This is a genomic window from Dehalococcoidia bacterium (assembly GCA_030648205.1).
Classification (GTDB): Bacteria; Chloroflexota; Dehalococcoidia; order JAUSIH01; family JAUSIH01; genus JAUSIH01.
The window spans coordinates 1-50,063 of record JAUSIH010000003.1 but is presented as its reverse complement, the minus strand read 5'-3'; the positions used below and the strand labels follow the sequence as shown (position 1 = coordinate 50,063).

Here is a 50,063-nt window from a genome sequence, read left to right as displayed (position 1 = left end):
GTGTATCAGTTTGCCGTGGTAGGGAATGGGACTCTACCCGTCACACCGGCGAAGGCCGGTGTCCAGAGACGTGCGTGGGGGAGACGCTCTGATGGATTCCGGCTTTCGCCGGAATGACGACGACCTAACTGATACACTACCTGTTGCTGGCGAGGTCTTTCACTAGTGTTCCGTCCCTGAAATGCGTGGCATAAGTCCACTGGGGTGTCCCCAGATTCTCCTTTCATTCCCCTTCCTCCTTGCGCCTCGTTGTACAATAAGGCACCCGTATTCCCCTGAAGGAGGTCTCTTATGCAGCCCGCCAGCGCCGTCCTCGTGGAGAAGTCCAACGGCCTCGCCGTCGTCACCTTCAATCGGCCTGAGAAGCGCAATTCCATGAGCATCGAGTTGCTCACCGACTTCTTGAGCGCCTTGGCGGAGCTTAAGGAGGACGACTCCACGCACGTCATCATTCTCACGGGCAAGGGGCCTGCCTTTTGCGCCGGCGCCGACCTGTCGGCTTTGAAGGGCGTGCAGGACGAAGCCGAGCGGCAGCGCGTCTTCGCCCGAAGCCACAAGCTGCGCGGACGCCTGAGCCACCGCACGTATCGGGCCGTGGAGGGGATGCAGCAGATCACCATCGCCGCCGTCAGCGGGCCCTGCGTGGGTGGCGGGTGGGCCATTGCCAACTCGTGCGACTTCCGCATCGTGGCGGAGGATGCGCGGTTCTGGTTCCCGGAGGTGGACCTGGGTTCGCCCGTGGGGGCCTCGCCCGCGGCGCGGCTCGTGCGCATGATCGGTCTGGAAAAGGCCAAGGAGATGGTGCTGACCTGCCGCCGCTACACCGCGCGCGAGATCTTTGACATGGGCATGGTCTTCAAGGTGACGCCGAAGGACAAGCTCATGGAGGAGGCGCACGCGCTGGCCCGGACCCTGCTGTCCAAGAGGCCCGCCGCTCTCTCCCTGGCCAAGGTCATCCTCAACAACGCAGCCGGGTACCGGAACCTGGAAGCGATTGTCATGGACGCTGACCACTTCCTGGGCGAATAGCTCTGCCCGCGCGTCACCCCGCCACCCCCGAAGCGGGTGCTCTTTACGGGGTTCAGGCGCTGCTCGTTATCCTACGCATTGCGAGACCCTTGTATGGACGGCATCCTCAATATCCTCAAGCCCGCCGGTATGACCTCCTTCGACGTGGTGCATCGCGTCCGCCGCCTCTCAGGTGAGCGCCGCGTGGGCCACGGCGGAACTCTGGACCCGATGGCCACGGGGGTGTTGCCTCTTGGTCTCGGCCAGGGTGTGCGCGTCCTGGAGTTCCTGGAGAGCGTCACCAAGGTGTACCGCGCCGTTGTGCGCCTGGGCGCCGCCACGGACACGGACGACGCCGAAGGTCGGGTGCTGGCGGAGCGCCCCGTTCCCGACGTCTCCCGCGAGGCCCTGGAGGCCGCTCTCGACCGTTTCCGTGGCCGCATCCAGCAGGTGCCGCCGCGTTACAGCGCCCTGAAGCGGGGCGGCACGCCTCTGTACAAGATGGCCCGCGCGGGCATAGAGGTGACCGTGGACGCCCGGACGGTGACTGTTCTGCGCCTGGACCTCCTGGCTGTGGACCTGCCTCTGCTCACCTTGGAAGTGGAATGCGGCAAGGGCACGTATATCCGCGCCATTGCCCGCGACCTGGGCGATGACCTGGGCTGCGGCGCGCACCTCCAGGCGCTTGAACGCAAGCGCGTCGGCCCATTTGCTCTGGAACAAGGGTTTGGCCTCGTCTATGCCGAGGACGCCCTGCGCGAGGGTCGCGGGGAGGAGATGCTTGAGCCTATTGATGTCGTCCTGACGCACCTGGCCGCGGCGATTCTCGGGGAGGAGAAGGCGCGGGCGGTGCGTAATGGTCAATCGGTAGCCTTCCCCGCCGACGGGACCGAGCAGTGCAGGGCCTATTCCTGGGACGGCGAGCTTGTGGCAATATTGCGCCCCATTGGGCAGCTTTGGCAGCCTTACAAGGTGTTCACTAGCTAGGGACGCTTCGCAAGCAGCCATGTGTATGAATCGCATGCAAAGGGCTTCGTTTCGCGCCGGATTGCGTCCGAATCGTGTTATATCACATTTGACAGAGCTATCTGGCAGCTATAACGTTAGGGTATAGCTACAGCTTGGCAGCGAAAGGGGGTGAAAATACAACATGCAGGCTTATTGTTTCAAGTGCCGCGCGAAGGTAGACATTAAGAACGCCAAGACCGTCACCCTGAAGAACGGTCGGCCGGCCACGCAGGGCGCGTGTCCGAAGTGCGGGACCAAGGTTTTCCGCATCGGCAAGGGTTAGGCTCCGGGTGCAAGGCGGGCGTGTAGAAAGCGGCTTCCCGGACTGCAGGGTTCACTGGCGTGACGGCGGCCCGCCGCGTATGGCCCACGCGGTGTGTTCTGGTGTCGTTTCGCCAGCGTAACGGGGCTTTTCATCTTGTCGCGGGTCAGAGACCTGCCGTACGTTCGGGGACAGCTTCTCCGCTCGCTTTGCTATTTCTTCCGCCCCTCTTTTGCCACTTGTGGCGCATACACGGCCCGTGATGCCTTAAGAGAACGCCACCCCGAGTTGACCCCGTCCCTCTCTCGCATGCAGTGAACGCGTATACCGACTTGACGTATCTCGTACGTTCGTGTAGAATGGCGCCTGTGCTTTTGGAGGATGAGGAGCTATGGTGAACCTGCGTGATTTAATACCGGCCAGGAAGAGCGTCCAGTTGCCCAGCTTCCGGTCCGGTGACACTATCAAAGTCAACGTCCTTGTCAAGGAAGGCGACCGCGAGCGCACCCAGGCGTTTCAGGGCGTCGTCATCAAGGTCGTCGGCGGGACGACGCCGGGGGCCATGTTCACGGTCCGGCGCATCAGCCACGGCGTCGGGGTCGAGCGGACATTTTTTGTGCGCTCTCCCCTGATCGAGAGCGTAGAGCTGGTGCGCAACGGCAACGTGCGGCGCGCCCGGCTGTTCTACCTGCGCAGCCTGTCGGGGAAGGCGGCCCGCATCAAGGAAAAGGCGCGGAAGATGGGGGCCCTGGCCGAGGCTATCGTCGTAGAGCCAGAGCCGCCTATCGAGCCGGCGCCAGCCCCCGCAGCGGAGGCGCCCGCCACGCCTGCTCCCGCTCCAACGGACGCTGGCGAAAAGAAGTAACCCGGCAGCAAGGCTCTTTGCGGATGCCGCCCCACACGGGGCGGCATTGTTTTTGCTCCGATAGATCGGAGCGGGCGAGGCGAGATGAGCGCCCGGTATGCGGATGTTGCGGTCAATGCGCCCGTGGGGCCTCGTCGCCTTTTCAGCTATGCTGTCCCCGATGGCATGGCCGTCCAGCCCGGACAGGCCGTCCGCGTCCCGTTCGGCCCCCGGACCGTCCAGGGCATCGTCTTCGACCTGCCGGACGTGCCCGAGGTGTCCAAGGTGCGGCCCATCGAGGCCGTCATCGACCCCGGCCCTCTGCTGACTCCCGCGCAGCTCCAACTGGCCCGATGGGTGGCGGAGTACTACCGTGCCTCCTACTTCGACGCCGCCGCGCTGTGGGCGCATCTCGGCTTCCGGCAGCGGGCGCGGCCCGTCCTCACACCCTCGCCGACGGCTTCCCCGGACATGCCCGCAGACCTGACGGAGAGAGGGGCCGCCGTCCTGAGGCTTGTGCGACAGCGGGGACGCGCGGGCATGAGCGATGTGGAGGAGAGCGTCGGCAAACGGGCGGCGGCAGCGGTTGTCCGCGTCCTGTTGGACAGGGAGCTTGTCGAGAGGCGCTGGGAGTGGGAACGCCCGTCCGCGGGCCCGCGGGTTGCACGCCTCGTACGGCTGGTGGTGACACCTCAACAGGCGTTAGAAGCTGCCGCTAATCTGCGCGCCTTGCCAGTAGCGCGTCTGAAAAAAATGAAGCAGCTAGGCTTCTTCAGTGAGCGTCAGTTGAATGTGGAAAGCGCGCGTGATCTGCGAGTCAATCCCGGCGTGCGTCAAGCTGTCATATTGGAGACGCTGGCTCTGGGTGAAGACAGGCAATTTCTTGAGGACGTGTGCCAAAGTTTAGGTGTGGGATCGGATGACGTTGTTGCCCTTGCTCAACAGGGTCTCATCGCGCTGGAGACGCGGCGCGTCGTCCGCGACCCGCTGGCTGGCCAGAGCTTTGTTCCACGGCCCGCGCCGCCGTTGACTCCGGCGCAGGCCCATGCCTTTGGCGAGGTGGAGCAGGCGCTGGAGGCAGCCGCCTCGACTTCACCGCGGGGCGACCGCATGCCCGCCGCCTTTCTGCTGCACGGCGTCACGGGCAGCGGCAAAACGGAGGTGTACCTCCGCGCGCTGGAGAAGGCGGTTGCCCTCGGCAAGAAGGGTATCGTCCTTGTGCCGGAGATCGCGCTCACGCCCCAGACTGTCCAGCGCTTCGCGGAGCGCTTTCCCAACCGTGTCGCCGTGCTGCACAGCGCCCTGTCCCCCGGCGAGCAGTACGACGAGTGGTGGCGCATCCACGACGGCGCCTTCGACGTGGTCATCGGCTCCCGCGGCGCCATCTTCGCGCCGCAGCCGGACCTGGGGCTGATTGTGGTGGACGAAGAGCACGAGTGGACGTACAAGCAGCACGACGCCACGCCCCACTACCACGCCCGCGACGTGGCGCTGGAGCTGGCCCGGCGCACCGGCGCTGTGCTGGTCATGGGCTCGGCCACGCCCGACGTGGCTTCCTATTACAGGGCGCGGCGGGGCGAGTACCGGCTGCTGGAACTGCCGGAGCGCGTCATTGTGGAAGAGGAAGCGGACCGGCCCGTGGTGCGGCTGGAACCTCGCCTGCCGCAGGCGGAAGTGGTGGACCTCCGCGATGAGCTTCGGGCGGGCAACCGGAGCATGTTCAGCCGCACGCTGGCGGAGGGCGTCCGCGCGGCCCTAGCGGCGAAGGAGCAGGTCATCCTGTTCCTGAATCGGCGTGGGGCCTCCACCTTTGTCCAGTGTCGGGACTGCGGGTTCGTACTCCGCTGCCGCCGGTGCGACATAGCGCTGACGTACCACACCCAGGGGGAGCGGATGGTCTGCCATCAGTGCAACGACCGCCGGCCTGTCCCTCAGCTCTGCCCACAGTGCGGGGGCAGGCGCATCAGATACCTGGGTGCGGGCACGCAGAAGGTTGCGGAGGAGGCCGCGTCCGCTTTCCCCGGCGCGCGTTTGCTGCGCTGGGACAGGGACGTCACGGCGGGCCGCCGCACCCATGAGGTCATCCTGCGTAGCTTCCTTGCCCACGAGGCGGACATCCTGGTGGGCACCCAGATGATCGCCAAGGGGCTGCATATACCACTGGTTACCCTCGTGGGCGTCGTCTGCGCGGACATCGGCCTGTACACGCCGGACTATCGGGCGGGGGAGCGCACCTTTCAGGTGCTGTCCCAGGTGGCGGGCCGGGCGGGCCGCGGGCCGCGCGGCGGGAAGGTCGTGTTCCAGACGTACAGCCCTCAGAATTACGCCATCCAGGCGGCGGCGCGACAGGACTACGTCAAGTTCTACGAGCAGGAGATAGCGAGCAGGCGCGCTCTGGGCTATCCACCGTACAGTCGCCTGGCGCTGCTCCGGTATGCGCACACCAATAACGACGTGGCGCGGGAAGAAGCCGCGCGCCTCGCGCAGAACATCCGGAGGGAGCGCGACGCACGGGGCATGGTGCTGGACGCGCTGGGGCCGGCGCCGGGCTTTCCGCAGCGCCTGCGGGGCCGCTACAGGTGGCAAATCGTGCTGCGGGGCGCGGACCCCGCCGCGCTGCTGGACGCCGTGCCATTGCCGCCTGGCTGGGACGTGGACGTGGACCCCGCGGTGCTGCTCTAATGGCCTATCCGAGAGCTGCTCCTGATTCAGTTTCACCTTCACCCTTCGACAAGTTCAGGGTGAGCGGTCTTCAGTTCCCGTTCATGATGAGCCAGTCGAACCATGAACGGGGTTATCGGACAGATTCCGGAACGGACGCCGCGCGGGGGTCGCCGCCTGACTTCTCTGAAACCGGTTGCTGAAGTCTTTTTGAGCGGAGTCCAGAGGGGTGAGGGTGGTGCGACAGCTTCTAGTAGGCGTTATCGTCAATGAGCGCGTGCGCCACGGCGTTCTGGTCAAGCACCCAGACGCTGATGGTGGCGGCGACGCCGCCCGTTGCCGTGGCGCCGCCGGCGAAGACCACTCTGCCGTTGCTGAACTTCGCCGGGTCAAACCGGTCGGACGCATGCTTGGGGGCGTTCTTGAGGTACCCGGTCAAGAACCGCACCGTCTGGTTCGTGTCTGCTACAACGTAGCCGGCGAAGAAGTCCAACGGTTTGACGTAAAGAGTGGTCGTCCTGCCGTTAGGCAGCTTGAAGTTATAGACCACCGCCTGGAACGACGACGGTGTTGGCGGACTATCTCCCCACGCGGGGTAGCGCAGGCCGTTCTCTCTGTTGAGGGGCGCCTCGCCCGTAAAGCTGCTCACCGCCCGCGTGATGAGCGCCTCGTCATTGGTGCGACCGGTGTCGCGAGCTGCCAAGATGCGCCCTGATATGGCGGGGAGCATGATGGCGTTGAGGACGACCAGGATGGAGAAGACGATCATCGCCTCCAGGAGGGTGATGCCTCTCTGGTCCCTATGTAGCACCATACGCGCGCCCCTCTGCTCTCCCTCCCTTTCAGCGTAGCGCTCAAGGGTCGGGGCGTCAATGGAGCGGCCTCCACCGCCGTAGCCGCGGCCACTTCCGGTGGCGACAAGAGAGGGCAGCCTATCTGGTGGGCTGCCCTCTCTCAATGACCAGGCTCCATTCGCCTACTTCTTCTTCGGGTTGTGCTTGGCGCATGTGGCGCACATGACCTTCACCTCCTTAGTCAGCTACTTGTAGCCAGAGACTGTCTGAGGGTGAACGCCTCGCGAATGTTCAGGGCTTCCTAGGCCGCCTGCTTCTGGGCCGACCCGCCGCGCAGACGCCGGAAGAAGGCGGGAATCTCGCCCTTCTCCCAGATGACCATGATCTGGCTGGCGATGAAGATCGAGCTGTACGTGCCCACCGTCACGCCTACCAGCAGGATGAGCATGAAGTCGCGCAGGGTTGACCCGCCGAAGAGCAGCAGCGCGGACACGGTGAACAGCAGCGTCATGCTGGTGCTGATGGAGCGCGCCATCGTCTCCAGCACGCTGTAGTTGACCACCTGCTCGAAGTCCTTACTGATGCCTTTGGTCAGGTTCTCGCGTATCCGGTCGAAGACCACGATGGTGTCATGGATGCTGAAGCCCACCACTGTGAGCAGCGCGACGATGAAGATGCTGTTCACCTCGGAGCCGATGGTCTTGCCGAAGATGGAGTACACCCCCAGCGACACCAGTACGTCGTGGAGAAGAGCGACCAGCGCGCACACCCCGTAGCGGAACCCGCGACCCGCCTTGCGGAAGGCGTACCAGATGTAAATCATGATGCCCACGCAAGCGGCCAGCACGGCCAGTATGGCGTTCCGTACCGACTCCGCCGACACCACGGGCGAGACGGACGAGAACTCGGGTGTGCCTTCAATGGCGCCGAGCTTCTTCAGACCTGCTACGAGGTTGTCCTTTTCGCCCGGATCCACGACATTGCCCTGCGCGTCCCGCGTGGCGTCCTTGAGATGTCGCGTCTGGATGAAGTACGCCTTGCCGCCCAGCCTCGATATGATAGCGTCGGTCTGGCCCAGGCTGGTCAGGGTGTCGCGGACTCGCGCCTGGTCCACCTGCTCCTGGAAGCGCACGGTCAGCGTTGACCCGCCCGTGAAATCAATGCCCACCCGGAAGGACGGAGGGATGGCGATGGAGACGAGGCCTACGAGGATGATGATGGCCGAGACGGTCAGGTATATATACCGCTTTCCGACGATGTCCAGCAAGGTGTCTGTTCTCCTTCCTTCTTTAGGCGCGGCTGAAGAGGGCGGCGGCCCGCATCAGAGCCGTCCGGGCAATGGCCCGCATGAAGACACGGGTGATGAAGACCGCGCTGAACATGCTCACGGAGACGCCGATGAACAGGGTCAGGGCGAAGCCCTTGACCACGGGCGCCCCCAGCTTGTCGCCGAACCAGTAGAGGATGCCGCAGGTGATCATGGTGGACAGGTTGCTGTCCCGTATGGAGGGCCACGCCCGGGAGAACCCTGCCTCAATGGCCGCGGCCAGCGTCCGGCCCGCGCGCAGTTCCTCCTTCATCCTCTCGAAGATGAGGATGTTGGCGTCCACCGCCATGCCTATGGACAGAATGAACGCCGCGATGCCCGTGAGGGTCAGCGTCACGGGGAACAGCTTGAACAGAGCCATGTTCAGTAACGTGTAGATGACCAGGGCCATGCCGGCCAAGAACCCCGGCACGCGATAGTAAATAAGCATGAACAGCAGCACCAGCCCCAGGCCAATGTATCCCGCCACCAGGCTGCGCTGCAGAGAGTCGGCGCCCAGGGTGGCGTCCATGTCCTGCTCCTGGATAACCTTGACGGGGACGGGCAGCGCGCCCGCGTTGAGCTGAATAGAGAGGAGACGCGCTTCATCCAGGGCCATGCCCTCAATGACGCCCTTGTCGCGGATGACCGCCCGCACCGTGGGCGACGAGATGCGCTGGTTGTCCAGGAAGATGCCCAGGGGCTTGCCCACCAGCCGGGCGGTGATCTGCTCAAACAGCTTCGCCCCGTCGTCGTTCCACTCAAAGTGAACCAGCGGCAGGCCCGTCTGAGGGTCCAGGGAAATCTGTGAGTTTGGCTTCAGGAACCGGCCCGTGAGGGCGACCTGCTCGCCTTTGATCTCGGCCTTGGCGGGCGCCCAGTCCGTCTTGCCGTCCGCAGTCACCTGCTCTTTGAACTCCAGTTGGGCCGTCTTGCCGATGAGGTTCTTGGCCTCGTCAATGTTCTTGATGCCGGGAAGCTCGACCAGCACCCGGTCGTCGCCCATCTGTTGCACGATGGGTTCGGTGACCCCGTACGCGTTCACGCGCTGCTCAATGATGTTCACTACGCCGTGCATCTGCTCGGGGGTGATAGGTGGCGCTCCGGGCTGGCGCACGGCCTCATAGACGAGGTGTGTCCCGCCCCGCAGGTCCAGGCCCAGCACCATGCCCAGGGGGCTTCCGGTGCCGCCGCGGCGCAGCCCCAGCACGTCAATGCGCAAGGGGTCGGTGAAGACCACCGCGAGGGCCAGGATGGTCAGGATGATGATTCCAAAGAGGACTTGGCTATTCCGGCGTAACAGCACGGTCTGCTCCTTCAGGCAACCTGGAGGCTCATGGCCTCCGATAGTGCCCTCCTATTATGGCATGCGGCGCGACTTTTGCAACTGCGGCAGGAGCCGCCGCGCCAGGTCCAGGGCGGCATACCTGTCCGCTATCTCTCCGACAGCCTCCGCCTCCCGAAGCGCGTCCAATAGCTGGCCCACCACGGGCCCGGGCGGCAGGCCCAGCGCCTCCATGAGCGCCTTGCCGTCCACCAGCCGTGGCGCCGCCGGTGGCGTTCGTGCCTTCTGCTGCTCCCGCCACTCCAGCGCGTACGCGATGCGCTGGCAGTAGCTTTCCCAGCTTTGCGTATCAAGGGTGGGCCCGCGGGCCGCCAGGAAGTCGGCGGCGTTCAGGTAGAGCGTGTCCATGGCGGCGTCGGCGGCGTCGCGGAAGTAGCGATAGAGGGCGCGGCGGGTGGGCATGTCATCCGTGTCCCCGCTCATGGCGGCGGGACGCAGGTGGTGCTCCACCATGAGCGTCAGCAGCCTGACGCCCCGGCTGCCCATGCGCATCCGCTCCGCTATCCTCTGGACGCGCTCGGCGCCCAGGACATGGTGGCCCAGGAAGCGGATGCGCCCGTCGGTGTCCACCGTCCGGGTCTCGGGCTTGGCCACGTCGTGCAGCAGCGCGGCCAGCTTCAGCAGCGTCGCGCGCGAGTGGCCGTCGCTGACCTCCTCCTGGAAGTGCGCGGCTATGTCCGCGGCCCACGGCATGCGCCCGGCGGGAGCATAGGCGTCCGACCTCTGGCGCAGCACGCTCTCGACGGCGGCCACCGCTTCGATGCTGTGGTTGAAGACGTCCCAGTGGTGCTCCTTGGGCTGGGAGCAGCCGCGTCCCGCGCCGAGCTCCGGCAGCAGGACGTCCAGGATGCCCAGGCTGTCCATGAGGCGGAGGTGCCGGTCGGCGAAGGGGAGGGCCAGTGTGCGCAGGAACTCGTCCCGGGCGCGCTCCGGCGTCGCCCGCGCCAGGAGCGGAGCGTCCCGGCGCGCCAGCGCTTCCGTTCCCGGGTCCATGCGGAAGTCCAGCCCCGCCATGAAGCGCACCCCGCGGAGCAGGCGCACCGGGTCGTCCGAGAAGGTGTGGTCCGAGACGGCGCGCAGAACGCGCGCCTCAATGTCCGCGCGCCCTTCGCAGGTGTCCACGAGCGCGGCGGAGATATCGCCGTCCAGCGCGTCGAGCGGCGCGGCCAGGGCGTTGGCGGTGAAGTCGCGGCGGGCCAGGTCGGCGCGGAGGGCCTGCGCCAGGCTGGCCGCGGGGCCGCCTTGCAGACGGGAGATGTCCAGATAGAAGCGGGCGCCGGATTCCAGAGTAAGCACCACGCGCCCGACGTTGTTCTCCGCGTCCATCAGCACCCATGCGCCGCCCAGGCCGTCGGCGAGGCGTCGGCTGAGGTCGAGCGCGTCGCCGTCCACGGCGATGTCCACATCGTGGGTGGGCCGTCCCAGGAGAAGGTCGCGCACGAATCCGCCGACCAGGTAGGCGGACACGCCGTTGTCGGAGAAGAACCGCCGGACGCGGGACAGGAGGGAGCGCAATTCTGGGTCAGGCCCGGGACGCTGGTGGTCTGGCGCGTCCTTCCGCGGAAGGATGGGGGGCATGGTCGTCATCTACGCCGGGGGAGCCTGGGCGGAAGCGCTGGCGAGCTCCTCGGCCTCTGCCTCCTCCTGCCCGGGCTGCACACGGTAGAGCTTGCTGGGGTCTTCTATCCGGTCTATGTAGAGGACGCCGTTGAGGTGGTCGGTCTCGTGCTGGAAGGCCTGCGCGAAGTAGCCCTCCGCCGTATAGCGCACCGACTTGCCGTAGCGGTCCACGCCCTCGATGGTGGCCTTGAGGTACCGCTTCAGCTCGCCGCGATAGCCGGGCACACTGAGGCAGCCCTCCTCCGCCGCGTCCTCGTTCTCGGTGGCCGTCAGCTTGGGGTTGATGATGGCGACGGGGCCTTCGTCAGGTATGTCCACGATCATGAGCCGCACGGGCGCGCCCACCTGGTTGGCCGCCAGTCCCACGCCGCCAGCCGCCCGCATGGTGTCAATCATGTCGTCAATGAGCTTCTGAATGGACTCGTTTATGTTCCTGATGCGCTTCGCCTTCTGGCGGAGCACCGGGTCAGGTATGGTCCGGATGGGCAAGACCGCCATGATCGTCCTCCCCTTGTCCTGTCTGGCGGGCGCAGCCGTCGCCGTGCCCTCAGACAGGTTCCATGATACCGCGACCGTCGGTGATTTGCCAGCGTGTCGTACTCTGTGACAACGCCTGCCAGCTTCCGGGCCGCGTCCTGGCTGGCGTCCGCGGGTTGTAAGGCGCACGGAGAGGCACTACACTAGCGTCGGCCCAGCCCCGCAAGGCGGGGGCGCCAGACCGCCGTGGCGAGGTACGAGGACGATGGAACGCATCACGGTCTTCATGGTCAAGACCAGCCTGGTGTATTTCGCCACGGGGTTTCTGCTGGGCGCGGCCATGCTCATCACCAAGGGATTGGGCTACATCTGGCTGACCGCGGTCTTCATGCCCACGCACTCGCACCTTCTCCTGGTGGGATGGCTATTGCAGTTCGTCATGGGCATCGCCTACTGGATTCTGCCGCGTCGGCGGACGGCGGCGCAGCCGCTGGGCTACAGCGGCAGGATGGCCTTCGCCGTGTACGGGATGCTCAACGTCGGACTCATCCTGCGGGTCGTCTTCGAGCCGATGCAGATTGCGTTGCCGGAGACCTCCCCGGTGGACGGAGTGCTCCTGGCGGTGTCCGGCGCGCTACAGGGCGTGGCGGGTCTCCTGTGGATGTACCAGATGTGGCAGCGGGCGCGGCCTTTCACCGAGGTGCGCGCGCGGGCGGAGGCGATGATGGCGCAGGGGGAGACGCCGGATACGACACGGGGGCAGGACTCATAGCGCTTTCCAATCGGCGCGGCGCGGGCCCGTTGGCCTGCACGCTGCGCCACACGGTATAATGCGAAGCGTCGCAGCACGTCCACCAGCTACGGGACGAACACAGGGGGGAAAGCAATGCAGCCACTCGTTGCCGTCATCATGGGGTCGAAGTCGGACTGGGAGACCATGACGCACGCCGCGCAGACGCTCGACAAGCTGGGGGTCCCGTACGAGGTGCGCGTGCTCTCGGCGCACCGCACTCCCGACGAGCTTGCCGCCTACGCGGAGTCGGCGGAAACGCGCGGGCTGGAGGTCATCATCGCGGGAGCGGGTGGCGCGGCGGCGCTGCCCGGAGCTATCGCCGCGAAGACCGCGTTGCCTGTCCTTGGCGTGCCCATGGAGTCGCAATCGCTGAAGGGGATGGACTCGCTGCTCTCGATGGTGCAGATGCCCGCGGGCATTCCGGTGGGCACGCTCGCCATCGGCAAGGCGGGCGCCATCAACGCGGCGCTGCTCGCCTCGGCCATCCTCGCGAACAAGCACGCGGACGTCCGCCGCGCGCTGCGCGACTACCGCAAGGCGCAATCGCAGGCGGTGTTGGACAACCCCGACCCGTGGGCGAAGTAGCGCGCCTTGCGTGTTCAGGTGGTTTCTGCTATCCTGTTCCTAGTTGAAGGGGAGTAGCGGCTGCCAGGGGGCAGAGGACGACGCCGTCAGCACGCTCGAGAGAGCCGGTGTCATCCACGAAACAGCGAGACCTTCACCAAATGGCCCGAGGGCCTGCGGTGAAGGTTTTTTGTTACTCACCGCGGGCCAGGCCATACAAGGGAGGAGCAATGGCTGACCAGTTGTGGCTGTGGCTCGGCTTCGGCGCGTTTGTCTTTGGCCTGCTGGCGCTGGACCTGGGCGTCTTTCACCGCAAGGCGCATGTGGTGGGGTTCCGCGAGGCGTCCATCTGGACGGGTGTGTGGATAGGGCTGGCGCTGGCGTTCAACGCGTGGGTGTACCTCGCGCGCGGGCCGGAGCAGGGGCTTCAGTTCCTCACGGCCTACCTCATCGAGAAGTCCCTGAGCGTGGACAACATCTTCGTCTTCCTGGCCATCTTCACCTACTTCCACGTCCCGCGCGAGTACCAGCACAAGGTCCTTTTCTGGGGCATCCTGGGCGCGCTTATCATGCGCGCGGTGTTCATCGCCGTGGGCATCACGTTGCTGGAGCGGTTCCACTGGACGATGTACATTTTCGGCGCGTTCCTCGTCTTCACCGGCGTGAAGCTGGCGCTGCAAAAGAAGGAGATGGACGTCCACCCGGAGCGGAACCCCGTCCTGCGGCTTTTCCGAAAAATGGTCCCCGTGACCGAGAACTACGAGGGCGACAGGTTCTTCCTGAAGCGGGCCGGGCGGCTGTTCGCCACGCCGCTCTTCGTGGCGCTGCTCATGGTGGAGATGACCGACGTGGTCTTTGCCGTGGACTCCATCCCCGCCGTGCTGGCCATCACGACCGACCCGTTCATCGTTTACACGTCGAACGTGTTCGCCATCCTGGGCCTGCGGGCGCTGTACTTCGCGCTGGCGGGCATCATGCCAATGTTCCGCCACCTGCACTTCGGCCTGGCGGTGGTGCTCGCGTTCATCGGTGGGAAGATGCTGGCGCAGGAGGCGTTCGACTTCAAGATGCCAATGGCGCTATCGCTGGGCGTCGTGGCGGGCGTGCTGGCGCTGTCGGTGCTGGTGTCGGTCATCTGGCCGCAGGCGGCGAAAGGCGCGCCCGCGGAGCTATGAGGGCGTGCGCGTACAAGGAGGGAGAGGCGCGTCAGAAGGATCTGATGGCCTCCCCGCGTTCGGCCTCCGCTTGCTGTGGTTAGTCTTCGAGTTGGACGAGCTTGTTGCCCGGCTTGGTGAGCGTGATGTGGGAGAACGCGGACTCCGGGCCTGCGCCGTGCCAGTGCTTCTCGCCCGCGGTGACCAGAATGATGTCGCCCACGTTCACCTTGCGCTTCTCTTGATCGGTGACGACGTAGCCCGTCCCTTCCGTGACCAACAGCACCTGGTCGCTGCTGTGGGTGTGGAACTTGTTTCGTATCCCCTTGCCGAAGTTTATGATGGCGATGCTGAAGTCGGTGCTCTCCGGCACCAGGGTCTGCCGTGTCACGTCCGTGCCCGTCATGAGCGGCACGACGAACGCCTCTTTCTTGACAGCACTCATCTTCTGGACTTTCATTGGTACCTCCCTTTCTAGCTAGTGTCCCGTCCCGTTATCCATTTGGACGATTCCAGCGCCTTGCCGCTTGGGGTTCACGCCATTGCTTATGACGGATACCTCATCCCCTGTGTCCCCTTCCCCTGCAGGGGAAGGGGAGAAACGATGGGAATCTGGGAGGACACCTCCCAGACCCTCCGGCGGGGCTGCGCCTCTGCACTTTCGCGGACATTCGCCACGCTTGCCCACAACGGGGTATTGCAGCTAGCGTCTACGCCTCGCGGGCGTGGGCGCGGTAGTAGTCCACCAGCCGCCGGTATGCGTTGGCGCTGCGCTGGAAGCTGGGGTATGTGGCGATGCCCCGCTCCTGTAGCTTCTCCCGTATCTCCAGGGCCTCGGCTTCCCACTTGCCGGGAAAGAGGGTGATGAAGAAGGGCTTCGGCGACTCCTCCTTGTAGCGCACCAGGTAGTTAAGCAGCCCCTCCGCGAAGGCCGGGTCGCGCCGCCAGCGCCGCTGCATCGCGCCCACGCCGAACTCCATGCTGACCGCGTCAATGTTCTCGTCGGCCTGCAGGATGCCGAGGAGCCGCTGGGCCAGGTCCGTGGAGTTGAAGTTCCAGCTTACGTCGAGCGGGTTGCGATAGCTGCCGCCGATGACGTTGAAGAAGCTCGCGAGCTCGGCGTAGGAGCGCTCGGTAAGCGCCGGCACGCGCAGCCCGACCCGCGCGAAGGCGTCCGCGGTGACCACTGCCTGCCCGCCGCTCATGGAGATGAGTCCGACGCGGTCGCCCGTGGACGGCTTGATGAAGACCATCGCCTTCAGGTAGTCCAGCACGTCGTCGAGCGTGTCCGCGCGGATGGCCCCGCACTGGCGCGCGACGGCGTCCCAGATAGCCATCGAGCTGGCGAGCGAGCCGGTGTGGGAGCGCGCGGCGCGGGCGCCGTCCTCCGTCTGGCCGCCGCGCCAGATGATGACCGGCTTGCGCGGCGCAACCTGCCGCAGCGTGCGGAAGAAGCGCCGCCCGTCGCGCACGCCTTCGATGTACATGGCGATGGCCCGCGTCTCCTCGTCCTGTCCCAGGTACTCCAGGAAGTCGGCGGCCTCCAGGACGGCGGCGTTGCCGAAGCTGACGGACTTGCTGGTGCGCAGACCGTTAGCGCGGGCGCCGGTCGTGATGAATGTGGCCTGCCCGCCGCTCTGCGCGATGACGCCCACGGGGCCGGTCTCGCCGTAGTACTGGTCCACGCCGTGCCGGATGCCGAGCTTGGGCCGGAAGATGCCCATGCAGTTGGGGTCGATGAGGGGCAGACCGGCGGCGTTGGCCCGTTCCGCTATCTGCTGCTGCATGCGCTTGCCCTCTTCGTCCGTCTCCGCGAAGCCGGACGTGAACGCGGTGACGCCGCCCACCTCCTTGCGGATGCAGTCCTCCAGCACGCGCGGGAGCACCTTGCGCGGCACGGCGCACACGACGAAGTCCACCGGCTCCGGTATGTCCATCAGGCTCTTGACGTTGGTCACGCCCATCTCGACGATGCCGGGCATCTCGTTCTCGTCTATCTGCACGGAATAGAGCTTGCCGGTGAAGTGCGCCAGCGACTTGAGCCACGAGTAGCCGTTGGCCTTCTTGTCGCCGATGACCGCTATCACCTTCGGGTTGAAGACGCGGTCGAGCTTGTGGGTGAGGTCGGGTATCACGACGGCGTCTCCCCCTCCAGCACGACGCGCGCGTCCACGGCCACGGCGCCGTCCTTGTAGGCGAGGATGGGGTTCAGGTCAAGCTCCTTGATTTCCGGGTGGCGCTCGGCCAGCTCCGACACCTTGAGCAGGATGTCCTCTAGGGCGGCGATGTCCACGGCCTCCTGGCCGCGGATGCCCTGGAGCACCGGGAAGCCCTTGATCTCGCGGATCATCTCGCGGGCGTCGCGCCGCAGCAGTGGGACGATGCGGAAGCTGACGTCCTTGAGGACTTCGACGAAGATGCCGCCGAGCCCGAACATGACCACCGGCCCGAACTGGGCGTCCTTCGACAGGCCGACGATGACCTCCACGCCGGGGCGCGCCATCTTCTGCACCGCCACGCCGTGGACGCGGGCGTTCGGCTGGCGGGCCTGCACCGCCTTCATGATGTCGTCGAACGCCTTTGCGGTCTGCTTCTCCGTGCGCAGCCCCAGCTTCACGCCGCCGATGTCGCTTTTGTGCGCGATGTCCGGCGACACGACTTTGAGCGCGACGGGATATCCTATCTCCTTTGCGATTGCCGCGGCCTCCTCGCGGGTGCGGGCAAGGCGCGTGTCCACCACGGGCACGCCCGCCTCCTTGAGAAGGGCCTTGGACTCCACCTCCGTGAGCAGGGTACGCTTCTCGCTGCGCGCGGCGGCGAGCACGCTGGCCTGGGACATGGTGTATGCCTCACTTTCGTGCCGATGCGCTGCGTGCGAGGACAGCGCACGCGGCTTGGGGTGTCAAACGCGGAATCGGTCTGACGCGAGGACGCTCGCCGTGGCGACTACAGCTTCCGCATGCGGGGGTCGAGCACGTCGCGCAGGGTGTCGCCCAACAGGTTGAATCCGAAGACGGCCAGGGTCATGGCCAGACCGGGGAAGATGCCCAGCCACGGGGCTTTCTCCGCGTACTCCAGCCCCGCGCCGGCGAGCATGGCGCCCCACGACGGGGTGGGCGGTGGCGTGCCCATCCCCAGGAAGCTCAACGACCCTTCCGTCAGGATGGCCTGGCCCAGGGCCGCCGTCGAAATGACGATGAACGGCGCCATGCAGTTGGGCAGCATGTGCAAGGTCAGGATACGCCAGTGGGAGCAACCCACGGCGCGCGCCGCCTCAATGAATTGGTTCGCACGGATGATCAGTGCAGATGACCGCATGATCCGGGCAGTCCTGGGCACCTGGACGATGGCGATAGCCAGGACGACGTTGTCCACGGAGGCCCCGAGGGCCGCCATGATGGCCAGCGCCAGCACCAGCGCGGGCAGGGACATGAACGTGTCCATGACCCGCTGGATGGCCATATCGGCGCGCCCTCCGAAGTAGCCGCTGATAACACCGAAGAAGGTGCCTCCCACCTGGCCGATCGCAACCGACAGGACGGCCACGTAGAGGGAGATCCGAGCGCCGTAGATGACGCGGCTCAGGACGTCCCGCCCGAACTCGTCGGAGCCGAGCAGGAACTGGGCGCCGGGCGACGCGAACAGCCTGTCATAGTTGATTTTGTAGGGGTTCTGGGGCGCGAGAACGGGGGCCGTGACCGCCGTCACCAGCATCACCAGCGCGATGACGCCACCGACCGCTCCAATGGGGCTGGCGTGGGCGAACCTCCGCAGGTAAGCGAACACACGCGCGACGCTGTTGGGGGCTGGGGCAGCAATAAGAGGCGTCTCGCGCTGCATGGCCTAGCCCTGAAAGCTGATACGCGGGTCCAGCCACGCGTAGACGAGGTCCACGAACAGGTTCGAGACGAGGATGACGACCGCGAACAGCATGACAATGGCCTGGACCATGGGATAATCGCGGAAGGTGATGGACTCCACCAGCGTGCGGCCCAGTCCAGGGATGACGAAGATCGTCTCCATGATGACAGTGCCGCCGAGAAGGAAGGCGAACTGAAGGCCCATCAGGGTGATGACGGGAATGAGGGCGTTCTTCAGCGCGTGCCGGTAGATGACAAACCGCTCGCGCAGCCCCTTGGACCAGGCGGTGCGAATGTAGTCCTGCCGCATCACCTCCAGCATCTGCGACCGCGTCATGCGGCTGACCACGGCCACGAAATGGTAGCCCAGGGCCAGGGCGGGCCAGATGACCTGCTGGATATTGGTCGCGGGGTCATCAATCAGACTGGCGAAGCCAAGGGGCGGTATCCAGTTGAAGAAGCGCACCATGGCCAGGATCATCAGGGTGCCAATCCAGAAGGTGGGCGCCGCCAGCCCTGCGATGCTGATGATCCGCATGACATAGTCCAGCCACGTGTCCTGTCGTATGGCGGAGATGACGCCCAGAGGGAGGGAGACGATGGTGGCGATGACAGCCGTCAGGACCGCCAGCTCAAGGGTGATGGGAAAGCGGCGCCGGATCTCGTCCAGCACCGGCTGATCTGTCTTGAGAGAGCGTCCCGCGTCCAGCGTGGCGAGGCCCCATATCCAGCGCGCGTACTGCTCGTAAACGGGACGGTCGGTGCCCAGCTTGTGCCGGAGCGTCCGCAGTTGCTCCTGCGTGACGGAGCCTTCGCCGGAGCTGCCGGCCAGGATCATCAGGGCCACGTCGCCGGGGAGGACGCGCATCAACGCGAAGATGAGCAGGGATACCCCCAGCAGGACGGGGATGAACATCACCAGCCGGCGCGCCAGGTACTGCGGCACGAGTCCCCCTTATCTTTCCAGCTTGAGGTCGGCGTAAGGCCCGGGGCCGGGGATGAAGTCCCTCTGGTCAAGGGTCATCGCCCGCTGGCCGATGTACGTCATGCGCATGCGGCCTGTGCGGACGGAGCCGCGGCCGCTGCGCGCGTCCTTCCCCGGAAGGATGGCCTGGGACATGGCGTAGCCTCACTTTCGTGGCGATGCGCTGCTTGCGAGGATAGCGCACGCGGCAGGGGGTGTCAAACGCGGACACGGCCTGCGTCTGGTCGTGGTGGACGGGCGACGCTCTCGCTGCGCTTGACACGCCGGACGGCTGGTGTATATTGGCGGCGTACGGAAGGACGAGCGGGACAGTCGCAGGGCGCTCCGAAATGGGAGCGCCGAAGTTAGCTAGCAAAAACCCGCCAGGATGGGGCGCTCTCTAAGGACTACCATCTAATACAATGTTCTCGAATGTTAAGAGTGTGGAGCAACTAGATGGTGGAATAAACAGTCTTCAAGGAAAGTTCTCGGAAAGGGTTAACATGTTTTGCGTCAAGTGCTTAACACCACTACCTGATTCGGCGAATTACTGCCTAAATTGCGGCGAGCATACGAAGGCCGGTGGTGCTCAGGAGTTGGGCAGATGGAAGTACCAAGAATTCTCAGCCAAGCTGGACGGGAGAGAATACGAGGCAACGGGGGTGCCAATAGATGGTAGCATCCCTTGGCCGGATGCGATGTCTTCCATTGGGCATGCGGTTCAAAAACTCGTCAATCGGGTTGGATCAGATGGATGGCAGCCTGTTGAACCGATAGAGGTGGATCGGCTATGGCGATCCAAGCGAATCTCTGGCACAAGCCGCGATGGGAGCTTGCTCGCGTGGAATCCCAAAATCTATTGGAGACCTCATGAAGTTCGAATCAATTTTCGACGCTGGGTGAGTGGCGGCGCAACCGTCGAGGTGGTAAGTATTCCTTATTATGGCTATATTCGGCATCCAGTGTCCGGCAAGCAATACGCCATTACTCGTGATGGGAACGGCCCGATTCTCCGTGCTGCCGGCCCCCTTGAAGACTCCAAGACAGGCGGCCCCGCTGCCGAGTTACTGGCTACTTGGAAGGGCGACACGACCGCCCTCGGCCTTTGGCTCCAGCGGGAGATCGATCGCGGACGTCAACGATGACGCTAAAATAGCTGAGGCCGCACCCTGTATAATGGGCGCGCCAGCGCATACTACGCGATAGGAGACGACCATGCAGTCCGACCTCATCAGCCTATCCGACTTTGAAGCAAAGGCGAGGCGGGCGTTGCCGCAGGGCATCTGGGACTTCATCGCGGGCGGCGCGCAGGACGAGGTCACGCTCCGCCTGAACAAAGAGGCCTTCCAGCGCATCCCGCTGCGGCCACGGCGTCCGGTGGACATCACGAAGCGCGACCTGTCCGTCACGGTCCTGGGCCAGAAGCTCAGCTTTCCCGTCATGGTCGCGCCGATGGGCGTCCACAAGATGGCGCACCTGGACGGCGAGCTGGCGTCGGCGAAGGCGGCGGGCGCCGCGGGGACGCTGATGGCCCTCGCCACCGGCTCAACGTACAGCATCGAAGACGTGGCGAAGGTCGCCACGGGGCCTCTGTGGTTCCAGCTCTACTTCAACGGACGAGAGATAAGCGAGTTCCTGATCAGGCGCGCGGAGGCGGCGGGCTACACCGCCGTCATCGTCACCGTGGACGTCCCCCTCCACTCTCCGAAGGAGCGCGACGTCCGCAACAAGTTCATCAGCCCTCCCGGAATCGAGCGCGCGAACTTCGCCAGCCTTCCGAAAGGCTTGACCCTCTCGACAGCACCGTCATCATGGAGGCGATCTTCGTCATCCCAGAGCACCGCGCAGTCCGGCCAGTGGTCGGCGCCGCCCGTCACCGTCGCCACATGGGCCGACATTGACTGGCTGCGCTCGATGACGAAGCTCCCCGTCCTGCTGAAGGGCATCATGACGGCGGAGGACGCGAAGCTGTGCGTGGAGCACGGCGTGAGCGGCGTCATCGTCTCTAACCACGGCGGGCGGCAGCTCGACTGCCAGTCGGCCACCATCGAGGTGCTGCCGGAGGTCGTGCAGGCCGTCGGCGGCAAGGCGGAGGTCTATCTGGACAGCGGCATCCGGCGCGGGAGTGACGTGCTGAAGGCGCTGGCGCTCGGCGCGCGGGCGGTGTTCACCGGCCAGCCCATCTTCTGGGGCCTGGCCGTGGACGGAGAGGCCGGCGCGCGGCAGGTGCTGGAGATACTGCGCACGGAGCTTGACCTTGCGATGGCCTTCTGCGGCAGGCCGACCATCGCGAGCATTGACCGGAGCGTGGTGGAGAAGCCGAAGGAAAAACGGGGGTCTGGGGGTGTCCCCCAGATATAAACTACTTCTCCACCCGCACCGTCACGCTCGTCGTTCCGCCGGGCCAGGTGGGCACGTACGCCGACTTGAAGCCAATGCCGCCCACCACCACGAGCATGATGTCCTCCGCGCGGTGCGCCACCCGCAGGTCCGCGTCCAGGTCCGCCACGCCCAGGCGCTCCCGCAGGGCCTTCACCCGCGCGCGGCTGTCTTTGCCCAGGCGAGATAGGGGCAATCGGGCGTGCTCGTAGAGGAAGCGCTTCACCTCGGCCTTGTTGAAGCCGTCGCGGGCCAGCAGGTGGGCGTGCTCCGGCGTCACGATGAGCAGCGGCTCGCCGCCGCCCAGGATGCACTCCACGCCCGTGGTGCCGGCGATGGACATAGAGTTGGCCATCGTCGTCAGAATGCTCTCCGCCGAATTGCTGACGGTGTCCACCATCTCGACGATGCCCGCGGCGCCGACGACCGTGACCGTGCTCTCGTCCCGATGGAACCCGCGCTCGACGTGTAGCGGCGACCACGGGCTTTTCATCTCGTTCTCGGCGAAGCAGAAGGTGAACTTGCCCGGCCAGCCCAGCGTCGCCATGTCAATGTCCGCGGGCGTGGCCCCGCCGATGTTCAGCAGGATGAGGTGGATTGCCCGGCCCACGCTGGCGTTGGCCCGGTTCCACGCGCCCAGGGCGCCCGCGCCGCCGCTGAAGCCCATTCCCATAGCGTGGGGGCCGTTCAGGATGAGGCCCACGGAGGCGGTGCCGGTGGTGGTCTGAATACCCAGGAGGTTGAACGGCTCCTGGCTCATGGCCGCCACCGCTGCGATGACCACGGGCAGGGTCCGGGCGGGGCACCCCGCCATGACGGCGTTGATGGCGATCTTCTCCACCGTGGCCATCCCGTTCTTCGGGGGGATGGCGGCGACGACGTCGGCGGACTTGCGGCTGGTCTCCTTGAGGAAGCGCTCCAGCCGCTCCGGCGTCGGCGGGACGATGGGCAGGCCGTCCGTCATGCCGGTCTTGTACATCATCTCGTTGACGGCCTCGAAGGTGTTCGTCAGACGGATGCCTTCCGGCCCTATCTCTTCGTGCTCATCGCTCATCATGGCGCTCGCCTCTTACCGCCGCGGCTGTCCCGCCGCAGGCCCCAAGCGAGGGAAGTATAGCACGGTCGGATGGATTATAATGAACGGCGGTTCACGCGGGGGCTTCGCCGGAGGTGTAGGCGTGATTAACAGGTGCAAGTACTGGGATTGTCGCCAGCCAATTAGGCCGGGACACTTTCTCTGTTATGACCACTTCGCGGCTTTATAAGACGGATTCCTTAATCAATGCCCAAGATGTGGACGGTACAAAGACGCCAATTACGAGTTATGCCTCGAATGCTACCACGGGGGACAAGTCACAAGAAAGTTGCCTCAACAAACTACTCGGGCGCCTCAGCGTTACGAAATTGAGCATTCTCCTGCCTGGGAAGCGGGTGACTCGGAAGCAAACGAGTTCTACATTTACGTGCTCAAACTTGACGGGGGCGAGTTTTACGTCGGGCAAACGCGAGATCTCAGAGCGCGGCTTTCAGAGCATCGGGATAACAAAGTGACTTCAACTGCCGGAAGAAACCCGCGACTTCAATTCTTCAATGTTGGCCCAACACGAGAGTGGGCAACAGATATCGAAGTACAGCTTAAACAGCTTAACGATACAAACCCTCGCGAAATTCGGAGGATGATCATACACTTCAAGGACCTTTGCAGGGAGTTAGACCTTGACTGAAAATCGTAACAATTTGGAAAGCCATTGTTCCTAGATATTATAGGGTGGCGGCCAAGCGTGTTAGTGGGCAGGGCAATCGCGTCTTAGTGCGAGCGTTCATTCCCGTCCGTCCCGTGAGTATTGCAAGAAATGCTGCAAGAAGCCCGCTGGTACACCACCGTCATTCCGGCGCAGGCCGGAATCCAGTGGCGCCCGTTGCGGGCGAGCTTGTGTCTCTGGGCTCCGGCGAAAGCCGGAGCGACGAAGGGACGCCCCCTTTGTGGTTTGCCGTGTCCATAAGTAAGACGGATAGCGCCCGGCTCTTCGTAGTGTGGCCGCCTCTAAATCAACCCCGTTAGCGGTTCTTGAAGTTCGGATGGCGACGCTCGACGAAGGCCCGCGGCCCCTCGCGCGTGTCCTCCATACCGGCAAGGTTCTGCTCCAGCGCCGTCGCGAACGAGTAGCCTTCGAGCGGGGTCATGTAGTACCCGCGGTAGAGTATCTCCTTCAGGTTCCGCACCGAGCGAGGCCCGAGGGCCAGCATGCGCTCCGCCCATCTCATGGCCTCGGCCATCAGCTTCTCCCTGGGCACGACCCGGTTCACCCAGCCCATCTCGTAGGCCCTGCGCGCCGTGATGCGCTCGTCCCCCCACAGGGCAACCTCAAGGGCGTGGCCCATCAGCATCTGACGCGTGAGGTCGTGGACCCAGTCCGCCGCGAGGTTCCAGCGCGTTTCCGAGATGCCCATTTCGGCGTGCTCGGCGGCGATGCGGATGTCGCATTGCTGCGCCAGCCGCCACCCTCCCGCGAGGGCGAACCCATTGATGGCGGCGATGGTGGGCTTCCAGAGGTTGTAGCGTTCGCAGAGCGGCGATACCATGGGACGCGGGGGAAGCTGCCCGCCCTCCTTCTCCGCCTCCGCGCGCTCCTTCAGGTCGGCCCCGGAGCAGAAGGCCTTGTCGCCCGTGCCAGTGACAATCGCCACCCACGCGTCGTCGTCCGCCGCGAACGTCTTGAAGCCCTCCACGACTCTGGCGGCCAGCTCCATGTTGAGCGCGTTCATGCGGTCGGGACGGTTCAGCGTCATGACCACGATGCGCCCGTTGGCTTTCTTCTCGTACAGAAGCACCGGCTCGGCCATGGTCACACCTCCATGCGACGACTCGCGTTTGGACACGTTCAGGTTCAGTTACGCGGCCTGCCCAGCCGTTGCGCTGTGGCTGACGTCCTCAGACGGATTCACGAGTCCGCGGTCTGGAGCGAACGCTGGTGCTCGTAGTAGCCCACGTAGCGGGCCAGCGACCGAGCTGCTCTGTCCAGCGACGAAAAGACCGGGATTTGCTTGTCGGCGAAGAACGCCCGTAGGCGCTGGCGCTGCGGCTCCACTTCGTTCAGGCGTCCGTTGTCCACCAGCACCGCCACCAGGGGCTTCCCCACCTGATTGGACGCGATAAGGCGCGCAAGCGTCTCGGCCACCAGGTCGCCGGTGTTCTGGGGGAGGTCCCGAAACCAGCCCAGATTCATGGCGAATACCACCATGTCGAAGACGGGGTCGGCGACCACCGCCTTGAGGGTCTTCTCCAGAGTGTCCATGTTCTGGAAGACGCCTCCCATGTCCAGCGGATTTCGGAGGATGCTCCCCGCCGGCGACGTGTAGCTGCGCAGGAACGCGTGCGTCTCCGGGCTGACCCGAGGCACTTCCAGGCCGACGCCGACCAGGATGTCCGCCGCCGCCACGTTGTTGCCGCCGCCTCCGCCGACCACGACGACGCGTCGCCCCCGCGGATGCGGCAGGCGCAGGAGGCACGCCATGACCTCAGCCGCCTCTTCCGTGGACTCGACCTGGATGGCGCCCGTTTGCCTGAAGAATGCGTCCCATATCCGACGCTGGCCCGCCAGCGAGCCGGTGTGGGACGCCGCCATCTGGGCGCCCGCGTCCGTGAGGCCGCCCTTGAACACCACGACGGGCTTCACGGGATTTACCTCTCGCACCAGGCGAAGGAACCGGCGGCCATCCCGGACGCCTTCCAAATAGAAGCCGACGGTCTTCGTATCGGGGTCGCGGGCCAGGTACTCCAGAAAATCGCACTCGTTGAACCCGTAGGCGTTGCCATAGCTGAAGACCTTGCTGATGCAGACGCCGATGGTGGGCGCGAAGTGAGCGAATCCGTTCGCGTGCCCGCCGCTCTGGGAGACGAACGAGGCGTCGCCGGGGCGGAGGTCGGCGTCTCCCCAGACCGCCATGTGCGCGCGCGGGATGCAAGCGAGGCCCATCCCGTTGGGCCCCACCACGCGCAGCCCGTGTTTGCGGATGATTTGCCGCACCTGTTCGCCCAGCCGTCGGCCCTCCTCTTCACCCGTCTCCTCGAACCCCGCCGTGAACAGGTGCACATTGCGCATGCCCGTGGCGCCGCACTCCTCGAGCACCTGCGGCGCGAAGGGAGCGGGCACCGCCACGATGACCAGGTCCACGGGGCCAGGCAGGGAACGCAGGTTGGGATAGCACTTCAAGCCAAGGATTTCGTCGGCGCTGGGGTTGATGGGGTAAATGACGCCCTCATAGCCCGCCTGCTGGAGGGCGCGAATGAAGACCGTGCCGCCGCTCCAGCGGGCCGCCTTTGCCGGATCGGGCCGGCCCGCCCCGACGATGGCGATGGAGCGGGCGGCAAGAGCGGATTCGAACGCGGAGTCCCAGGCCATATCACCTCCGTAGGGAGCCGGGATTTTCAGCTTGTCTCAACGAGTGCGGCGCGCGGACGAATGCACAATGCACCACTTCTCAGTTGCGCGCACGCCTCCAAACGGAGGTTTCGCGACTGAGGTCTCGCTGGCCGCCATTGTACCGCACGGAGAGCATCGGCGCGACTGAGCGGATACGCGACAAGCTGGGCGTGATATGCAAGGCCTTCGCCGTGGTCTTAGAGCCTATCCAGTAGCCGTGCGCCTGAGGAGAGTGCAGAGAGGACAACGCCCTCTCTGCCAGGGGGCCTGTCCCCCCCCCCCCCCCCCCCAGCTTCACTTCTCTCCCCCGCTCCCTTGCTAAGGGAGCGGGGGACGCAGGGGGTGAGGGTTGTTGGACAGGTTCTTAACTGAGCAGAACGGCCTGGCGTAACAGGTGTGTAGTGGACGAGCACAAGCCCTTGCCCTCCCGCCGCGCCGCTGCTATACTGGAGCGCGACAACCGCACACGGATAGCGTCCGGCTTTTCGTAGCGCGGTCGCCTTTAAATCAGCCCTGTGAGGCTGGCAAGGAGGCTCGCGGTGGCACACGCCGCTATCCCCACAACCTGTACGTCCGCTCTTCGGACTGGCTGCGCCTTTTGCCAGATTCTTTGGCAGGGGGCTTTTTAATGCCCGCCGAGAAGGTCCTCCTGACGGCGGACGACATCCGCCGCGTCCTCACCCGCATTGCGCACGAGGTGGTGGAGCGCAACCACGGCGTGGAGGGCCTGGTCTTCGTCGGCCTGCTCACGCGCGGCGTCCCCCTGGCCCGCCGCCTCGCCGAGCGCATCCGTGAGTTCGAGGGCGCCGCCGTGCCGGTGGGCGCGCTGGACATCACCCTTTACAGAGACGACCTCTCGGCCCGGCCCCAGCCGGTCGTGCGCGGCACGGACGTTCCCGTGGACCTCGCCGACAAGCGCGTCATCCTCGTGGACGACGTCCTCTTTACGGGCCGGAGCATCCGCGCGGCAATGGACGCGGTGATGGACCTGGGCCGTCCCCAGAGCGTGCAGCTCGCCGTGCTGGTGGACCGGGGCCACCGCGAGCTTCCCGTCCGGCCCGACTACGTGGGCAAGAACGTTCCCTCCTCCCGGACGGAGGACATACAGGTACGGCTCAAGGAAGTGGATGGGAAGGACGAGGTCGTGTTGACTCGTTCGGAGGAGTAAGGCCATGCGCGCAGTCCTTCCGCAGAAGGAGCCGCGGGCGGTCCTGCCCCGTCGCCATATCCTCGACCTGGACGACTTCAGCCGCGAGGAGATAGAGGCAGTCTTCCGCACCACCGACGGGATGAAGGAAATCCTCAATCGGCAGATCAAGAAGGTGCCCACCCTGCGGGGCAAGACGGTGCTGACGCTCTTTTACGAGCCGAGCACGCGCACCCGCGTCTCCTTTGAGCAGGCGGGCAAGATACTGGGCGCCGACGTCATCAACGTGACGACGTCTACCTCCAGCGTGGTAAAGGGCGAGTCCCTGGTGGACACGGGCCGCACGTTGCAGGCGGTCCGTGCCGACGTGATTGTCATCCGCCACTCCAGTGCGGGCGCGCCGTACCTGCTGGCGCAGCACCTGGCGTGCAGCGTGGTCAACGCCGGAGACGGCGCCCACGCGCATCCCACCCAGGCGCTGCTTGACCTGTACACCATCCGCGAGAAGTTGGGACACATTGAGGGACTGAAGGTGGTGATTGTGGGCGACATCCTGTACAGCCGCGTGGCGCGCTCAAACCTATGGGGCCTGTCGGCCATGGGCGCAAGCGTGGTGCTGTGCGGCCCGCCGCCTCTGCTGCCCGCGGGCTTTCCGCCTCCCGCCGGTGTGGAGGGCTTCGTGGGGCCTACGCTGCCGCCCGTGACCGTGGAGACGGATATAGACCGTGCGCTGGACGGCGCGGACGTGGTGATGGCCCTGCGCATCCAGCACGAGCGGACAAAAGGGGGACTTCTGCCCAGCGTGACCGAGTACGCCCGCCGTTACCAGGTGACGGTGGAGCGGATGAAGCGGGCCAAGCCCGGCGCGCTGGTGCTGCACCCGGGCCCCATGAACGAAGGGGTGGAGATCAGCCCGGACGTGGCCCACGGCGCCCAGTCGGTCATCCAGGAGCAGGTGACGAACGGCGTGGCCGTCCGCATGGCGGTCCTCTACCTGCTGTGCACGCGGGAGGCCTAGCATGAAGACCGAAGAGGTACGGCCCGTCCTGGTTTGGCAGGCCCGCATCGTTGACCCTGCGCAGGGCATTGACGGCGTCGGCGACGCGCTCTTCGCCGAGGGCAAGGTGGCGGCGCTGCGCGTGGGTGTGGGGAAGCCGCTGGAGCCGCCGCCGGGCTGCCTGACGCTGCGTGGGCAGGGGCTTGTCGTCGCGCCTGGCTTCGTGGACATGCACGCGCACCTGCGCGAGCCGGGCTTCGAGGAGCAGGAGACCATCGCCACGGGCACGCAGGCCGCGGCCCGCGGTGGCTTCACCACCATTTGCTGCATGCCGAACACGCAGCCGCCGCTGGACACGCGGGCCACCGTGGAGTTCGTGCGGCGGCGCGCGGCGGAGCAGGGCGCCGTGCGGGTGCTGCCCATCGGCTGCATCAGCCTGGGCCGCAAGGGCAAGGAGCTGGCGCCTCTGGGTGAGCTTGCCGAAGCGGGCGTGGTGGGCTACAGCGACGACGGTGCCCCGGTGGCGAGCGCGGCGCTAATGCGGAGCGCCCTGTCCTACGCGAAGAGCTTCGGCGTGCCCGTCATCGAGCATTGCGAGGAGTCGTCGCTGGCGGACGGCGCGGTGATGAGCGAGGGCTGGGTGGCCACGCGCCTGGGCCTGCGGGGCGCGCCCGACGCGGCGGAGGACATCATGGTGGCGCGGGACATCCTCCTGGCGGAGCTGACGGGCGGGCGTCTGCACATCGCCCACGCCAGCACGGCGGGGACGGTGGAGCTTGTCCGCTGGGCCAAGGAGAAGGGCATTCGCGTATCGGCGGAGGCCACGCCCCACCATCTGACAATGACCGACGAGTGGGTGCTGGGCTATCGGCCCATGGCGTGCCGCTTCCCCGCCAGCGAGCTGGTGTACGACACGTCCACGAAGGTCAACCCGCCCCTGCGCTCGCGCCGCGACGTGGATGCGCTGGTCGCGGGACTGCGCGAAGGCGTCATTGACGCCATCGCCACCGACCACGCGCCGCACCTGCACGTGGACAAGCTCGCCGAGTACGACGCCGCGCCCTTCGGCATCAGCGTCTTCGAGACGGCGCTGGGCAGCCTGCTGTCGCTGGTGCACGCGGGGACGCTGGACATGCGCACGCTCATCGCGCGGCTGACCGTGGGGCCGGCGCGCGCGCTGGGCCGCGAGGCCAGCGGCCTCGGCAGCCTGCGGAAGGGCGGCCCGGCGGACGCGGTGGTCTTCCATCCGGACGAGGAGTGGACGGTGGAGGTGGAGCGCTTCGCCTCCCGTGGCAGGAACACGCCCCTGCGCGGCTGCACGCTGCGCGGCAGGGTGAAGCTGACCTTGGTGGGCGGCGCCGTCGCCTACGCCGACGAGGGGGTCAAACTTGGCTAAGCGGGTGCAGTCCTTCCGGTATCGGAAGGACGCCGGGGGTCTGGGGCCTGTCCTGAGCGCAGTCGAAGGAGTGTCCCCCAGTCTCTCATCCTTCCCCTTCTCCTGGTCAGGAGAGGGAGCCAGGGGGTGAAGTCGCATGCCTCCTAAAGCCATCCTGGCGCTGGAGGACGGCGCCGTCTTCGAAGGCGACGCCATCGGCGCGCCGACGACCGCCGTCGGCGAGGTCGTCTTCAACACCAGCATGATCGGCTATCAGGAGATGCTCACCGACCCCTCGTACGCGGGGCAGATCGTCGTGCCTACCTACCCCATGATAGGGAACTATGGCATCAACCAGCAGGACGTGGAGTCGCGGCGCATCCAGGTGCGCGGCTTCGTGGTGCGCGAGGCGTGCGACGAGCCGAGTCACTGGGGCAGCCAGTCCACGCTGCACGACTACCTTGCGTCGCAGGGCGTGCCCGGCGTCGCGGGCCTGGACACCCGCGCCATCACGCGCCGCCTGCGCTCCAAGGGCGTCATGATGGGCGTCCTGACCAGCGAGATGTCGCCGGAGGCGGCATTGGAGCACCTGCGCCGCCAGCCGAGCTACGGCACGCTCGACTTTGTGCGCGAGGTTAGCGTGTCCAAGTCGTACGTCTGGCCGCCGGAGGACCCTTCGGCCAAATACCGCGTCGCGGTGCTGGACCTGGGCGTCAAGTACAACATCCTGCGCATCCTGAAGGCGAAGGGCTGCAACGTCGTCGCCGTGCCGTGCACCGCCTCCGCCGACGAGGTGCTGGCGACGAAGCCGGACGGCATCGTCATCTCGCCGGGGCCAGGCGACCCCGCGCTGCTGGAATACCTTGTCGCAACGACGAAGAAGCTGATGGGGCGCGCGCCCATCTTCGGCATCTGCCTGGGGCACCAGGTGCTGGGCCACGCCTACGGAGGGCGCACGTTCAAGCTGAAGTTCGGCCACAGGGGCGGGAACCACCCGGTGAAGGACAGGGTCACGGGCCGGGTGCACATCACGGCGCAGAACCACGGCTACGCGGTGGACGGCGACAGCCTGCCGAGCGACGTGGAGGTCACGCACGTCAACCTGAACGACGGCACGGTGGAGGGGATGCGGCACAAGGGCCTGCCCATCATGAGCATCCAGTACCACTCCGAGGCGTCGCCCGGCCCGATGGACAACGTGTACATGTTTGACAGGTTCCTGGAGATGGTGGAGGCGCACAAGAAATGATGCGGAAATTTGGTGTATAATTTTGATGCATTCAAGAACGGAGGTAAACGATGCGCACGACACTGGATATTGACAAGGATGTGTTGGAGGAAGTCGCGCGCCTGACGGGAGAGCGCAAGAAAAGCAAGGCGGTGATGAAGGCCCTCCAGGACTATGTGCGCCGGAGGAATATCGAAAGACTATGGAGCCTGGCGGGGAAGATAGACCTGGTGGACAACTGGCATGAGCTGCGCCACGCGGAGCCCCGGTAGCGCCGATGGTGATTGTTGACACGTCTATTTGGCTCCAGTTCTTCAGGCTGCAACCGTCGTCGGTGAAGAAGGAGATGGACCGGCTGCGGGCCAGCGGCGAGATCGCCGTCGTGGGCGTTGTGCTGGCCGAGGTTCTCCAGGGGGCGAGAACCGAGCGGGAGGCGGAACAGCTACGTGCGGGTCTGAGAGGATTCCCCTATCTGGAGGAAACGCAAGGGACATGGGTTCGGGTGGGAGAGCTCTCCCACCAGCTCCGCCAAAAGGGCGTGACGGTATCCATCATGGACCTGCTCATCGCGGCGCTGGCCCTGGAGCATGGCTGCGAGGTCTATACGCTGGATGAGCACTTTGAGCGCGTGCCAGGGCTTACGCTCCACACGGTGCGAGGGTAACGCGCCGATGGACAACGTGTACATGTTCGACAGGTTTTTGGGGATGGTGGGGGCGGGGAAGAAATGAGCACCCAAATGGATAGCGAACAAATTATCCCGCCAGAGGAAGAGCAGCTTATTCATACGAGGCGGACACGATGCTCGAACATCAACAGGTTTCTCTGGAAATGGGTGCGGCCGGGCCTTAGTCATCCAGTTTTAGGGCAAAACCTGCTTGTTGATGCATTGTCTTGTGATGAGTCAGGGAAGGACATCTTGGAATTGGAGGAAGCTCTCAAGGACGGAGCAAGTGCCTGCGCCGACTTCAACCGGATTTTTGAGGGCCGATTGCCTCAAGATTCTCACGCAGCAGACACTAAGATTCTGGGTGCCCTAGCCGAGGTCGAGGCATGCAAGTGGCTCATGGCGAAGGATTTCGGCGAGTTGCGCAAACTGAATACTCAAGACCAGCAGACAGTCGATTTCACTGGGCAGAAAAATAGCCTTACTTTTGGGATAGAAGTCATGTGTTTGGGAGTTCCGATCTCCGTAAGGAAAAAGGTGGAGCCGTACGGAAGGGATAGTATCAATGTTCCCGGTACCGAGGAAACGGTGTCGGTTTCCATGTTTGCTAGTAACGAGATGCATTCCTCTGATATGTCAGACGAAGCAAGAATTGAGGAGACTATCCGCTCAACCATCCTTGAAAAGTTGCCACAGTTGAAGAGTTTCAAGCGTACGCAGAATGTGCGCCGGATGCTCTTCATCTCCACTGGCAGGGGATTCATTCAAACAGGCGAACCTATTAGGCAGGACGCACACACTCTGCATCTGACATATGGTAGAGTACTCCCCCGCGCATGGGCGGCGCTACTGGAAGATGTTCGGAGAGAGCTTGACGGGGTTGTGCTTCTTAATGCTCGTGAAGAATGGGTTGCACCGGGAGAATTTGAGAAACAGCTCGCGGCGTGAGGAAGCCCGTCATTCCGAGCGCAGCGAGGAATCTCCCCGGCTGCTGCGGCAGGAGACCCCGAGCAACGCGAGGGGTGACACCGTAGAGCGACCCACTCACCCTGAGCTGGTCGAAGGGCGAGCGAGCATAGGAAAGCAGAGGCGCGATTAAGAGATGGCGGTGGGTGATGGGGCCGTCCCACGGCAGCCGGACGGGACGGTAACAACGTAAGCGAGTAGGGCCTAGCATCCTGTAACTGAAATACGTGTATGAAAGCGTCGTTGCGAGGAGTTCTTCCGCGGAAGGACGACGAAGCAATCTGGAAGAAGGGTGGCCCCCACCGCCAGATTGCCACGGCCCTCCTTCGTCGGGCCTCGCAATGACATTGCGGCAAACGTCGGGGGCACTACACTAGGGAGACCCATGCCAGACGCCAAGCCCAAGAAGGTCATGGTCATCGGCTCCGGGCCTATCATCATCGGCCAGGCCGCGGAGTTCGACTACGCCGGCACGCAGGCCTGCCGCTCCCTCCGCGAGGAGGGCGTGCAGGTCGTCCTCGTCAACTCCAACCCGGCCACCATCATGACCGACGAGGAGATCGCGGACATCGTCTATATCGAGCCGCTCACGGTGGGGGTACTGGAACGCATCATCGCACGGGAGCGCCCGGACGGGCTGCTGCCCACGCTGGGCGGGCAGACGGGCCTGAACCTCGCGGTGGAGCTGGCCGAGGCGGGCATCCTGGACAAGTACAACGTGCGCCTCCTGGGCACGTCGCTGGAGACCATCAAGAAGGCGGAGGACAGGGAGCTATTCAAGAAGATGCTCCAGGAGATTGGCGAGCCTGTGCCGGAGAGCGAGACGGTCACCACCCTGGAGGATGCGCGGCGCGTGGCCGGGAGCATCGGCTTCCCCGTGGTCATCCGGCCCGCGTTCACCCTCGGCGGCACCGGCGGAGGCATCGCGCAAGACGCGGCGGAGCTGGACGAGATAGCGGGCGCGGGCATATCCGCCAGCCCCATCCATCAGGTGCTTGTCGAGCAGTGCCTGACCGGGTGGAAGGAGCTGGAGTACGAGGTGATGCGCGACGGCGCGGACAACTGCATCACCATCTGCAACATGGAGAACATTGACCCCATGGGCGTACACACCGGCGACAGCATTGTCGTCGCGCCCAGCCAGACGCTCTCCGACAAGGAATACCAGATGCTCCGCACCGCGTCCCTGAAGATCATCCGCGCGCTGAAGATCGAGGGCGGGTGCAACGTCCAGTTCGCGCTGGCGCCGCACCCCGTCGTCGCCCGCGAGCCTGGCACATTCAAGGCGAAGACGCCCACCGACTACTACGTCATCGAGGTGAACCCGCGCGTCAGCCGCAGCTCCGCTCTGGCGAGCAAGGCGACGGGCTATCCCATCGCGCGCGTCGCGGCCAAGATCGCCGTCGGCAGGCGCCTGGACGAGATACCGAACGCGGTGACGAAGAAGACCTGCGCCGCCTTCGAGCCGGCCCTGGACTACTGCGTCGTCAAAATCCCGCGCTGGCCCTTCGACAAGTTCCCGTCCGGCGACCGCAGGACCGGCACGCAGATGAAGGCCACCGGCGAGGTCATGGCCATTGACCGCACCTTTGAGGCGGCGTTGCAGAAGGCCATCCGATCCCTGGAGCTGGGCAAGCGCACGCTCCTGTGGGAAGACCCGGCCTGGCGCAACGGGAACACGGAGCGGCTGCCTCTGCACCCCAACGACATGCGCCTGTGGGCGCTCCTGTCGGGCCTGCGGCGCGGCGCGACTCCGGACGACCTCTCCCGGCGCACGGGCATTGACCCGTGGTTCATCCGCAAGATGGCGAACATCGTCGCCATGGAGCGGCGGCTCCTCTCCGGCCCGCTGGACGCCGACCTGCTGCGGGCGGCCAAGCGCAAGGGCTTCTCGGACGACGTCATCGCCACGCTGGCCGACCGCCTGCCGGAGCAGGTGCGCGCGCTGCGCCGCCAGTGGAACATCCGGCCCGTGTACAAAATGGTGGACACCTGCGCCGCGGAGTTCGCGGCGGCCACGCCGTACTTCTACAGCGCCTATGAGCAGGAGAACGAAGCGCTGCCGCTGCCGGGCAAGAAGGCCGTTGTCATCGGCTCCGGACCTATCCGCATCGCGCAGGGCATCGAGTTCGACTACTGCTCCGTCCACGCCGCCTGGGCGCTGCAGGCCAGCGGCGTCAAGAGCATCATGGTCAACTCAAACCCGGAGACGGTCTCCACCGACTTCGACACCAGCGACCGCCTCTACTTCGAGCCGCTGGACGAGGAGAGCATCCGCGACCTGCTGGACAACGAGGCTGGCGAGGGGGCGGAGAACGGACACACGCCCTCGGTGGTCCAGTTCGGCGGGCAGACGGCCATCAACCTGAGCCAGTCGCTGGCGCGGGCGGGCATGCCCATCCTGGGCTCCACGGCGGACGCCATTGACATCGCCTCCGACCGCCAGCGCTTCGACGAGTTCTTGGACGGGCTGGGCATCCCCCAGCCGCCGGGCGGGACGGTCAACAACGCGGAGGAATCGCTGAAGGTGGCCCAGCTCATCGGCTACCCGGTGCTGGTGCGTCCCAGCTACGTGCTGGGCGGACGCGCCATGGAGATCGTCCACAACGCCTCTGAGCTTCTGCACTACATGTCCGCGGCGGTGGACGTGGGCAGCGGCAAGAACATCCTCATTGACAAGTACATGGAGGGCCGCGAGTGCGAGGTGGACGCCATAGCGGACGGGGAGACGGTGCTGATTCCCGGCGTGATGGAGCACATTGAGCGGGCGGGCGTCCACAGCGGCGACTCCATGGCGGTGTACCCCGGCCTGACCCTCACCGGCGACGAGGTGCGCACGCTGGTGGACTATACTGTGCGCATCGCCCTGGGCCTGAAGGTGAAGGGGCTGATGAACATCCAGTTCGTCGCCATGCGCTCAAGCAACAACGGGAAGCCCCAGATCTACGTGCTGGAGGTCAATCCCCGCGCAAGCCGCACGGTCCCGTTCCTGTCCAAGGTGACGGGCGTTCCCATGGTGCGGGTCGCCACCAAAGTGATGCTGGGCGCGAGCCTGGCGGAGCAGGGCTACGTGACCGGGCTGTGGAAAGGGCCGAAAATCGTCGGCGTCAAGGCGCCCGTCTTCAGCATGTCCAAGCTGCGCGGCGTGGACACGTACTTGGGCCCGGAGATGAAGTCCACCGGCGAGGTGATGGGCATTGACAACACCTTCCCGCCGGCGCTGGCCAAGGCTCTGCTGGCCGCGGGGCTGCTCCTGCCGCCCAGGGGCGCCATTCTGCTGAGCATCGCGGACAGGGACAAGCCGGAGGCAGGCCCTATCATCAAGATGCTGCACGAGGTCGGCTACCGGCTCTACGCCACGGAGGGGACCGCCGCCATGATCACGGCCATGGGCCTGCCGGTCACCATGATTACGAAGAAGCTCAGAGAGGGCCACCCCAACGTGGTGGACGTGGTCGTGGACGGGACGGTCAACGCGGTCATCAACACGGTGTCGGGAGTCGCGGGCCGGACGGCTCTGCGGGACGGCTTCGACATCCGCCGAGCGGCGGTGGAGCGCCGTATCCCGTGCTTCACCTCGCTGGACACGGCGCGGGCCGCCGCGGAGGCGCTGCTCCAGGGCGCGGCCAGCTATAATGTGAAGCGGCACATGGAGTACCTGGAAGAGGGCAACAGGACGTAGCAGGCCATGACCGAAGGGCTGCCGCCCAAGCAAAATGTAGTCGGCGCCGTCATCTCCAATCAGCAGGTGGCGGAGAACCTGCGCCTCATGTGGGTGGACGCCCCCGGCGTGGCGGAGCGGGCGCGGGTGGGCCAGTTCGCCATGCTCCGGTGCGCCGCGGGCCCCGGCGATTGGGACCCGATTCTGCGCCGGCCCATGACATTCTGCCGTTTTGGGCGGGATATGAAGCACAGGGACAGCCTGTCCGCCACGTCCGTGTCTTTCCTCTACAATGTGGTCGGGCGCGGCACGGCCTGGCTGGCCCGGCGCGCACCCGGCGAGCCGCTGGACATAGTCGGCCCGCTGGGCAACGGCTTCCTTGTGCCGCGCGACGCCAGGCGCCTGCTGTGCGTCGCGGGGGGCATCGGCGTCGCGCCGTTCGTCTCCCTCGCGGACGAGATGGCGACTCAAGGGGCCGAAATGGTCATCCTGTATGGCGCCGCGTCCGCGCGTCACATCTACGCGCCGGAGGAGCTGCCTCGGGGTGTGCAGCTCGTCCTGGCGACGGACGACGGCTCGCGGGGGCACAAGGGCTTCGTGACCGACCTGGTCCACGAGTACGCGGGCTGGGCCGACCTCGTCCTGGCGTGCGGGCCAATCGGCATGTTCCGCACGCTGGCTCGGCTGACCAGGGAGCACCCGGTGCGCGCACCCGTCCAGGCGCTCCTGGAGTCCCACATGGGCTGCGGCATGGGCGTCTGCTGGGGCTGCCCCGTGGAGACCGTGGGGGGCTACAAGCGGGTTTGCACCACAGGCCCGCGCTTTGATCTGGGGGAGCTGGTGTTTGACCGCGACCCGTGGATGGCGGGCAGGGGATAAGAGCCTGCTGCTCAGGGGGGACAAGGCCTGTCCCTGTATCAAATGGAGTGATGCATGGTCGTCACACGGCGTCTGAACGTACAGACCAAGGGCGCAAGCGATATAATAGACATAACCCCCGACGTGCAGCGAGAGGTACAGGCGGCGGGGCTGAAGGCGGGCACGGCGACGGTCTTCGTGCAGCACACCACGGCGGCGGTCACGGTTATCGAGCACGAGCCGGGGCTGCTGCTGGACACCCGCGCGCTGTGGGAACGCCTTGTCCCCGGTGATACGCCCTACAAACACAACGTCCACGACGACAACGGTCACGCGCACCTGCGCGCCGCCCTGCAGGGGCCGTCCTTGGTGGTCCCCTTCGTGGACGGCAAGCTGGCCCTGGGCAGATGGCAGCGCATCGTGCTCCTGGACTTCGATACGCGCCCCCGCTCGCGCGAGCTGGTCGTCCAGGTCATGGGGGAGTAGCGGCCGGATGAACGGATATCGACCGGACTGGGCGGAGCGGGAGATGCTGCTGATGAACGACGCGCCCTACGCGCGCCACCTAGGCATTCGTATCACGGATGTCGCGGAGGGGTATGCAAAGGTTATCATGTCCACCATCGCTCCGTATTTTGGCAACCGCTTCGGCATTATCCACGGAGGTGGCATCTGCTCGTTGATAGACGTGGCGGCGTCAATGGCGGTGCGCTCCACCGTGCTTCCCGGCCAGCGCACGGCCACTATCGGCCTGTCGGTGGACTTCATGGCGGGGGCAAAGGGCAAGCAGGTCGTGGCGGAGGGACACGTGACGCGCAGGGGCGCGACCCTCGGATTCGTGGATGTGATGGTGCGGGATGAGGACGGCACGCCGGTGGCGAAGGGCGGAGGCACCTTTATGATCTTTCGCATGGACGAGGGGACGCGCACGGACTAGGACGCGGGCCCGACAGGGGGTGGATGCTTGGTCCGGTTATTTTTCTGGAAACAAGGGAAGGCTAAAGGGAAGATGCAAGAAGAGACTGAGCGCCAGGCTGAGTCATCATCTCAGGATATTCAGGGTCCGGGGGAAGGCCGACAGCCTGCCCAGCCGCGAGAGGCGGCGGCGCCGCCGCCCGCGGCATCGGCAGGCCCCGAGGGGCAGCCGCCCGTGACGTCAGCGGCGGGACCGGGCGCCACGCCGTCGGGGAAGACGCCCGTGAGGCGACGCCGACGCCGCCGTGGGGGCGCGCGCAAGAAGCCCGCCGCTGAGGGCATGGCGCCGACGGGAGCAGCTCCATCTGTGGGAGCGCTCGCTCCGCCCGTTGCGGGCGCGCCGCAGGAACCTGCGCCGGCTGCTGCGCCTGCCTCCGGCGAGTTGCCCGTACTCAGGCGGCGGCACACGCGTGGAGGACGGGGCAGGAGGCGGCCCGGCGAGGCCGGGGCGACGCCCCTGGCGCCAGCGGCGTCGCAGCCGTCTGCGGAGCACCGGTCCAGCGAGCAGCACCCCCAGCACCCCACGCCCATCGCCGCGCCGCTCCGGAAGACCTTCGCCCATCCCAGCGAGGCGGAGTTCGCAAAGCTGATGGACTACTACGGCATCCGGTGGGAGTACGAGCCGCGCTCGTTCCCTCTGCACTGGGAAGGCGAGCGCGTCACCGAGATGCAGACGCCGGACTTCTATCTCGTTGACCTTGACCTCTACGTGGAGCTCACCACGCTGAAGCAGAGCCTGGTCACGGAGAAGAACCGCAAGATCCGGCGGCTGAAGGAGCTGTACCCGGACGTCAGCATCAAGCTGCTCTACAAGCGGGACTACCATCGGCTTCTGGCCAAGTACGGCTACGGGCCGCTGGGGAAAGCGCCTGTGGAGGGAGTGGAGCGCGTGCTCCTGTCAGCGGAGGAGATACAGAAGCGGGTCGCGGAGCTGGGCAGGCGGATTTCGCTGGACTACGTGGGGCGGCGAATAGTGCTGGTGGGCGTGCTGAAGGGCGTGCTGTGTTTCATGGCCGACCTGCTCCGGCACATCACCATCCCGGTGTCGGTGGAGTTCCTGGCTATCTCGTATTACGGGGCAGGCGCTCCCGGCGGCATCCGCGTGACCAAAGAGCTGGACAAGAGCATCAACGGCAAGCATGTGCTTCTGGTGGAAGACATCATTGACACGGGGATGACGCTGAACTTCATTCGCGGCCATCTGCTGAAGCAGAAGCCCGCCAGCCTCGAGATATGCTCGTTGCTGGACAAGAAGATACGGCGGCTGGTGGACGTGTCCGTGAAGTACGTGGGCGTTGATATTCCCGATGAGTTCGTGGTGGGGTACGGGTTGGACTACCGCGAGGAGTACCGGAACCTGCCGTACATAGGCATACTGCGGCCAGAGGAGCAGCCGGAGACCGAAACGACCGAGTAGCGATGTGTTTCCGAGGCAACAAAAAAGGCCTTTCGGCTATGCCAGAGGCTTCGCTTACTCGACCGTTCGTCCCCTCGTTTTTTGAAGGGACACTTACATCATAGCACATTTCGCTAGGGTCTGTCAAGTTTCGCTATGCGCTCGTGCGGAAAGGCTGCGTCGCCGGCCCCTCCGGCGCTAGGCCATGTTCCTGAGCGTGGTCATCCCTGCCTACAACGAGGAGCGCCGCATCGGAGCGACGCTCCTCGACGTGGCGCAGTATCTGGAGCGCCAGCCCTACTCCAGCGAGACGCTGGTGGTGGACGACGGCAGCCTCGACGGGACGGCGGGCGTGGTGGAGCAGTGCGCCCGGGAGCATCCCCATGTCAGGCTGCTGCGGGCGCCCCACAGGGGGAAGGGGCACGCGGTCAAGACGGGCATGCTGGCCGCCACGGGTGAGCACCGCTTCCTCTGCGACGCCGACCTGTCCATGCCCATCCAAGAGCTGGGCAAGTTCCTGCCGCCGCGCCTGACGGACTACGACATCGCCATCGGCTCGCGGGAGGCGTCCGGCGCCCGGCGCATCGGCGAACCGCTGTCGCGGCACCTGGCGGGGCGCGTTTTCAACCTCTTTGTGCGGATGGCGGCGGTCCCGGGCATTCAGGACACGCAGTGTGGCTTCAAGTGCTTCCGGGCGGAGGCCGCGCAGTCCCTCTTTCCGCTGCAGCGCCTCCCGGGATTCGCCTTTGACGTGGAGGTGCTATTCCTGGCGCGGCGCGCGGGCTTGCGGGTCGTGGAGGTGCCCATCGAGTGGCGGTACCGGGCGGAGAGCAAGGTCAGTCCGCTGCGCCACGCCCTGGGCATGGCGCGCGACGTTCTGCGAGTGCGCTGGAGCGCATGGCGTGGCGCGTACGGCAGGCCGGCGGCCACGTCGGGCGGCAAGCGGGAGTCGTCGTCTCGCCAGGAGCGCGACGTCTAAGAGCCTATCCGATAACTCGTCGCATGAGCGGCAAAGGGTACCTGTCATTCCGAGCGGAGCGAGGAATCTCCCCCGATCCTGTGACTGTGCGAAGAAGACCCCTCTCTTCGCTCGGGGTGACACCAGGAGTCCGGATAGGTGCCAAGGACGTTTTCCTGCCGCGCCGTGCGCTATTGGGCTACAATGAATGCAAGAAAAGCGCGAGGGGGACGCCATGCGGACTATCGAGGAAATCCTGAAGTCAAGCAAGACCGTGGCTGTTGTGGGGCTTTCGCCGCGCCCTGACCGGCCCAGTTACGAAGTGGCCCGCTATCTGCAGGAACATGGCTACCGCATCATCCCGGTGAACCCGCAGGCGACAGAGGTCCTGGGGGAAAAGAGCTATCCCAGTCTCGCTGATGTTCCCGTGCCCGTGGACGTGGTGGACATCTTCCGCCGTTCCGAGGACGTGCCCCCGATTGTGGACGAGGCCGTTATGGTGAAGGCGAGAGTCGTGTGGATGCAGGAGGGCATCGTCAACCAGCAGGCGGCGGCCACGGCGCGCCGGGCGGGCCTGGATGTGGTCATGGACCGGTGCATGCAGAAAGAGCACAAGCGCCTCGCCGCCCCGGGGAAGCCCTAGTCACCGCGCCATGTCGCGCAGACCCGCCCCCTTTTCCGACATTTCCCACCCTGCCCTGGAGCCGCTGAGCGCCGCGCCTCCCGCCGGGAGGATGCGCCTGGCGATGGCGCTGACGGCGGTTATCCTGGTTGTTGAGGTGGTAGGCGGGATAGCGTCCAACAGCCTGGCCCTGTTGAGTGACGCAGGCCACGTCCTGACCGACCTGATCGCCCTGGGGTTGACATGGTTTGGCCTGGCCCAGGAGCGGCGAGACCCCACGCCGCGCATGACCTATGGCTACCACCGCGTCAGCCTGCTTGTCGCCGTGGTCAACGCCCTGCTGCTGATCGGGGTCTCCGTCTATATCTTTTACCACGCCTATCTCCGACTCCAGTCGCCTCCGCAGGTCCAGGGGCAAATCATGCTGGCCGTCGCCCTGGTCGGCCTGGCGGCCAATGTGGCGGTGATGGTCATCCTGCGGCCCTACCAGGGCCGGAACCTGACCATCCGCAGCGCCTTCCTGAACGTGGTGGGGGACGCCCTGGCGTCCGTGGCCGTGGTGGTCGGAGGCATCGTCATCTCAATCAGCGGGTTCTACGTGATTGACCCGCTGCTCAGCATCCTGGTGGGCGTGCTTATTATCATCGGCGCGTGGAGCATCCTGCGGGAGAGCCTGCCGGTGTTCCTGGAGGCGGCGCCCGCGCACCTGGACACGCAGGAGATACGCGCGGTTATACGGAGCGTGGCGGAGGTGCGGGACGTCCACGACCTGCACGTCTGGAGCATCGCGCCCGGGATGAGCGCTCTCAGCGCCCACGTCCTGGTGGACGACTGCCCCATCAGCCACGTGGTGCGGGTCCGGACGGACATCCTTGAGATGCTGCGGCGCCGCTTCCATATCGAGCACGCCACAATCCAGTTCGAGTGCGCCGGGTGCGGGCCGGACGTCCTCGTCTGCGTCGTGCCGCGAGGGGGCGGGCCGCGTGGCTAGACCGTCGCAGGGGTCAAGGAGACAGGCGGTGAAAAACAGGGTCTACTACGGGGACAACCTGCCCATCCTGAAGACGCTCCCTGACGCCTCGGTCAATCTAATCTACATTGACCCGCCCTTCAACACGGGCAAGACGCAGAGTCGGACCGCCATCAAAGTCAAATACCCCCCCCTTTTTTTTGATTTATCTACTTGGAATATACACTATTACCTATTGACTTGTCAATACCCCACGTATAAACTCCAAGTAAATAGTCTTGGGGGTCATCATGGCAACCGAACCAATCCGCGCTACGAATCCGAAGCCGTACCAATGCCGTTGCGGACACCAGTGGTTCCCGCGATGGGTGGGTGAGCGACCACGGGTTTGCCCGAAGTGCAAGAGTCCAAATTGGGATAGGCCGTACAAGTTCCGCCGAAAGCAATCCTAATGTGCCAATCGAGCATGTAGGGAGCATGACATGAGCGAAGAAGCCGCGAGGGTACTACCGTCAGCCTTGCCCGGACAAATTATATTCGGCGACAATCTACCATTTCTTAAGACGCTCCAGAGCGGGACGATTGACCTCATTTACATCGATCCGCCGTTCAACACTGGGCGCATTCAGTGTCGGAAACAGATCAAGACGGTGCATGACGATAATGCACCAGATCGAATTGGGTTCAAGGGCCGTGGCTATCGGAGTGAGACCGTTGGAAAGATGGCATTTGAGGACATTTTTGAAGACTTCGAGGCGTTCATCATGCCACGCCTTGAGGAAGCCTACCGAGTACTCAAATCAGATGGTTCGTTATTCCTGCATATTGACTATCGTGAGGTTCATTATTGCAAGCTTTACCTAGATCAGATTTTCGGGCGTCCCAGCTTCATCAATGAGATCATCTGGGCATACGATTACGGTGCCCGGTCAAAAAGCCGATGGTCGCCGAAACACGACAACATCTTGTGGTACGCGAAGAACCCCAAAATTTACACGTTCAACTTCACTGACATCGATCGTATCCCTTACATGGCACCAGAACTTGTCGGGGCCGAGAAAGCCGAACGTGGTAAGACACCTAGCGATACATGGTGGCACACAATCGTCAGCCCGACTGGTCGAGAAAAGACGGGTTATCCTACGCAGAAGCCGCTAGGGATTATCGAACGAATCGTCCGGTTGCATAGTAATCCTGGCGACACGGTGCTCGACTTCTTCGCTGGAAGTGGAACCGTGGGAGAGGCATGCGCCAAGCTAGGTCGGAAATTTATCCTCGTGGACAACAATCCCGAAGCTTTTGAAGTAATGAAGCGTCGTCTCGAAAAATTCAAGCCGGAGGTTATCGTGATGCCAAACACAACTGATGAACCAGTGGACGCCTCCGCTGAGATACCAGCACCAAACGTGCACGTGATCATTGCGGCTGTTTGGGACTACGAAAATAAAGCACTCCAAGGTCTTAGTGGCCCTGCGAAAGATGTCGTGATGATGAAGCGATTCTTCGACTCCACCGAATCAAATGTGGGCGTGCATGCGAGCAAAGAGGTAGAAGTCCTGGAAAACCCCACCGCTGAGAAATTAAGAGCCGTACTTGTAAATTATCAAGACACTCGCTCAGCCACGGGCGACATTCTTATTTTCTATTTCTCTGGTCATGGCGCGGTGCTTGGGGATCAATTTGTGTTCTGCTTTAAAGACACCATGATTCGACCAGATGGCACCTATGTACCGCTTACCGTCCTCAGGTTCGATGATATTGTTCAGACCTTGGCTGGTGCTCAGGTTCATCCGGTCTTTATCCTCGACGCATGTTTCAGTGGAACGGCTGGCGCGAATGATCTGCTCAGTCTAGTTAGCGCAATGCACGAAAAGGTGCGCCTCGCTTCCGGTCGTTCCTACGCTCTGCTATGCGCGTGTCATGCACAAGGGCCAGCCGAGGACACACCCAAAGGCGGCGCTTTCACCAAAGCACTCTTCGATGCAGGACAGGCTGGTCTTGCCGATAAGGCACACCGGCGGCAAAAGTTCTTGGAGGTGAAAGACTTATCGCAATCGGTTCAGGCCAGACTCACGCGGGAAGGATTCCCTCTTCCAAAGTCATGGTTTGGTGATGACTTGCCGTCGTTTCCGCTAGTTCGGAATGTGGCATTCCAACCGCGAATTGAAACTCTGATGCCGCACCACGGGCAGACACTCGATTTGCTCTGGAATAATGGGAACCCGCGCACCGTGACCATTACGGACATTAGGGAGAATTGTGGACAGAGCGCCTACGGCAATCACCGTAAGCTGAGTTGGGGGTGGAATCTTGTTGAGAACGCAGGAGATTCAAAGCATAGACGGCTCACAGAGCTAGGGAAACGGTTCATGGCTGGTGACCTTAAAGTTTCTGAGGTGATTGAATGGGACCCAGTCAAGAGTGTCTGGCGTGCCGCCAAGGATGCCAGACAAATTGCGCGCTCAGAGATTGGAGCAACCAAGGCTCTGATGGCAAGAGTAAGAAAGCACAGCTCGAAGCGAACTAGGAAGCAGTAGCAAAATGACGCGCAATAGACTTTTGCAACAGCCGCCGGACATCTGCAACAGGAGGCACTTGTGCAACAAAGCCGCCGCGAGGGACGTGGAATGGGTCGGCTGGACGCCGGATGATTCGCTCCGTGGCGGAGGTTGATGAGGGTGGCGCCGTCGGCTAGGCCGACGAAAACATTACGTGAAAAGCGTCACGCTGCAGGCTTCGCTCCGCGTCCACGCGGGGGCTGCAAGGAGACAATCTTAAAGTTCGTCCAAAATTGATGGCAGCAGCCCCTTGCAAAACGTCGCCAGAGCCGTTATTTATATGAGGCAGAGGTGCTCAAGGGCACCCATCGGGGACACGGTAAATGACGTTGTATCAGACAGAGGAAAAGGCTCGCCTGCGCCGCGAGCTCAGTAAAGAGGCCATCACCCTGGCGATGCAGAACCGCTGGGATCAGGCTGTCCACGTCAACCGGAATATTCTGGAGGTCTTCCCTACTGACGTGGAGGCCATGAACCGGCTGGGGAAGGCTCTGACGGAGCTGGGACAGTACGCGGAGGCGCGGGACGCGTTCAAGAAGGCCCTGGGGGTGGCGCCGCACAACACCATCGCCAAGCGCAACCTGGAGCGTCTGACCCTGCTTCGCGACGGCAAGGCCCGCGTTCGAGAGGAACCCAAGCCGGTGCGGCCCGACCAGTTCATTGAGGCCACGGGCAAGGCGGGGACCACCACGCTGGTCAATCTGGCGTCGAGCGAGAAGCTGGCGAAGCTCTCGGCGGGAGACCCGGTCTCGCTCAAAGTGCGGGGCAACGCGCTGGTGGTGGAGAGCCTGGCGGGCGAGTACGCGGGTCGGTTGGAGCCGAAGCTGGCGGCGCGCCTGGTCAAGCTGATGGAAGGCGGGAACAAGTACACCGCGGCCATCACCAGCAACAACGCGCGGGATGTGCGGGTTATCATTCGCGAGGTGTTCCAGCACCCCAGCCAGCGCGGGCGTATTTCATTCCCCGCCAAGGAAATAGCGGACTTTCGTCCTTATGTCCGGGGCAGCTTGATGCGCTACGATCTGGCGGAAGAGGAAGACGAGGCTGCCGCCAGCGACGGCGAGGCGGGTGGAGAAGGGGAATGGGTCGCGGGCAAGAAGGTGAAAGAGGTGCTGGAGGGCAAGGACGCGCTGGGCGAAGATGAAGGGGAAGGGGAGACGCCTCTCGCTCCGCGGCCTGAGGCGGACGCGGACGAGGAGGAGGAGACGTAGGCGCTCCCGGGATAGTATGATACACGCCGGGGTCTGTGGCCCCGGCTTTTTTTGTGCCTGGAAGGGGGACATGCTGTGCGGCCCGTGGTGGAAGCTGAAGGGCTGGTCAAGCGGTACGACGAGCGCGTCGCGGTGGACGGCATCTCGTTCCGCGTTCAGCCTCAGGAGTGCTTCGGCTTCCTGGGGCCTAACGGCGCGGGCAAGACCAGCACCATGCGCATGATCGCCTGCGTTTCCCCCCTGACCGCGGGCGTTCTCCGCGTCCTCGGTCGAGACGTGCGCGCGGACCCGCGGGGCATCAAGGCGCGGTTGGGCATGGTTCCCCAGGAGAACAACCTGGACCCGGACCTCACGGTGCTGCAAAACCTCCTGGTGTACGCCCGTTACTTCGACATGCCTTTGTCCCTGGCGCGCCAGCGGTCGGCGGAGGTGCTGGAGCTGTTCCATCTCGCGGACCGGGCGCGGAGTCCCATTGCCGACCTCTCCGGCGGGATGCGGCGTCGTCTGGTCCTGGCCAGGGGGCTGCTGAACGCCCCTGAGCTTCTCATCCTGGACGAGCCGACCACCGGCCTGGACCCCCAGGCGCGCCACCTGGTGTGGGACAAGGTCCGCTACCTGAAAGGCAGGGGTGTGACGATGCTCCTGTCCACGCACTACATGGATGAAGCGGCGGTCCTCTGCGACCGCCTTATTATCATGCACCAGGGGCGCATCGTGGCCGAGGGCAGGCCCGCCGAGATGGTGGCTCAGCACGTGGGCCGTGAGGTGATTGAGGTGCGGCCGGAGCCCGCCGACCGCGCGCGCGTCATCGGCTTGCTGCGCGAGCGCGGCATGGCGCCGGAGGAAGCGGGCGAGGCGCTGTACCTCTTTGGCCAGGACGGGGATGTCGTGCTGGGCTGGCTGGGATCCCAAGTACGTGGCGTGGTCCGGCGAACCGCCACGCTGGAGGACGTCTTCCTGAAGATGACGGGGCGCGTCCTGCGGGAGGAGTAGGCGTGTTCATCCGCGGGGTTGTGGGCCGTTTCGCCTCGCCGCTGTACGAATTGGCGGCGCTGGGAGGCTTGGCGGTCCTTTACGCCCTACCCATCTTGCTCCGTCCGGGCGACGTCCTTCCGTTTGGTGGTGACCTCGACTCGGTAGTCGCTCCCTACGCATTCGTCAGGGAAAGCATCCTGGCGCTTCGGTTCCCCACCTGGAACCCCTACTACACCACGGGCCAGCCCTACTTGGGAGACCCTCTCGCCTCTTACCTCTACCCCGTTATTCTTGTGCCCGTCATAGCCTTCGGCGTTATCCCTGGGCTGAAGCTCGCCATCGTCTGTTCATTATTTCTTGCGGGAGCAGGCCAGTGGCTGCTGGGGCGGATGGCGGGCCTCTCACGGTGGCTCTGCCTCTGGAGCGCGGCCCTTTTCATGCTTTCGGGCAATCTGGCCGCCAAGTTCTCCGGCGGTCAGCTTGAGAAGGTGCTCTCCTACCCCTGGATACCCTTCTCCATGGCCCTGGTCCTGCTGGCGCTTCGGCGCCCACGCCCCTGCTGGATCGCGCTGGCGGCCCTGAGCACTGCCATGCCCGTATTCTCCGGGGACTACTATGTCTTTCTCTACACCGTTATCGCGGGTGCTGCCATCGCGGTAACGGACGCCGCCTTTAGAATGTCCAAGTCCGGAAAGGCGCATCCAGCCCTGGCAAGTGTGGGTCTTTACGGAGGAATCCTTAGCCTGGCGCTCGGGCTGGCCGCCGTTCGGTTGCTGCCCTCTCTGGAGCTTCTCCCGCGCATGTTCCGCATTGTTGACCCCTACGTGGGTTCACAGCATGTCTTTGGCGTCCTGGCGGACTTCCTGCTGTTTCCCCGGAGGCTCTACGTGGAGCCGCTTCTGGCCCAGCTCTTTGGGTACAACGGACAACTCTGGTGGGAGTGGTACGCCTTTTTGGGGCCCTTGCCGTTCGTGGGGCTGTTCTTTCTGCACCGGGCGTGGCGGCAGCCCGATGCCCGGCGTCAGGTCATCACCTTCGCCACGCTGGGAATCGTGTCTCTCCTTGTCATCGCCAACGGCTACGTCTACTCTCCCTTCCACTGGCTGTGGCAGGCGCTTCCCGCGCTCAGCGGGTTCCGCCTGCCCGTGCGGGCGCTCGTCCTGACCACGAGCGCGCTGCTTCTTCTGGCGCGCCGCGGGATGGCGGCGTTACCTTAAGGCAGGAGTCCTCGGCATGGGCGTGGCGACGGCCCTCGTCGCCAACGGCTATGTGCTCTATACGGCCGAGCCTGTCACGGAGTCCGGAGTGCGCCAGGCTATTGCATGGCTGCGCCAGAGCGACTCCAGCGTCTACTACGTGCAGATACTTGAACGGGCTCCCGGCGAGCCACGGTGGCGGACATTTGCTCAATACGAGTTTGTGAGCGCCCATATCAAGATGCTGGACTCCTACCACGGATGGTTCCTGAAGGACTCCCCCGTCCTCTGGAAAGTCGCTCCCCAGGGTACAACGGGCCCTCCGGGCGCGCCGGGAACCATGCAAATACAGGCCAGGTACCTGTTCATGCCCGCGGGACAGGGCCAAGCCTTCGGACAAGAGGGCTACCGCGTGATTGCGACCGTCAACGGGTTTGATATTCTCAAGACGGACATGGCTTTGCCCTATGCCTTCGCTCTCCCGTCCGGCGCCGGCGCGGGGCCGCGGAGCGTCCGCGAGGTCAACGTGAACGAGCTGTCGCCGGGAAGGGTGGTACTGACGGCTGGCGCCCAGGCGGGCGACCGCATCGTGGCCCTGGAGACCTTCTACCCCGGCTGGACCGTGCGCGTGGACGAGGGAACGGAAGCGCCCGCCGACAACTACATGGGGGTCCTGTCAACGGAGGCTGTGCCCGGCGCGCATTGGTATGTCTTTGAATACCGGCCCGTGTTCTTCACGTGGGGCCTCGCCCTCTCGGGGGGGACGGCCGCGCTGCTTCTGGGGCTGCTTGCTGCGGGGAAGAAGTTGGCGCGCACAGTCCAGCGAGAACGGTAGACGGGGGAAAGCTTTGGGCAGGAAAGGCGGGCAGGGATGCGGCTCTTGGCCGCATGCGCTACTAGCAGAAGCGTAGCCACTCCGGCGCGGGCAACGCGTGTGCTAGGCAATAGCAGTACGTTCGGTCTCCTGCCCGTTCAGCGTGATCCATCCGTGGCGCAAGGCCCGCACCACGGCGTGGGTGCGGTCATTGGCCTCGATCTTCCTCAGAATGGCGTTCACGTGGTTCTTGACTGTCTGCTCGCTGATGTGCAACAGGCAGGCGATCTCCTTGTTCGACTTGCCGCTGGATATGACGGTGAGGACCTCCGTCTCGCGGGGCGAAAGCGGGCACTCCGCACGCATTGACTGAGGGGAGTCGGTCTTGAAGGCCATGTGCTGGACCTGCCGCAGGACGTGGGATGCGACCCTGGACCGTCCCAGCAGGGTGTACTGGATGGGATATTCGCCCGCGTGGACGCTCCGCACAATGCCGGGCAGGAACTCCGGCAGCGCGTCCTTGCGCACGCACGCCGCGGCGCCCGCGTTGATGGCGAGGAGCACGTGGGCGTCATCGTCTTCGGGCACGAGCGCGACGAAGGAGACGTTTGGAACCTTTTGCCTGATGCTGCGCGCCAGCGGAAGTTCCTCGGCGCTGGTGATGTCCATGCTTGCCACAACGACGTGCGGATGGGTCGTTTCGACGGAGTGCGAGGCCCCCGCCAGAGTGCTCACGGCGCCCACCACGGCCATGTCAACGTTGCGGACGAACGTGGCGCGGACGCTCTGCAGGTAGGCGATGTCCCCTATGGCGAGGAAAACGCGTGTCCTGCTCTCCGGCGCTGGTCCGTGTTGCCAGTAGGGCTGGCCTGAGGAGACGAACATAGCCCTCTTTTCACCTCACCGCACACATCCATGCTCGCGATGCCCGCGTACTACACTCGAGGTGGCCGTGGAGTCGGCTGCTAGCTGATAAGGCCGCTCCCAGGGTGCGGTGACGCGGATTCTATCTCACGCAGCCATCGCATACTATAGGCCGTCAGTACCGACTGGGGCGTACTTTCGGGCTATTCCTGAGGTTTGCTTCGACTTTAGATGTGGATTGTCCTTGAGCCGTGGGTTGGTACAGCTTGGCGGGGAGAGACGCGCAGGCTATAATGCGGCCTGTCGCGGTCGGTGAACAGGGCTGCGGCGTCCTGGCGTGAACCACTGGTGAAGGAAGGTCGGTGGTGCTTCTTGGTGAATGAGAAGATACTGATTGTTGACGACGAGGCGCCGGTGCGCGAGTCCCTGATGCGGGTGCTCCGCGCCGTGAGCTATCAGGTGGACGGGGCCGCCTCCGGCGCGGAGGCCCTCGAAAAGCTCGCCGCATCGCCCTGTGACCTGCTGGTCGCGGACATCCGCATGCCGGGGATGGACGGCCTGGAGATGATGCGCCAGGCCAAGAAGCGCGACCCCCACGTAGCCTGCCTGTTCCTCACCGGCTATGGCACCATTGATACCGCCATCGAGGCGCTGGACCTGGGGGTCCAGGGCTTCGTGCTGAAGCCCGTCGCTCCGGACAAGCTGCTGCGCTCCGTGGAGCAGGCGCTGGCCCGCGTGCGCGCCGACCGGGAGACATCCCGCCTGCGGGCGCTGACGCCCCTGCTGGAGGTCTCCCGCGCCCTGGTGGCGGAGGTGGACCTGGAGAGCCTGTTCTCCCTCATCCTCAAGCTCGTTCAGCAGGAGACCAGGGCTGACCGGGCCTCCCTCATGATGGTGGACGACGGCGGCAAGGAGCTGACTATCCGCGCGGCCTACGGCCTGCCTCAGGAGTACATCGGCAACCGCCGCAAGGTCCAGGACACCGTTGCCGGCTGGGTGGCGGAACGGGGCGAGCCGCTCCTGATCCAGAGCGGGGCGTCCACCCCGCCGGACATGCAGCGGGAGATGACGGCCAGGGACACCGGCTCGGCGCTGTGCCTGCCGCTGAAGGCCAAGGGGAAGGTCATCGGGGTGATGAACCTGTCCAAGCAGCGGGGCAACG

General features: G+C 64.7%; 46 protein-coding genes and 2 pseudogenes. 33 read left to right on the top strand and 15 right to left on the bottom strand.

Going from position 1 to position 50,063, the window contains the following annotated elements:
• Nucleotides 1–291 precede the first annotated feature (291 nt).
• From Q7T26_00580 to priA, 5 genes are all read left to right on the top strand, one after another.
• Nucleotides 292–1,029, top strand: coding sequence for an enoyl-CoA hydratase/isomerase family protein (locus Q7T26_00580; GenBank protein MDO8530656.1), 738 nt, complete (start codon nt 292–294; stop codon nt 1,027–1,029).
• Nucleotides 1,030–1,122: 93 nt separating this feature from the next.
• The gene (gene truB / locus Q7T26_00575) at nt 1,123–1,995 is read left to right on the top strand and encodes a tRNA pseudouridine(55) synthase TruB (GenBank protein MDO8530655.1); all 873 of its coding nucleotides are present in this window, start codon (nt 1,123–1,125) and stop codon (nt 1,993–1,995) included.
• A gap of 163 nt (nt 1,996–2,158) precedes the next feature.
• Nucleotides 2,159–2,299 (top strand): DUF5679 domain-containing protein, encoded by a 141-nt coding sequence (locus Q7T26_00570; protein MDO8530654.1) that lies wholly within the window; start codon nt 2,159–2,161, stop codon nt 2,297–2,299.
• Between the two features lie 370 nt (nt 2,300–2,669).
• Nucleotides 2,670–3,143 carry a 50S ribosomal protein L19 gene (gene rplS / locus Q7T26_00565; GenBank protein MDO8530653.1) on the top strand — a complete coding sequence of 158 codons (474 nt, stop codon included), beginning with the start codon at nt 2,670–2,672 and terminating at the stop codon, nt 3,141–3,143.
• Nucleotides 3,144–3,227: 84 nt separating this feature from the next.
• Nucleotides 3,228–5,804 (top strand): primosomal protein N', encoded by a 2,577-nt coding sequence (gene priA / locus Q7T26_00560; GenBank protein MDO8530652.1) that lies wholly within the window; start codon nt 3,228–3,230, stop codon nt 5,802–5,804.
• Nucleotides 5,805–6,033: 229 nt separating this feature from the next.
• On the opposite strand, the gene Q7T26_00555 is transcribed toward priA, so the two are convergent.
• The 5 genes from Q7T26_00555 to def all read right to left on the bottom strand — a co-directional run bounded on the left by Q7T26_00555 (nt 6,034) and on the right by def (nt 11,346).
• Nucleotides 6,034–6,597 carry a prepilin-type N-terminal cleavage/methylation domain-containing protein gene (locus Q7T26_00555; protein MDO8530651.1) on the bottom strand — a complete coding sequence of 188 codons (564 nt, stop codon included), beginning with the start codon at nt 6,595–6,597 and terminating at the stop codon, nt 6,034–6,036.
• A 281-nt stretch (nt 6,598–6,878) separates the two neighbouring features.
• Entirely contained in the window at nt 6,879–7,844 is a 966-nt protein-coding gene (secF, locus tag Q7T26_00550) for a protein translocase subunit SecF (GenBank protein MDO8530650.1), read from the bottom strand.
• Between the two features lie 22 nt (nt 7,845–7,866).
• Nucleotides 7,867–9,189, bottom strand: coding sequence for a protein translocase subunit SecD (gene secD / locus Q7T26_00545; protein MDO8530649.1), 1,323 nt, complete (start codon nt 9,187–9,189; stop codon nt 7,867–7,869).
• 54 nt (nt 9,190–9,243) lie between these two features.
• Nucleotides 9,244–10,806 carry an HD domain-containing protein gene (locus Q7T26_00540; protein MDO8530648.1) on the bottom strand — a complete coding sequence of 521 codons (1,563 nt, stop codon included), beginning with the start codon at nt 10,804–10,806 and terminating at the stop codon, nt 9,244–9,246.
• Between the two features lie 9 nt (nt 10,807–10,815).
• Nucleotides 10,816–11,346, bottom strand: a complete 531-nt coding sequence (def, locus tag Q7T26_00535; protein MDO8530647.1) for a peptide deformylase — start codon at nt 11,344–11,346, stop codon at nt 10,816–10,818.
• 244 nt (nt 11,347–11,590) lie between these two features.
• Between def and Q7T26_00530 the strand changes: the two genes are divergently transcribed.
• From Q7T26_00530 to Q7T26_00520, 3 genes are all read left to right on the top strand, one after another.
• The gene (locus Q7T26_00530) at nt 11,591–12,097 is read left to right on the top strand and encodes a hypothetical protein (GenBank protein ID MDO8530646.1); all 507 of its coding nucleotides are present in this window, start codon (nt 11,591–11,593) and stop codon (nt 12,095–12,097) included.
• A 114-nt stretch (nt 12,098–12,211) separates the two neighbouring features.
• Entirely contained in the window at nt 12,212–12,703 is a 492-nt protein-coding gene (gene purE / locus Q7T26_00525; protein MDO8530645.1) for a 5-(carboxyamino)imidazole ribonucleotide mutase, read from the top strand.
• Nucleotides 12,704–12,912: 209 nt separating this feature from the next.
• Nucleotides 12,913–13,857, top strand: a complete 945-nt coding sequence (locus tag Q7T26_00520) for a TerC family protein (protein MDO8530644.1) — start codon at nt 12,913–12,915, stop codon at nt 13,855–13,857.
• 79 nt (nt 13,858–13,936) lie between these two features.
• On the opposite strand, the gene Q7T26_00515 is transcribed toward Q7T26_00520, so the two are convergent.
• The 6 genes from Q7T26_00515 to Q7T26_00490 form a co-directional block, all read right to left on the bottom strand.
• Nucleotides 13,937–14,296, bottom strand: a complete 360-nt coding sequence (locus tag Q7T26_00515) for a cupin domain-containing protein (protein ID MDO8530643.1) — start codon at nt 14,294–14,296, stop codon at nt 13,937–13,939.
• 250 nt (nt 14,297–14,546) lie between these two features.
• Complete coding sequence (locus tag Q7T26_00510) at nt 14,547–15,971, bottom strand: CoA-binding protein (GenBank protein MDO8530642.1); 1,425 nt, start codon at nt 15,969–15,971, stop codon at nt 14,547–14,549.
• Nucleotides 15,968–16,675: an acetate--CoA ligase family protein gene (locus Q7T26_00505; GenBank protein ID MDO8530641.1), complete on the bottom strand. Its 708-nt coding sequence runs from the start codon at nt 16,673–16,675 to the stop codon at nt 15,968–15,970. The genes Q7T26_00510 and Q7T26_00505 overlap by 4 nt, the downstream gene beginning before the upstream one ends.
• Nucleotides 16,676–16,782: 107 nt before the next feature.
• A complete protein-coding gene (locus Q7T26_00500; GenBank protein ID MDO8530640.1) occupies nt 16,783–17,676 on the bottom strand; it encodes an ABC transporter permease in 894 nt (297 codons plus the stop codon).
• A 3-nt stretch (nt 17,677–17,679) separates the two neighbouring features.
• Nucleotides 17,680–18,642: an ABC transporter permease gene (locus Q7T26_00495; protein MDO8530639.1), complete on the bottom strand. Its 963-nt coding sequence runs from the start codon at nt 18,640–18,642 to the stop codon at nt 17,680–17,682.
• A 9-nt stretch (nt 18,643–18,651) separates the two neighbouring features.
• The gene (locus Q7T26_00490; GenBank protein MDO8530638.1) at nt 18,652–18,816 is read right to left on the bottom strand and encodes a hypothetical protein; all 165 of its coding nucleotides are present in this window, start codon (nt 18,814–18,816) and stop codon (nt 18,652–18,654) included.
• A gap of 287 nt (nt 18,817–19,103) precedes the next feature.
• Between Q7T26_00490 and Q7T26_00485 the strand changes: the two genes are divergently transcribed.
• Complete coding sequence (locus Q7T26_00485; GenBank protein MDO8530637.1) at nt 19,104–19,805, top strand: hypothetical protein; 702 nt, start codon at nt 19,104–19,106, stop codon at nt 19,803–19,805.
• A gap of 70 nt (nt 19,806–19,875) precedes the next feature.
• Nucleotides 19,876–21,021: an alpha-hydroxy acid oxidase gene (locus tag Q7T26_00480; protein ID MDO8530636.1), complete on the top strand. Its 1,146-nt coding sequence runs from the start codon at nt 19,876–19,878 to the stop codon at nt 21,019–21,021.
• A 1-nt stretch (nt 21,022) separates the two neighbouring features.
• Here Q7T26_00480 and Q7T26_00475 read toward each other — a convergent pair whose 3' ends face one another.
• From Q7T26_00475 to Q7T26_00465, 3 genes are all read right to left on the bottom strand, one after another.
• The gene (locus Q7T26_00475) at nt 21,023–22,096 is read right to left on the bottom strand and encodes a hypothetical protein (protein MDO8530635.1); all 1,074 of its coding nucleotides are present in this window, start codon (nt 22,094–22,096) and stop codon (nt 21,023–21,025) included.
• A gap of 1,001 nt (nt 22,097–23,097) precedes the next feature.
• Nucleotides 23,098–23,883 (bottom strand): enoyl-CoA hydratase-related protein, encoded by a 786-nt coding sequence (locus tag Q7T26_00470; protein ID MDO8530634.1) that lies wholly within the window; start codon nt 23,881–23,883, stop codon nt 23,098–23,100.
• A gap of 98 nt (nt 23,884–23,981) precedes the next feature.
• The gene (locus tag Q7T26_00465; protein MDO8530633.1) at nt 23,982–25,442 is read right to left on the bottom strand and encodes a CoA-binding protein; all 1,461 of its coding nucleotides are present in this window, start codon (nt 25,440–25,442) and stop codon (nt 23,982–23,984) included.
• A 649-nt stretch (nt 25,443–26,091) separates the two neighbouring features.
• On the opposite strand from Q7T26_00465, the gene pyrR reads away from it, so the two are divergent.
• From pyrR to Q7T26_00355, 22 genes and pseudogenes are all read left to right on the top strand, one after another.
• Nucleotides 26,092–26,631, top strand: coding sequence for a bifunctional pyr operon transcriptional regulator/uracil phosphoribosyltransferase PyrR (gene pyrR / locus Q7T26_00460; GenBank protein ID MDO8530632.1), 540 nt, complete (start codon nt 26,092–26,094; stop codon nt 26,629–26,631).
• A 4-nt stretch (nt 26,632–26,635) separates the two neighbouring features.
• Complete coding sequence (locus Q7T26_00455; protein ID MDO8530631.1) at nt 26,636–27,628, top strand: aspartate carbamoyltransferase catalytic subunit; 993 nt, start codon at nt 26,636–26,638, stop codon at nt 27,626–27,628.
• A 1-nt stretch (nt 27,629) separates the two neighbouring features.
• Nucleotides 27,630–29,003: a dihydroorotase gene (locus Q7T26_00450; GenBank protein MDO8530630.1), complete on the top strand. Its 1,374-nt coding sequence runs from the start codon at nt 27,630–27,632 to the stop codon at nt 29,001–29,003.
• Between the two features lie 136 nt (nt 29,004–29,139).
• Complete coding sequence (carA, locus tag Q7T26_00445; protein MDO8530629.1) at nt 29,140–30,231, top strand: glutamine-hydrolyzing carbamoyl-phosphate synthase small subunit; 1,092 nt, start codon at nt 29,140–29,142, stop codon at nt 30,229–30,231.
• Between the two features lie 50 nt (nt 30,232–30,281).
• A complete protein-coding gene (locus Q7T26_00440; GenBank protein ID MDO8530628.1) occupies nt 30,282–30,482 on the top strand; it encodes a type II toxin-antitoxin system VapB family antitoxin in 201 nt (66 codons plus the stop codon).
• Nucleotides 30,483–30,487: 5 nt separating this feature from the next.
• Nucleotides 30,488–30,874: a PIN domain-containing protein gene (locus tag Q7T26_00435; GenBank protein ID MDO8530627.1), complete on the top strand. Its 387-nt coding sequence runs from the start codon at nt 30,488–30,490 to the stop codon at nt 30,872–30,874.
• A 75-nt stretch (nt 30,875–30,949) separates the two neighbouring features.
• Nucleotides 30,950–31,825, top strand: a complete 876-nt coding sequence (locus Q7T26_00430; GenBank protein ID MDO8530626.1) for a hypothetical protein — start codon at nt 30,950–30,952, stop codon at nt 31,823–31,825.
• 403 nt (nt 31,826–32,228) lie between these two features.
• Nucleotides 32,229–35,525 (top strand): carbamoyl-phosphate synthase large subunit, encoded by a 3,297-nt coding sequence (gene carB / locus Q7T26_00425; GenBank protein MDO8530625.1) that lies wholly within the window; start codon nt 32,229–32,231, stop codon nt 35,523–35,525.
• A 6-nt stretch (nt 35,526–35,531) separates the two neighbouring features.
• Nucleotides 35,532–36,383 carry a dihydroorotate dehydrogenase electron transfer subunit gene (locus Q7T26_00420; GenBank protein ID MDO8530624.1) on the top strand — a complete coding sequence of 284 codons (852 nt, stop codon included), beginning with the start codon at nt 35,532–35,534 and terminating at the stop codon, nt 36,381–36,383.
• Nucleotides 36,384–36,437: 54 nt separating this feature from the next.
• Nucleotides 36,438–36,848 carry a secondary thiamine-phosphate synthase enzyme YjbQ gene (locus Q7T26_00415; protein MDO8530623.1) on the top strand — a complete coding sequence of 137 codons (411 nt, stop codon included), beginning with the start codon at nt 36,438–36,440 and terminating at the stop codon, nt 36,846–36,848.
• 7 nt (nt 36,849–36,855) lie between these two features.
• Nucleotides 36,856–37,299 (top strand): PaaI family thioesterase, encoded by a 444-nt coding sequence (locus Q7T26_00410; GenBank protein ID MDO8530622.1) that lies wholly within the window; start codon nt 36,856–36,858, stop codon nt 37,297–37,299.
• 72 nt (nt 37,300–37,371) lie between these two features.
• The gene (gene hpt, locus Q7T26_00405) at nt 37,372–38,754 is read left to right on the top strand and encodes a hypoxanthine phosphoribosyltransferase (protein MDO8530621.1); all 1,383 of its coding nucleotides are present in this window, start codon (nt 37,372–37,374) and stop codon (nt 38,752–38,754) included.
• A 184-nt stretch (nt 38,755–38,938) separates the two neighbouring features.
• On the top strand, nt 38,939–39,712 hold the full coding sequence (locus Q7T26_00400; GenBank protein ID MDO8530620.1) for a glycosyltransferase family 2 protein: 774 nt from the start codon (nt 38,939–38,941) through the stop codon (nt 39,710–39,712).
• Nucleotides 39,713–39,926: 214 nt separating this feature from the next.
• Nucleotides 39,927–40,334 (top strand): CoA-binding protein, encoded by a 408-nt coding sequence (locus Q7T26_00395; GenBank protein MDO8530619.1) that lies wholly within the window; start codon nt 39,927–39,929, stop codon nt 40,332–40,334.
• 91 nt (nt 40,335–40,425) lie between these two features.
• Entirely contained in the window at nt 40,426–41,304 is an 879-nt protein-coding gene (locus Q7T26_00390; protein MDO8530618.1) for a cation diffusion facilitator family transporter, read from the top strand.
• A 28-nt stretch (nt 41,305–41,332) separates the two neighbouring features.
• Nucleotides 41,333–41,461 (top strand): annotated as a pseudogene (locus tag Q7T26_00385) (site-specific DNA-methyltransferase).
• A gap of 304 nt (nt 41,462–41,765) precedes the next feature.
• Nucleotides 41,766–42,641 (top strand): annotated as a pseudogene (locus Q7T26_00380) (site-specific DNA-methyltransferase).
• Complete coding sequence (locus Q7T26_00375) at nt 42,633–43,820, top strand: caspase family protein (GenBank protein ID MDO8530617.1); 1,188 nt, start codon at nt 42,633–42,635, stop codon at nt 43,818–43,820. The pseudogene Q7T26_00380 and the gene Q7T26_00375 overlap by 9 nt, the downstream one beginning before the upstream one ends.
• Nucleotides 43,821–44,164: 344 nt before the next feature.
• Nucleotides 44,165–45,052 carry a tetratricopeptide repeat protein gene (locus tag Q7T26_00370; GenBank protein ID MDO8530616.1) on the top strand — a complete coding sequence of 296 codons (888 nt, stop codon included), beginning with the start codon at nt 44,165–44,167 and terminating at the stop codon, nt 45,050–45,052.
• Nucleotides 45,053–45,127: 75 nt separating this feature from the next.
• Nucleotides 45,128–46,045, top strand: coding sequence for an ABC transporter ATP-binding protein (locus tag Q7T26_00365; GenBank protein ID MDO8530615.1), 918 nt, complete (start codon nt 45,128–45,130; stop codon nt 46,043–46,045).
• 2 nt (nt 46,046–46,047) lie between these two features.
• Nucleotides 46,048–47,244: a hypothetical protein gene (locus Q7T26_00360; GenBank protein ID MDO8530614.1), complete on the top strand. Its 1,197-nt coding sequence runs from the start codon at nt 46,048–46,050 to the stop codon at nt 47,242–47,244.
• 16 nt (nt 47,245–47,260) lie between these two features.
• Entirely contained in the window at nt 47,261–48,058 is a 798-nt protein-coding gene (locus tag Q7T26_00355; protein ID MDO8530613.1) for a hypothetical protein, read from the top strand.
• 102 nt (nt 48,059–48,160) lie between these two features.
• Here the strand turns inward: Q7T26_00355 and Q7T26_00350 are convergent, their stop codons facing one another.
• Entirely contained in the window at nt 48,161–48,922 is a 762-nt protein-coding gene (locus Q7T26_00350; protein MDO8530612.1) for a response regulator transcription factor, read from the bottom strand.
• 354 nt (nt 48,923–49,276) lie between these two features.
• On the opposite strand from Q7T26_00350, the gene Q7T26_00345 reads away from it, so the two are divergent.
• A partial coding sequence (locus tag Q7T26_00345; protein ID MDO8530611.1) for a response regulator occupies nt 49,277–50,063 on the top strand: 787 nt, incomplete at its 3' end.

Bases quoted from the DNA above. Each gene is read 5' to 3' on its own strand.
- Q7T26_00475 (MDO8530635.1), bottom strand. From the start codon at position 22,096: ATGATGAGCGATGAGCACGAAGAGATAGGGCCGGAAGGCATCCGTCTG.
- Q7T26_00570 (MDO8530654.1), top strand. From the start codon at position 2,159: ATGCAGGCTTATTGTTTCAAGTGCCGCGCGAAGGTAGACATTAAGAAC.
- Q7T26_00420 (MDO8530624.1), top strand. From the start codon at position 35,532: ATGACCGAAGGGCTGCCGCCCAAGCAAAATGTAGTCGGCGCCGTCATC.
- Q7T26_00520 (MDO8530644.1), top strand. From the start codon at position 12,913: ATGGCTGACCAGTTGTGGCTGTGGCTCGGCTTCGGCGCGTTTGTCTTT.
- Q7T26_00490 (MDO8530638.1), bottom strand. From the start codon at position 18,816: ATGTCCCAGGCCATCCTTCCGGGGAAGGACGCGCGCAGCGGCCGCGGC.
- Q7T26_00435 (MDO8530627.1), top strand. From the start codon at position 30,488: ATGGTGATTGTTGACACGTCTATTTGGCTCCAGTTCTTCAGGCTGCAA.
- truB (MDO8530655.1), top strand. From the start codon at position 1,123: ATGGACGGCATCCTCAATATCCTCAAGCCCGCCGGTATGACCTCCTTC.
- Q7T26_00580 (MDO8530656.1), top strand. From the start codon at position 292: ATGCAGCCCGCCAGCGCCGTCCTCGTGGAGAAGTCCAACGGCCTCGCC.
- priA (MDO8530652.1), top strand. From the start codon at position 3,228: ATGAGCGCCCGGTATGCGGATGTTGCGGTCAATGCGCCCGTGGGGCCT.
- Q7T26_00450 (MDO8530630.1), top strand. From the start codon at position 27,630: ATGAAGACCGAAGAGGTACGGCCCGTCCTGGTTTGGCAGGCCCGCATC.
- Q7T26_00455 (MDO8530631.1), top strand. From the start codon at position 26,636: ATGCGCGCAGTCCTTCCGCAGAAGGAGCCGCGGGCGGTCCTGCCCCGT.
- Q7T26_00480 (MDO8530636.1), top strand. From the start codon at position 19,876: ATGCAGTCCGACCTCATCAGCCTATCCGACTTTGAAGCAAAGGCGAGG.
- Q7T26_00395 (MDO8530619.1), top strand. From the start codon at position 39,927: ATGCGGACTATCGAGGAAATCCTGAAGTCAAGCAAGACCGTGGCTGTT.
- Q7T26_00390 (MDO8530618.1), top strand. From the start codon at position 40,426: ATGCGCCTGGCGATGGCGCTGACGGCGGTTATCCTGGTTGTTGAGGTG.
- Q7T26_00540 (MDO8530648.1), bottom strand. From the start codon at position 10,806: ATGCCCCCCATCCTTCCGCGGAAGGACGCGCCAGACCACCAGCGTCCC.
- Q7T26_00350 (MDO8530612.1), bottom strand. From the start codon at position 48,922: ATGTTCGTCTCCTCAGGCCAGCCCTACTGGCAACACGGACCAGCGCCG.
- Q7T26_00375 (MDO8530617.1), top strand. From the start codon at position 42,633: ATGCCAAACACAACTGATGAACCAGTGGACGCCTCCGCTGAGATACCA.
- Q7T26_00370 (MDO8530616.1), top strand. From the start codon at position 44,165: ATGACGTTGTATCAGACAGAGGAAAAGGCTCGCCTGCGCCGCGAGCTC.
- Q7T26_00430 (MDO8530626.1), top strand. From the start codon at position 30,950: ATGGATAGCGAACAAATTATCCCGCCAGAGGAAGAGCAGCTTATTCAT.
- rplS (MDO8530653.1), top strand. From the start codon at position 2,670: ATGGTGAACCTGCGTGATTTAATACCGGCCAGGAAGAGCGTCCAGTTG.
- carB (MDO8530625.1), top strand. From the start codon at position 32,229: ATGCCAGACGCCAAGCCCAAGAAGGTCATGGTCATCGGCTCCGGGCCT.
- Q7T26_00555 (MDO8530651.1), bottom strand. From the start codon at position 6,597: ATGGTGCTACATAGGGACCAGAGAGGCATCACCCTCCTGGAGGCGATG.
- Q7T26_00400 (MDO8530620.1), top strand. From the start codon at position 38,939: ATGTTCCTGAGCGTGGTCATCCCTGCCTACAACGAGGAGCGCCGCATC.
- carA (MDO8530629.1), top strand. From the start codon at position 29,140: ATGCCTCCTAAAGCCATCCTGGCGCTGGAGGACGGCGCCGTCTTCGAA.
- Q7T26_00440 (MDO8530628.1), top strand. From the start codon at position 30,282: ATGCGCACGACACTGGATATTGACAAGGATGTGTTGGAGGAAGTCGCG.
- pyrR (MDO8530632.1), top strand. From the start codon at position 26,092: ATGCCCGCCGAGAAGGTCCTCCTGACGGCGGACGACATCCGCCGCGTC.
- Q7T26_00515 (MDO8530643.1), bottom strand. From the start codon at position 14,296: ATGAAAGTCCAGAAGATGAGTGCTGTCAAGAAAGAGGCGTTCGTCGTG.
- purE (MDO8530645.1), top strand. From the start codon at position 12,212: ATGCAGCCACTCGTTGCCGTCATCATGGGGTCGAAGTCGGACTGGGAG.
- Q7T26_00465 (MDO8530633.1), bottom strand. From the start codon at position 25,442: ATGGCCTGGGACTCCGCGTTCGAATCCGCTCTTGCCGCCCGCTCCATC.
- Q7T26_00500 (MDO8530640.1), bottom strand. From the start codon at position 17,676: ATGCAGCGCGAGACGCCTCTTATTGCTGCCCCAGCCCCCAACAGCGTC.
- Q7T26_00530 (MDO8530646.1), top strand. From the start codon at position 11,591: ATGGAACGCATCACGGTCTTCATGGTCAAGACCAGCCTGGTGTATTTC.
- Q7T26_00410 (MDO8530622.1), top strand. From the start codon at position 36,856: ATGAACGGATATCGACCGGACTGGGCGGAGCGGGAGATGCTGCTGATG.
- hpt (MDO8530621.1), top strand. From the start codon at position 37,372: ATGCAAGAAGAGACTGAGCGCCAGGCTGAGTCATCATCTCAGGATATT.
- def (MDO8530647.1), bottom strand. From the start codon at position 11,346: ATGGCGGTCTTGCCCATCCGGACCATACCTGACCCGGTGCTCCGCCAG.
- Q7T26_00355 (MDO8530613.1), top strand. From the start codon at position 47,261: ATGGGCGTGGCGACGGCCCTCGTCGCCAACGGCTATGTGCTCTATACG.
- Q7T26_00470 (MDO8530634.1), bottom strand. From the start codon at position 23,883: ATGGCCGAGCCGGTGCTTCTGTACGAGAAGAAAGCCAACGGGCGCATC.
- Q7T26_00505 (MDO8530641.1), bottom strand. From the start codon at position 16,675: ATGTCCCAGGCCAGCGTGCTCGCCGCCGCGCGCAGCGAGAAGCGTACC.
- Q7T26_00415 (MDO8530623.1), top strand. From the start codon at position 36,438: ATGGTCGTCACACGGCGTCTGAACGTACAGACCAAGGGCGCAAGCGAT.